At 68.3% G+C, this 57671-nt stretch carries 47 protein-coding genes, 3 rRNA genes and 1 riboswitch (2 of these 51 running past the window's edge); of the genes, 21 read left to right on the top strand and 29 right to left on the bottom strand.

The window, feature by feature from the left end; all coding sequences use genetic code 11:
- Nucleotides 1-276: the 5' portion of an adenylate/guanylate cyclase domain-containing protein gene (locus ACQP0P_RS45175; RefSeq protein ID WP_433368601.1), read on the bottom strand. 1773 nt of this gene lie to the left of the window's left edge; 276 of the gene's 2049 nt are visible here — the first part of the coding sequence; its start codon is at nt 274-276; its stop codon lies beyond the left edge, outside the window.
- Between the two features lie 250 nt (nt 277-526).
- Here ACQP0P_RS45175 and ACQP0P_RS45170 point away from each other — a divergent pair, with 250 nt between their 5' ends.
- Nucleotides 527-1264 carry a hypothetical protein gene (locus ACQP0P_RS45170; protein WP_433368598.1) on the top strand — a complete coding sequence of 246 codons (738 nt, stop codon included), beginning with the start codon at nt 527-529 and terminating at the stop codon, nt 1262-1264.
- A 225-nt stretch (nt 1265-1489) separates the two neighbouring features.
- Here the strand turns inward: ACQP0P_RS45170 and purL are convergent, their stop codons facing one another.
- From purL to purS, 4 genes are all read right to left on the bottom strand, one after another.
- Nucleotides 1490-3745 carry a phosphoribosylformylglycinamidine synthase subunit PurL gene (purL, locus tag ACQP0P_RS45165; protein ID WP_433368596.1) on the bottom strand — a complete coding sequence of 752 codons (2256 nt, stop codon included), beginning with the start codon at nt 3743-3745 and terminating at the stop codon, nt 1490-1492.
- Nucleotides 3742-4425 carry a phosphoribosylformylglycinamidine synthase subunit PurQ gene (gene purQ / locus ACQP0P_RS45160; RefSeq protein ID WP_433368593.1) on the bottom strand — a complete coding sequence of 228 codons (684 nt, stop codon included), beginning with the start codon at nt 4423-4425 and terminating at the stop codon, nt 3742-3744. The genes purL and purQ overlap by 4 nt, the downstream gene beginning before the upstream one ends.
- A 199-nt stretch (nt 4426-4624) precedes the next feature.
- Nucleotides 4625-5095, bottom strand: coding sequence for an ATP-binding protein (locus ACQP0P_RS45155; protein WP_433368590.1), 471 nt, complete (start codon nt 5093-5095; stop codon nt 4625-4627).
- 142 nt (nt 5096-5237) lie between these two features.
- On the bottom strand, nt 5238-5483 hold the full coding sequence (purS, locus tag ACQP0P_RS45150; protein WP_433368587.1) for a phosphoribosylformylglycinamidine synthase subunit PurS: 246 nt from the start codon (nt 5481-5483) through the stop codon (nt 5238-5240).
- Between the two features lie 299 nt (nt 5484-5782).
- On the opposite strand from purS, the gene pdhA reads away from it, so the two are divergent.
- From pdhA to ACQP0P_RS45125, 5 genes are all read left to right on the top strand, one after another.
- Complete coding sequence (pdhA, locus tag ACQP0P_RS45145) at nt 5783-6874, top strand: pyruvate dehydrogenase (acetyl-transferring) E1 component subunit alpha (RefSeq protein ID WP_433368584.1); 1092 nt, start codon at nt 5783-5785, stop codon at nt 6872-6874.
- Nucleotides 6871-7848 carry an alpha-ketoacid dehydrogenase subunit beta gene (locus tag ACQP0P_RS45140; protein WP_433368581.1) on the top strand — a complete coding sequence of 326 codons (978 nt, stop codon included), beginning with the start codon at nt 6871-6873 and terminating at the stop codon, nt 7846-7848. The genes pdhA and ACQP0P_RS45140 overlap by 4 nt, the downstream gene beginning before the upstream one ends.
- 12 nt (nt 7849-7860) lie before the next feature.
- Complete coding sequence (locus ACQP0P_RS45135; protein ID WP_433368578.1) at nt 7861-9216, top strand: dihydrolipoamide acetyltransferase family protein; 1356 nt, start codon at nt 7861-7863, stop codon at nt 9214-9216.
- Nucleotides 9217-9840: 624 nt separating this feature from the next.
- Complete coding sequence (locus ACQP0P_RS45130; protein ID WP_433368575.1) at nt 9841-11571, top strand: ABC transporter ATP-binding protein; 1731 nt, start codon at nt 9841-9843, stop codon at nt 11569-11571.
- Nucleotides 11572-11734: 163 nt separating this feature from the next.
- Nucleotides 11735-12028 (top strand): Dabb family protein, encoded by a 294-nt coding sequence (locus ACQP0P_RS45125; protein ID WP_433368572.1) that lies wholly within the window; start codon nt 11735-11737, stop codon nt 12026-12028.
- A gap of 147 nt (nt 12029-12175) precedes the next feature.
- On the opposite strand, the gene ACQP0P_RS45120 is transcribed toward ACQP0P_RS45125, so the two are convergent.
- The 6 genes from ACQP0P_RS45120 to ACQP0P_RS45095 form a co-directional block, all read right to left on the bottom strand.
- A complete protein-coding gene (locus ACQP0P_RS45120; protein WP_030917415.1) occupies nt 12176-12400 on the bottom strand; it encodes a DUF6458 family protein in 225 nt (74 codons plus the stop codon).
- A gap of 52 nt (nt 12401-12452) precedes the next feature.
- On the bottom strand, nt 12453-13667 hold the full coding sequence (locus tag ACQP0P_RS45115; RefSeq protein WP_433368569.1) for an adenylosuccinate synthetase: 1215 nt from the start codon (nt 13665-13667) through the stop codon (nt 12453-12455).
- Between the two features lie 124 nt (nt 13668-13791).
- On the bottom strand, nt 13792-14763 hold the full coding sequence (locus tag ACQP0P_RS45110; protein ID WP_433368567.1) for a hypothetical protein: 972 nt from the start codon (nt 14761-14763) through the stop codon (nt 13792-13794).
- 33 nt (nt 14764-14796) lie between these two features.
- On the bottom strand, nt 14797-15762 hold the full coding sequence (locus ACQP0P_RS45105; protein WP_433368564.1) for a lipopolysaccharide kinase InaA family protein: 966 nt from the start codon (nt 15760-15762) through the stop codon (nt 14797-14799).
- Nucleotides 15759-16502, bottom strand: a complete 744-nt coding sequence (locus ACQP0P_RS45100; RefSeq protein ID WP_433368561.1) for an NUDIX hydrolase — start codon at nt 16500-16502, stop codon at nt 15759-15761. The genes ACQP0P_RS45105 and ACQP0P_RS45100 overlap by 4 nt, the downstream gene beginning before the upstream one ends.
- 170 nt (nt 16503-16672) lie before the next feature.
- Nucleotides 16673-18505 (bottom strand): acyl-CoA dehydrogenase, encoded by a 1833-nt coding sequence (locus ACQP0P_RS45095; RefSeq protein ID WP_433368558.1) that lies wholly within the window; start codon nt 18503-18505, stop codon nt 16673-16675.
- Between the two features lie 182 nt (nt 18506-18687).
- Here ACQP0P_RS45095 and ACQP0P_RS45090 point away from each other — a divergent pair, with 182 nt between their 5' ends.
- The 3 genes from ACQP0P_RS45090 (at nt 18688) to ACQP0P_RS45080 (ending at nt 20369) form a co-directional block, all read left to right on the top strand.
- A complete protein-coding gene (locus tag ACQP0P_RS45090; protein WP_433368556.1) occupies nt 18688-19473 on the top strand; it encodes a class I SAM-dependent methyltransferase in 786 nt (261 codons plus the stop codon).
- Nucleotides 19474-19493: 20 nt separating this feature from the next.
- Nucleotides 19494-19560: riboswitch (guanidine-III (ykkC-III) riboswitch) on the top strand.
- Nucleotides 19561-19580: 20 nt separating this feature from the next.
- The gene (locus tag ACQP0P_RS45085; protein ID WP_433368553.1) at nt 19581-19904 is read left to right on the top strand and encodes a DMT family transporter; all 324 of its coding nucleotides are present in this window, start codon (nt 19581-19583) and stop codon (nt 19902-19904) included.
- Between the two features lie 93 nt (nt 19905-19997).
- Complete coding sequence (locus ACQP0P_RS45080; RefSeq protein WP_433368550.1) at nt 19998-20369, top strand: VOC family protein; 372 nt, start codon at nt 19998-20000, stop codon at nt 20367-20369.
- 128 nt (nt 20370-20497) lie between these two features.
- Here the strand turns inward: ACQP0P_RS45080 and ACQP0P_RS45075 are convergent, their stop codons facing one another.
- A complete protein-coding gene (locus ACQP0P_RS45075) occupies nt 20498-20968 on the bottom strand; it encodes a hypothetical protein (protein WP_433368547.1) in 471 nt (156 codons plus the stop codon).
- A gap of 184 nt (nt 20969-21152) precedes the next feature.
- On the opposite strand from ACQP0P_RS45075, the gene ACQP0P_RS45070 reads away from it, so the two are divergent.
- Both ACQP0P_RS45070 and ACQP0P_RS45065 read left to right on the top strand, forming a co-directional pair.
- Nucleotides 21153-21449 (top strand): hypothetical protein, encoded by a 297-nt coding sequence (locus tag ACQP0P_RS45070; protein ID WP_433368544.1) that lies wholly within the window; start codon nt 21153-21155, stop codon nt 21447-21449.
- A gap of 252 nt (nt 21450-21701) precedes the next feature.
- A complete protein-coding gene (locus ACQP0P_RS45065; protein WP_350929780.1) occupies nt 21702-22151 on the top strand; it encodes a GNAT family N-acetyltransferase in 450 nt (149 codons plus the stop codon).
- A 35-nt stretch (nt 22152-22186) separates the two neighbouring features.
- Here the strand turns inward: ACQP0P_RS45065 and ACQP0P_RS45060 are convergent, their stop codons facing one another.
- Genes ACQP0P_RS45060 through ACQP0P_RS45050 form a run of 3 tightly spaced genes read right to left on the bottom strand, consistent with a single transcriptional unit; the run spans nt 22187 to nt 26157 of the window.
- A complete protein-coding gene (locus ACQP0P_RS45060; protein ID WP_433368540.1) occupies nt 22187-24202 on the bottom strand; it encodes a molybdopterin-containing oxidoreductase family protein in 2016 nt (671 codons plus the stop codon).
- A gap of 36 nt (nt 24203-24238) precedes the next feature.
- Nucleotides 24239-25912 (bottom strand): M28 family metallopeptidase, encoded by a 1674-nt coding sequence (locus ACQP0P_RS45055; protein ID WP_433368537.1) that lies wholly within the window; start codon nt 25910-25912, stop codon nt 24239-24241.
- 29 nt (nt 25913-25941) lie between these two features.
- A complete protein-coding gene (locus ACQP0P_RS45050; RefSeq protein ID WP_433368534.1) occupies nt 25942-26157 on the bottom strand; it encodes a hypothetical protein in 216 nt (71 codons plus the stop codon).
- A gap of 460 nt (nt 26158-26617) precedes the next feature.
- Between ACQP0P_RS45050 and ACQP0P_RS45045 the strand changes: the two genes are divergently transcribed.
- Complete coding sequence (locus ACQP0P_RS45045) at nt 26618-29044, top strand: lysylphosphatidylglycerol synthase transmembrane domain-containing protein (RefSeq protein ID WP_433368531.1); 2427 nt, start codon at nt 26618-26620, stop codon at nt 29042-29044.
- A gap of 70 nt (nt 29045-29114) precedes the next feature.
- On the opposite strand, the gene mgrA is transcribed toward ACQP0P_RS45045, so the two are convergent.
- On the bottom strand, nt 29115-30143 hold the full coding sequence (gene mgrA, locus ACQP0P_RS45040; RefSeq protein ID WP_433368529.1) for an L-glyceraldehyde 3-phosphate reductase: 1029 nt from the start codon (nt 30141-30143) through the stop codon (nt 29115-29117).
- Entirely contained in the window at nt 30140-32200 is a 2061-nt protein-coding gene (locus tag ACQP0P_RS45035; RefSeq protein WP_433368526.1) for a S9 family peptidase, read from the bottom strand. Before ACQP0P_RS45035 ends, mgrA begins: the two co-directional genes overlap by 4 nt.
- A gap of 690 nt (nt 32201-32890) precedes the next feature.
- On the opposite strand from ACQP0P_RS45035, the gene ACQP0P_RS45030 reads away from it, so the two are divergent.
- The 3 genes from ACQP0P_RS45030 (at nt 32891) to rrf (ending at nt 38128) form a co-directional block, all read left to right on the top strand.
- Nucleotides 32891-34415, top strand: a 16S ribosomal RNA gene (locus ACQP0P_RS45030).
- Nucleotides 34416-34810: 395 nt separating this feature from the next.
- Nucleotides 34811-37940 (top strand): 23S ribosomal RNA (locus tag ACQP0P_RS45025).
- Nucleotides 37941-38011: 71 nt separating this feature from the next.
- Nucleotides 38012-38128 (top strand): 5S ribosomal RNA (gene rrf / locus ACQP0P_RS45020).
- Together the 16S, 23S and 5S rRNA genes form the textbook arrangement of a ribosomal RNA operon.
- Before the next feature lie 210 nt (nt 38129-38338).
- Here the strand turns inward: rrf and ACQP0P_RS45015 are convergent.
- A complete protein-coding gene (locus tag ACQP0P_RS45015; protein ID WP_433368523.1) occupies nt 38339-39127 on the bottom strand; it encodes a PhzF family phenazine biosynthesis protein in 789 nt (262 codons plus the stop codon).
- Nucleotides 39128-39333: 206 nt separating this feature from the next.
- Between ACQP0P_RS45015 and ACQP0P_RS45010 the strand changes: the two genes are divergently transcribed.
- Nucleotides 39334-39720 (top strand): cell division protein SepF, encoded by a 387-nt coding sequence (locus tag ACQP0P_RS45010; RefSeq protein ID WP_030925173.1) that lies wholly within the window; start codon nt 39334-39336, stop codon nt 39718-39720.
- Nucleotides 39721-39864: 144 nt separating this feature from the next.
- On the opposite strand, the gene ACQP0P_RS45005 is transcribed toward ACQP0P_RS45010, so the two are convergent.
- The 9 genes from ACQP0P_RS45005 to ACQP0P_RS44965 form a co-directional block, all read right to left on the bottom strand.
- A complete protein-coding gene (locus ACQP0P_RS45005; protein ID WP_433368519.1) occupies nt 39865-41241 on the bottom strand; it encodes a hypothetical protein in 1377 nt (458 codons plus the stop codon).
- 143 nt (nt 41242-41384) lie between these two features.
- Nucleotides 41385-43127 carry an arginine--tRNA ligase gene (gene argS, locus ACQP0P_RS45000; RefSeq protein ID WP_433368516.1) on the bottom strand — a complete coding sequence of 581 codons (1743 nt, stop codon included), beginning with the start codon at nt 43125-43127 and terminating at the stop codon, nt 41385-41387.
- The gene (locus tag ACQP0P_RS44995; protein ID WP_433368513.1) at nt 43124-45502 is read right to left on the bottom strand and encodes an HAD-IC family P-type ATPase; all 2379 of its coding nucleotides are present in this window, start codon (nt 45500-45502) and stop codon (nt 43124-43126) included. The genes argS and ACQP0P_RS44995 overlap by 4 nt, the downstream gene beginning before the upstream one ends.
- 154 nt (nt 45503-45656) lie before the next feature.
- Nucleotides 45657-46664 carry a phosphate acyltransferase PlsX gene (gene plsX / locus ACQP0P_RS44990; protein ID WP_433382422.1) on the bottom strand — a complete coding sequence of 336 codons (1008 nt, stop codon included), beginning with the start codon at nt 46662-46664 and terminating at the stop codon, nt 45657-45659.
- 99 nt (nt 46665-46763) lie between these two features.
- Complete coding sequence (locus tag ACQP0P_RS44985) at nt 46764-47336, bottom strand: DUF1707 SHOCT-like domain-containing protein (protein ID WP_433368511.1); 573 nt, start codon at nt 47334-47336, stop codon at nt 46764-46766.
- Between the two features lie 87 nt (nt 47337-47423).
- Complete coding sequence (locus ACQP0P_RS44980) at nt 47424-47627, bottom strand: hypothetical protein (protein ID WP_326645554.1); 204 nt, start codon at nt 47625-47627, stop codon at nt 47424-47426.
- A 67-nt stretch (nt 47628-47694) separates the two neighbouring features.
- Nucleotides 47695-48216, bottom strand: coding sequence for a YbhB/YbcL family Raf kinase inhibitor-like protein (locus ACQP0P_RS44975; RefSeq protein ID WP_433368507.1), 522 nt, complete (start codon nt 48214-48216; stop codon nt 47695-47697).
- Nucleotides 48217-48269: 53 nt separating this feature from the next.
- Nucleotides 48270-49124 carry an ABC transporter ATP-binding protein gene (locus tag ACQP0P_RS44970; RefSeq protein ID WP_399527070.1) on the bottom strand — a complete coding sequence of 285 codons (855 nt, stop codon included), beginning with the start codon at nt 49122-49124 and terminating at the stop codon, nt 48270-48272.
- Nucleotides 49117-50046, bottom strand: a complete 930-nt coding sequence (locus ACQP0P_RS44965; protein WP_433368503.1) for an ABC transporter permease — start codon at nt 50044-50046, stop codon at nt 49117-49119. Before ACQP0P_RS44965 ends, ACQP0P_RS44970 begins: the two co-directional genes overlap by 8 nt.
- A 502-nt stretch (nt 50047-50548) precedes the next feature.
- Here ACQP0P_RS44965 and ACQP0P_RS44960 point away from each other — a divergent pair.
- The 5 genes from ACQP0P_RS44960 to ACQP0P_RS44940 all read left to right on the top strand — a co-directional run bounded on the left by ACQP0P_RS44960 (nt 50549) and on the right by ACQP0P_RS44940 (nt 56209).
- Entirely contained in the window at nt 50549-52177 is a 1629-nt protein-coding gene (locus ACQP0P_RS44960) for a peptide ABC transporter substrate-binding protein (RefSeq protein ID WP_433368500.1), read from the top strand.
- Nucleotides 52178-52293: 116 nt separating this feature from the next.
- Entirely contained in the window at nt 52294-53232 is a 939-nt protein-coding gene (locus ACQP0P_RS44955; RefSeq protein ID WP_433368497.1) for an ABC transporter permease, read from the top strand.
- The gene (locus ACQP0P_RS44950) at nt 53225-54166 is read left to right on the top strand and encodes an ABC transporter permease (RefSeq protein WP_433368494.1); all 942 of its coding nucleotides are present in this window, start codon (nt 53225-53227) and stop codon (nt 54164-54166) included. Before ACQP0P_RS44955 ends, ACQP0P_RS44950 begins: the two co-directional genes overlap by 8 nt.
- A gap of 8 nt (nt 54167-54174) precedes the next feature.
- On the top strand, nt 54175-55212 hold the full coding sequence (locus ACQP0P_RS44945) for an ABC transporter ATP-binding protein (protein ID WP_433368491.1): 1038 nt from the start codon (nt 54175-54177) through the stop codon (nt 55210-55212).
- Nucleotides 55196-56209, top strand: a complete 1014-nt coding sequence (locus ACQP0P_RS44940; RefSeq protein ID WP_433368488.1) for an ABC transporter ATP-binding protein — start codon at nt 55196-55198, stop codon at nt 56207-56209. Before ACQP0P_RS44945 ends, ACQP0P_RS44940 begins: the two co-directional genes overlap by 17 nt.
- Before the next feature lie 86 nt (nt 56210-56295).
- Here ACQP0P_RS44940 and ACQP0P_RS44935 read toward each other — a convergent pair whose 3' ends face one another.
- A complete protein-coding gene (locus ACQP0P_RS44935) occupies nt 56296-56826 on the bottom strand; it encodes a hypothetical protein (protein ID WP_433368485.1) in 531 nt (176 codons plus the stop codon).
- A 129-nt stretch (nt 56827-56955) separates the two neighbouring features.
- A protein-coding gene (locus ACQP0P_RS44930) for a lipid-transfer protein (RefSeq protein ID WP_433368482.1) crosses the window boundary here: on the bottom strand, nt 56956-57671 show its 3' portion. 472 nt of this gene lie beyond the right edge of the window; only the last 716 of its 1188 coding nucleotides appear in the window; its start codon lies beyond the right edge, outside the window; it ends in the stop codon at nt 56956-56958.

Genomic DNA, 57671 nt, shown 5'->3' with positions numbered 1-57671 from the left:
GCGCGCGTCCGCCCGCCTGGCCGATGCCTCGCTGATCATGAGGCCCAGGACCAGGTTGATCCCGGCGACGGTGATGATCAACCAGAAATGGCTGGGGTTGTCCTGCAGGACGATGTTCAGGTCGGGCCGGGCCAGCAGCAGCCAGAGTCCGAGCATTGGCAGTGCCAGATGCAACGCCCACACCAGGGTGCGGACCGGCTGGGTCGCGGGCGGCAGGTACGGTTCCCGTTCGGAACGGTCTTGTCGGGCCGTGTCCGTCGGGTTGATGGTCGGCACGGTGGCCTCCGTGTCTGGAGAACCCGGTTGGTTCCCCGTGTTGTTCGTCCACGCCCAGCGGGCGGGTTCCCCCGAACGGTCTGATTATCCCGCACAAGGCCGATAGCGGCAGGCTTCCCGACATTCAGACATCAGGGCTTCCGAGCTCGAAATGTGATGTTTCATCTGTCAACCGTTGGACCGGTCGAAGCGTGTACTACGCGTATCTCTCCCATCACACCAGACTCTGGTGTCGCAGAAAGGAAGCCCAGTGGCTATCAAGTTGCCGGGCGGACGCGCGCTCGCCGTCGTGACCGTTGGTGTCCTCGCTGGAACGTTGTTCACCGCGGGCGGCAGTGCCGTAGCCTCGTCGGCCGGCGCGGAGATTCACGCGTGTGTCCACAAGCAGACGCGTTACGCCCGCATCGTCAACGCGACGGCCAAGTGCAAGCCGACCGAGGTCCGGGTCAGGTGGGGGCAGCAGGGCGAGAGCCAGCAGCAGGGCATCGCCACCGCCGGCCCGCAGGGTGAGCGTGGCCCGCAGGGTCAGCAGGGTGTCAAGGGCGACCCCGGTTCGGCAGGCCCGCAGGGTCTGCGCGGCCCCATCGGCAGGACCGGCGCCACCGGCCCGCAGGGCGCCAAGGGCGAGACCGGTGCCCAGGGTCCGAAGGGTGAGGACGGCAAGGACGGCGCCCCCGGTGCGAAGGGCCTCGACGGCAAGGACGGCGCCGACGGCAAGCCCGGTGCTCAGGGTCCTGCGGGCAAGGACGGCAAGGACGGCGCCGGTAGCACCCTCACCATCGTCACCGTCACAAAGTCCTACAACTTCGGCAGTCACGGCGGAAGCGAGACCGTGGGCTGCGGTACGGGCAAGGTCGTCACGGGTGGCGGCTTCAGCGGTAGCGGCAGCGCTTCCGGCCAGATCTACACGAGCGCGCCCTCCGGCACCGGCTGGACCGTGGGCGGCAAGAACTCCAGCGGTACCGTTTACGCGATCTGCATGAGCTGATACCCGGCCGAGCATGACAGCACGACAGAGGGCCCTCCGGATGGTTACCGGGGGCCTTCTCCCATGTCGGGAGCCTTCTTGCAGGGGTGGCGGTATCAAGGCCCCCTTCCAGATGGGAGACGGACCCTGCCGGTGCCGTGCGAAGCACGGAAAAGAGAAGCGCGGAAAACGCGGAGGGGGTACGGCTCATGCGAGCCGTACCCCCTCCGTGGTGGTGCGTGAGGATCAGCCGAAGATGCCCGGCAGGGTGGAGGTGTGGGTCTGGCGGAGTTCGGTGACCGGGATGTCCAGCACACCCTTGACGGTCAGCGAGTCACCGCCGGTGGTGCCCAGGCCGTGGCAGGGCACCTCGTGGGCCGCGCACAGCTTCGCGAAGGTGTCGAACGACTCGGGCCTGACGGTCACCAGCGCGCGGGCCGACGACTCGCTGAACAGTTCGACGAACGCGTCGTCGCCGGTCAGGGAGACCGCGCAGCCGATGCCCTGGGCGAGGCAGGCCTCGGCGAGGGCGATGGCCAGCCCGCCGTCGGACAGGTCGTGGGAGCCGGTCAGCAGCCCCTGCGAGGCGGCCGTGGTCAGGACGAGAGCCAGGTCACGCTCCGAGGCCAGCCGTGCCTTGGGCGGCAGGCCGCCCAGGTGGCCGTGGGCCACGTGCGCCCACTCCGAGCCGCCGAACTCCGCCTCGGTCTCGCCGAGCAGCACGATCCGGTCGCCGTCATCGGTGAAACCGGACCGTACCCGGGTGGCCACGTCGTCGATGACGCCGAGCACGCCGACGACCGGCGTCGGGTGGATCGGGACGGATCCCGTCTGGTTGTAGAACGAGACGTTTCCACCGGTCACCGGGATGCCGAGGGTCTTGCAGGCGTCGGCCAGGCCGCGCACGGCCTCGGCGAACTGCCACATGACCTCGGGGTCCTCGGGGGAGCCGAAGTTGAGGCAGTTGGTCACCGCCAGCGGCGTCGCGCCGGTGGTGGCCACGTTCCGGTACGCCTCGGCGAGGGCGAGCTGGGCCCCCGCGTACGGGTCGAGGCGGGCGTAGCGGCCGTTGCCGTCGGTGGCCAGCGCGATTCCGCGCGTCGTCTCCTCGGCGCCGGGCATGGCCTCGCTGATCCGCAGCACGCCCGCGTCGGCGGGCTGGGCCAGCACGGTGTTGCCGCGGACGTAGCGGTCGTACTGGGAGGTGACCCACTCCTTGGACGCCAGGTTCGGTGAGCCGAGGAGCTCCAGCAGCGCCGCGCGCAGGTCGGTGGGCCGGGCGAGGCGCTTGGGAGTGTCGCTGTTCAGCGCGATCTGGCCGGCCGGCTCCTGAAACGGCCGCTCGTAGACCGGGCCCTCGTCGGCCGCGGTGCCCGGCGGGATGTCGACGATGGTCTCGCCGTGCCAGGTCATCACGAGGCGGCCGCCGTCGGTGACCTCGCCGATCACGGTCGCGGGGATGTCCCACTTCGCGCAGATCGCCATGAAGGCATCGATGTCGTCAGGCGTGACGACCGCCATCATGCGCTCCTGCGACTCGCTCATCAGGATCTCCTCGGGCCGCAGCGAGGGGTCGCGCAGCGGCACCAGGTCGAGCCTGACGTTCATGCCACCGGTGCCCTTGGCGGCGAGCTCGGTGGTCGCGCAGGAGACACCGGCGGCGCCGAGGTCCTGGATGCCGACGACCACGTCCGCCTGGTAGAGCTCCAGGCAGCACTCGATCAGCAGCTTCTCCATGAAGGGGTCGCCGACCTGGACGCTGGGGCGCTTGGCGTGCGATTCGTCCTCGAAGGTGGCCGAGGCCAGCACGGACGCGCCGCCGATGCCGTCGGGGCCGGTCAGCGCGCCGAACAGGACCACCTTGTTGCCCGGTCCGGGGGCCACCGCGAGCTTGATCTGGTCCTTGCGGAGCAGGCCCACGCAGAGGGCGTTGACCAGCGGGTTGCCGATGTAGCAGGGGTCGAAGACGACCTCGCCGCCGATGTTGGGCAGGCCCAGGCAGTTGCCGTAGTGGCTGATGCCCTCGACCACGCCGGGCAGCACCCGCCGGGTGTCGTGGGCGTCCGCGGCGCCGAAGCGGAGCGCGTCCATCACCGCGACCGGCCGGGCGCCCATCGACATGATGTCGCGGACGATGCCGCCGACACCGGTCGCCGCGCCCTGGTGGGGCTCGACGTAGGACGGGTGGTTGTGCGACTCGATCTTGAAGGTGGCCGCCCAGCCGTCGCCGACGTCCACGACCCCGGCGTTCTCCCCCATGCCGACGAGCAGCGCCGCCGACTTGGGGGCCTTGGTACCGAACTGGCGCAGGTGCACCTTGGACGACTTGTAGGAGCAGTGCTCGCTCCACATGACGCTGTAGATGGCCAGCTCGGAACCGGTGGGCCGGCGGCCGAGGATCTCGCGGACCCGCTCGTACTCCTCGACCTTCATCCCCAGCTCGGCGTACGGCTGGCGCTCGCCGGGGGTCTCCTCGGCCCGCTTGACGGTGTCGAGACTCATGCGTTCACCAGCTTCTTCAGGATCGAGGAGAAGAAGGCGCGCCCATCGGTGCTCGGGGCACCGGTGAGGTCCTCGATGGCGTGCTCGGGGTGCGGCATGAGACCGACGATGTTGCCGGCCTCGTTGCGGATGCCCGCGATGTCGTTCAGGGAGCCGTTGGGGTTGCCACCCGTGTAGCGGAAGACGACCTGGCCGCCCGCCTCCAGCGCGCCCAGGGTCGCCTCGTCGGCGACGTAGCGGCCCTCCCCGTGCTTGATCGGCAGCACGATCTCCTGGCCCTCGGTGAAGTCGGAGGTCCAGGGGGTGGTGTTGCTCTCGACCCGGATGCCCTGGTCGCGGCAGATGTAGTGCAGCCCGGCGTTGCGCATCAGCGCCCCGGGCAGCAGGTGGGCCTCGCAGAGGATCTGGAAGCCGTTGCAGGTGCCAAGGACGGGTAGCCCGGCCCTGGCGGCGGGGATCAGCTCCTCCATCAGCGGGGCGAACCTGGAGATGGCCCCGCAGCGCAGGTAGTCCCCGTAGGAGAACCCGCCGGGCAGGAAGACCGCGTCCACCCCCTTGAGATCGGGATCCGCGTGCCACAGCGGCACGGCTTCGCCACCCGCGTGGCGCACGGCGCGGGCCGCGTCCTGATCGTCAAGAGTTCCTGGAAAAGTGACGACGCCCACGCGGGCAGCACTCATGGCAACGTTCCCCTCCGCAAACGGGCGCCGCGCCGGCGTCTCTCACATCGGACGTCGGTCTGCGGCGGTGCATCCAGGCTATCCGCTCCGGACAAGCGGTCATACGCGGAGTGCCGGATCACCCAACCGGGCAGCCGGCATGGGCGTCTTCCAGTCCGTACGGGGCCGGGGGGAGCCGGATTCCCGGTGGGCGGCGGGGCTATACGGCGGCGAGCACCCGGTCGCGGGAGAAGGCGGCGGCGTCGTCGTCCCAGTCCAGGTGCTTGCGCAGGTGCACGACGGTGCCCCTGCCCGGGGTGATGTCGAAGGAGATCTCGTCCACCACCGCCTGCATGATGAGCAGGCCCCTGCCGTTCTCGACGTCGGCCGACGGGTAGTGCTCCGGCACTCCGACGAGACCCTGGCCCCGGTCGATGATGCGGACGTCGCAGCGGCCGTGGCCGATGGCGGTCTCGACCTCGTAGCGGTTGGCCGGACCTCCGTGCCGCACGGCGTTGGCGCATGCCTCGGTCACCGCGAGCAGGATGTCGGAGGCGCAGTCCTCGGTGACGCCGAGTGAGCGCAGGGAGTCGCCGAGCGCCCTGCGGACCATCGGAATGCCGATGGCCTGTCGTGGCAGAGCCAGCGAGAACTCCATGTCCACCGGTTCCCTCCCGGGGTCAGACGTCACCTCGTGAAGGCTTCCCTACAGAATCCGGGCTAACCGCAAAATAACCGTAATGTTATTGACTAGTGGTCAAGCCGTGGGATTGCTCCGCCCATATTGCCGGATATAGCTGGATCTGGGCGGTTGATCTGCGTGGAGTGACGGCCTAGGACTCGACGGTGACGGTGTAGTCCTCGATCACCGTGTTGGCGAGCAGGGTCTCGGCCATTTTCCGGACGTCCGAAAGTGCCGCCTCGTCGGCGGGCCCGTCGACCTCCACCTCGAACCGCTTGCCCTGCCGTACCGCTGAGACACCTACGAGGCCGAGTCGCGGCAGCGCGCGGGCGATCGCCTGCCCCTGCGCGTCGAGAATCTCGGGCTTCAGCATGACGTCGACGATGACGCGCGCCACGATGTTCCTCCTGGTTGCGACGGGGACGGTTCGGCGCCTCAAGAGTAACCGGCTCCGGCCGTGCTCAGGCGCGGGGGCCGGACCCGCGCCACGCGGACGAAACGGGCGGGTGAAAGGGAGCGCGCGGGGAACGGGGAGCATATGGACGCCGAGGTAGGGCTTGCGCACACGTATGTGGCCTCTGCCACGATGGCCACAAGCGCGTACGAACCACCATCAGACGGGTCGAACGCGTCGCGAATCGGCCGGACAGCGGTGGCGAACCCATCCAGACGGCCCCTAGCACACAGGAGTGGCACGTGACAGCCGACGCCTCTCGTGGTGCGGAAGCACCCCCGGAGCTCATTCAACTGCTGACCCCGGAAGGAGAACGGGTCGAGCATCCCGACTACGACATCGATCTGACCCCCGAGGAGATCCGAGGTCTCTACCGGGACCTGACCCTGGTCCGCCGCGTCGACCTGGAGGCCGTGGCCCTGCAACGCCAGGGTGAACTGGGTCTGTGGGCATCGCTGCTCGGGCAGGAGGCCGCGCAGATCGGCTCCGGCCGGGCGCTGACCGAGGCCGACATGGCATTCCCGACCTACCGCGAGCACGGGGTGGCCTGGTGCAGGGGCGTCGACCCGGTGAACCTGCTCGGCCTGTTCCGCGGAGTCAACCACGGAGGGTGGGACCCCGCGGAGCACAACTTCCACCTCTACACCATCGTGATCGGCAGCCAGACCCTGCACGCGGTCGGCTACGCCATGGGCATCCAGCGCGACGGTGCCGAGGCCGCCTCGATCGTCTACTTCGGCGACGGCGCCACCTCCCAGGGTGATGTGAACGAGGCCTTCATCTGGGCCTCCGTGTTCAACGCGCCGGTGGTGTTCTTCTGCCAGAACAACCAGTGGGCCATCTCCGAGCCGCTGGAGAAGCAGACCCGCATCCCCCTGTACCGCAGGGCCAGCGGGTTCGGGTTCCCCGGTGTCCGGGTCGACGGCAACGACGTCTTCGCCTGCCTGGCCGTCACCCGAAAGGCACTGGCCGAGGCCAGGTCGGGGCAGGGGCCCGTGCTGATCGAGGCGTTCACCTACCGGATGGGCGCCCACACCACCTCCGACGACCCGACCCGCTACCGGGTGGCCGCCGAGTTGGAGGGATGGAAGCTCAAGGACCCGATCGAGCGGGTCAGGGCCTACATGTTCAAGAACCAGATCGCCGACCAGGACTTCTTCGACACGGTCGACGCGGAGGCCGACGAGCTCGGACGGGACGTCCGCAAGCGCTGCCTCGCACTGCCCGACCCCGAACCGCTGGCCATCTTCGACCATGTCTACGCCGAGCCGCACTCCCTGATGGACACCGAGCGCGCGGAGTTCGCCACCTACCTTGAGGGGTTCGAGGCATGACCATTCTCACGCTGGCCAAGGCGCTCAACGAGGGCATGCGCAAGGCCATGGAGGACGACCCCAAGGTCCTCGTCATGGGTGAGGACGTGGGCAAGCTCGGCGGTGTGTTCCGGGTGACAGACGGCCTGCAGAAGGACTTCGGCGAGCAGCGGGTCATCGACACCCCGCTGGCCGAGTCGGGCATCATCGGGACGGCCATCGGGCTCGCACTCCGGGGCTACCGCCCGGTCTGCGAGATCCAGTTCGACGGATTCGTCTTTCCCGCGGCCGACCAGATCATCACGCAGCTCGCCAAGATGCCGCTGCGCTCGCTGGGCAAGCTGAGGCTGCCGGTGGTGGTCCGGATCCCCTGCGGCGGCGGCATCGGCGCGGTGGAGCACCACAGCGAGTCGCCCGAGGCGTACTTCACGCACACCGCGGGCCTGCGCGTCGTGGCCTGCTCCAACCCGGCCGACGGCTACGCCATGATCCAGCAGGCGATCCGCTGCGAGGACCCCGTCGTCTTCTTCGAGCCCAAGCGGCGCTACTGGGAGAAGGCCGAGGTGGATGTCGACTCCTCGGACTGGACCCCCTTCGACGAGGCCAAGGTGGTACGGCAGGGCACGGACGCCACCCTGCTCGGGTACGGGCCGATGGTGAAGACCTGCCTGGAGGCCGCGAAGGCGGCCGAGGACGACGGCCGGTCCCTGGAGGTCGTGGACCTGCGCTCGCTCAATCCGCTCGACGTCTCGAAGGTCACGGAGTCGGTGCGCAGGACCGGGCGCTGCATCGTGGTGCACGAGGCGCCCGTCTACAACGGCTTCGGCGCGGAGGTCGCCGCCCGCGTCACCGAGGAGTGCTTCTACAACCTGCAGTCCCCGGTCCTGAGGGTCGGAGGGCCCTCCACTCCCTATCCGCCCTCGCGGCTTGAGGACCACTACCTGCCCGATCTGGACAGGGTCCTGCACGCCGTCGACCGCGCGTTCGCGTTCTAGGGGAGGGCTGGGATGAAGGAGTTCAGGCTCCCCGACGTGGGAGAGGGACTGACCGAGGCGGAGATCGTCCGCTGGCACGTGAAGGTCGGAGACCCGGTCAAGATCAACCAGACCATCGTGGAGATCGAGACCGCCAAGGCGGTCGTCGAGTTGCCCTGCCCGTTCGAAGGCGTCGTGGCGGCGCTGATGGTGGACGAGGGCGAGACCGTGGATGTCGGCAAGCCGATCATCTCGGTGGACGACGGTGCCGGTCCCGGGGCTCCCGTCGCGGAGCGGCCGGCGGCCCTGGCCGACGCCGCCGCCGACATGGTGCCCGCGCCACCCGCCGAGGTGCGGCAGCCGGTGCTGGTGGGCTACGGCGTCAAGCCGGGCGCGGCCAAGCGCCGCCCCCGCAAACCGTCTGTGTCCTTCGCCGGTACGGCCACCGGGTTGCGGTCGCCCGAGGTAGTGCCGCCCGGTGTGCCGTCCGCTGTGCGGGAGGGCGGCGGCGGCACGGCCGCACCGCCTACGAGCGCCGCGGTGCTGGCGAAGCCCCCGGTGCGGAAGCTGGCCAGGGACCTGGGCGTCGACCTGACCGCGCTCACCGGGACCGGCCCGCACGGCTCGATCACCAGGGACGACGTCCAGGCCGCGGTCGGCGCCGCGCCGGTCGTGACGCGGGAGGCGGAGGACGAGGAGCGGATCCCGATCAGGGGGGTGCGCAAGGCGACCGCGCAGGCCATGGTGGCCTCCGCGTTCACGGCGCCGCACGTGACGGAGTTCCTCCAGGTGGACATGACGGAGACCATGGACGCGGTCCGGCGCCTCCGGGAGCTGCCCGACTTCGCCGAGGTCAGGGTCTCGCCGCTGCTCCTGGTCGCCAAGGCCGTGCTCGTCGCCGCCCGCCGCCACCCGATGATCAACTCTGTCTGGGACGAGGCGCGTCAGGAGATCGTGGTCAAGCACCGCGTCAACCTGGGCATCGCCGCGGCCACCCCGCGCGGCCTGCTCGTCCCCAACGTCAAGGACGCCCACCTGCTGTCGCTACCCGCTCTGGCCGGCGCTCTCGGCGCTCTCGCCGAGACCGCCAGAGCGGGCCGCACCCAGCCCGCCGACATGGCCGGGGGCACGATCACGATCACCAACGTGGGCGTCTTCGGGGTGGACACGGGCACCCCGATCCTCAACCCCGGCGAATCGGCGATCCTGGCCTTCGGCCAGGTCAGGGATATGCCGTGGGTGGTGGACGGGCAGGTCGTGCCGCGTAAGGTCTGCACGCTCGCGGTCTCGTTCGACCACCGGGTGGTGGACGGGGAGATCGGCTCGCTGTTCCTGCGCGACGTCGGCGCCATGCTTGAGGACCCTCTCCGGATGCTCGCCTGGGGGTGACCCGGTGATTCCGGGGCCGGTTTCATGACAGAGCGGTGATTCGCCTGCCGGGTAAATCCGGCAGGCGAATCGCTAAACATGACGGCCGGGCCTGTCAATTGGTGTGACGGGAAATGGGTGAGGGCTCCGGGGTCGCCCTCCCGGTCGCCGCGACGCCGTGCGGGCCGCCGCCCCGGCGATAATCGGGAAACCTCTTTTTGTCCCCTGTTGATCAGGGTTTATGGTGCGTATCCCCAGCTCGGACAGGGGGTCGGGTTGGCGTGTGAAACTTTTGTCAGGCTTTGCTCTCGATACGTTTTACGGCCTTTCTGAATTGGTTGTTAAAACATCTTTAATGCGCGTCGATATGGGGTGTTTGTCTGGGTATAGGTGCTAGTGTCGTGGTTGATAAGCGCGACAGGCTCAGTACGAAAGGGGAAGCCATGACTTTCAAGCAGCTCTTCCCGTCCAGCCGGTACGTGACCTGGGGTGGATGCTGCTGCCGGCGCCGCCGCTGCGGATGTGGGTGTGGCGGCGGGTGGTGGTAATCCAGATCCGGTGCTAGCAGAAACAAATGAGAGCCGGCGGGTCGACCGCCGGCTCTCATTCTCAGAGTCGCTCTCGCCCAACGGGGCGAGGGCAGCGGTGCGTCGCCCTCCCACGGCGCCGACGGTCTCCATCCGCAGGACCTTCCGGGAGTTCTGGCCGTACACCCGCGGCCTCCGCCGGCTGCTCGTGGCCGGTGGCGTGCTCGCCATCGTCGCGGCCGTCTGCGAGGTCGCCGCGATCGGCCTGTTCGGCTTCATCACCGACGAGGTGCTCAGCAAGCAGAACCTGGGAGCCTTCTGGCTCCCCGCGGCAGCCTGGCTGGGCCTCGCGGCCGTCGCGGGGCTGGTCTCCTTCGCGGGGTCCTACCTCACGGCCCTGGGCGGTGAGCGCTTCCTGCTGCGGCTGCGAGACAGGGTCTTCGAGCACATCCAGACGCTCACGCCCGACTTCTTCGACAATCGCCGCCTGGGTGACCTGATGGCCAGGCTCACCGACGACATCGAGGCCATCGAGGAACTCGTCGGTTCCGGCCTGGTCAAGCTCTTCACCACGCTCGCCAGTGTCGTCTTCTTCGCCGGTGCGGCCCTCTACATCCGGTGGGACCTGGCACTGCTGACGTTCCTGCTTGCCCCGGCCTTCCTGCTGGTCTCCAAGGTCTTCGCGGGCAGGTTCAGGACCGTGTCGGCGCGCGAGCGGCTCAGCAACGGGACCATGAACAGCGTCATCGAGGAGAGCCTGTCCAACCAGGCGCTCGTCCAGTCCTACAACCGCCAGGGCACCGAGGCCGAGCGACTGCACGCGGAGGGGAGCACCTGGCTGCGGGCCAACGTGGCACAGGCGTGGCTGTCCTCCCTGTACGGGCCCGTCGTGCAGGTGATCGAGACCATCTGCCTGATCGCCATCCTCGGGTTCGGCGCGTGGGAGATCTCCTCGGGGCGCCTCACCATCGGCGGACTGCTCGCCTTCGCCGCCTACCTCGCCTACCTCTACCCGGCGGTGCAGAGCCTGGGGCAGATCGCCCTCACCGTCTCCGAGGCGGCGGCGGGCTCCGACCGGGTCATCGAGATCCTGCGGGCCCGGCCGGCCGTCACCGACCGCGACGCCCCTGTCCATCTGGGGCGTGGCCGTGGCCGCATCGAGTTCCAGGGCGTCGGCTTCACCTATCCGAACAGGAGGAGGCCGACGCTGCGCGACATGTCCTTCGCCGTCGAGCCGGGGGAACTGGTCGTGTGCACCGGGCCGAGCGGGGTGGGCAAGTCCACGCTCGCGAAGCTCCTGCTCCGCTTCTACGATCCCACCGCCGGGCGCATCCTGCTCGACGGAACCGACATCCGGGATCTGTCGCGCGAGTCGCTCCGTGACAACATCACCATCCTGCAGCAGGAGAACCTGCTCTTCTCCGGGACCGTACGCGACAACATCGCCTACGGCCGCCCCGGCGCGGACCTGGACGACATCGTCCGCGCCGCCGTCATGGCGGACGTCCACGACTTCGTCAACACGCTTCCCCACCGGTACGACACGCCGATCGGGCAGCGTGGGCGACTGATGTCGGGCGGGCAGCGCCAGCGGATCGCCATCGCCAGGGCCATCCTGCGTGACGCCCCGGTGCTCGTCCTCGACGAGCCGATGACGGGGCTCGACGCGCTCACCGCGGAACGGATCATGGAACCGCTCAAGAGGCTCATGGCCGGCCGCACGACCATCCTGATCACCCACGACCTCCGCTTCATTCCCGAGGCGGCCCAGAAGATCGTGCTCGAAGCCGTGCCGCGGCGTGCCGGCCGGATAAGGATCAGCCGTCGTTCCGCACCGCGCCCGGGGTGAGCGCGGATCACCTCTCGACGGCGATTCAGGCCCCGGACGGGCCGCGACACCCGTCCGGGGCTCGCCGTCGTCCGCCCCCGCCCCCTGCGCGGTCGCGGGGCCGTTGCCGGTTCCGGTGACGCCTGGCCTTACGCTGGCCGGGCACCCAACCGAAGGGAAGATCATGTTCCGGCATGTCGTGCTGTTCACCTGGACACAAGAGGCCACCGACGAGCAGAGGGCCAGGGTCGCGACGGAGCTCGGCAGGCTGCCCGGGGCCATCACGGAGATCCGCTCCTACACCCTTGGCACGGACGCGGGCGTGAACCCGGGCAACCACCAGTTCGCGGTCGTCGCGGACTTCGACAGCGTCGACGACTACCTGGTCTACCGGGACCACCCGCTGCACCAGGCCGTGATCGCCGAGCACATCAAGCCGATCGTGGCCTCGCGGGCGGCGATCCAGTTCGAGCTCTAGGGCTGCCCCGCGGATCTTGCCGTGGCGAGGATCGGCCAGGTGGTGCCTCGCACGGCGGAGGAGGGAGCCGCGGCGTGCTGCGGTGACCGACGACAACGCGGCGAGGCGCCGCCGCCTGGCCGTAGTGGGCAAAGATCCAAGGGACGCCTAGACCTCCGGCGGGTGGTTCTCACGGTGCATCAGGCGGTCCTCGGACGTGTTCCCGCGCTTGGGGGCCATCACGATGCTCAGCACGACCCCGACGGCACCGACGATCATGAAGATCAGGCCGATCACGTCGATGTGGACGGCCTCGCCGAGGACGGTGGGGTCGATGGCGAAGCGGAGGATGGCACCAAGCGTGAGAAAGAAGATGCTGACCCCGACACCCATTGGTTCCTCCGGGTAAGGCTGCCTGCCAGGTAAAGGGAGAGTACGAGAAGGGTCATACCCTTTCGGGCGCGGTCACACCACTGAAAAGGACCTTGTCGGCGGAGGTGGGTCCCCAAGAGCCCAGCCACACCGGAACCCCCAGGGCCCCGGCCACCGCCGCGGGCCAGTCGTCGACACCGTCGGCGTAGTGCGGCCGGGCCGCCGACAGCCGCCCGGTCAGCCTGGCCTGCTCTTCGAGGTCACCCGCCGTGCCCACCGGCAGCTCGCCGATGTCGTACGACACGCACATCCGCGAGACCGGCGCGTCCAGGTGGGTGAGCGCGAGGGCGTCGGCCCCGCCCGCGACCGCCAGCGCGTAGCGGTGGGCCACCGCGTCGAAGTGACCGGTGCGGAAGGGGCCTTGCCAGGGACCGGTCCCGTTGTGCGCCTCGGGCAGCACCGGCACCGCGTCCTCGGTGACCAGCGGTCCCGGGCCGTGCCTGGGCGTGTAGGTCCGCAGCACGCCCAGCCGTACGGCCGGCACCCCGTCGAGCAACTCCAGCGCGTTGGCGAAGGTCGTCGTGCTCCAGGTGGTGTACGGATGGAAGCCGTGCCACTCGTCGAGCAGCACGCCCTGCGCCCCCTCGAAGATCACGGGCCGCCTGCGCAGCAGCGCGGTCATGAAGGAGGGGCCGACCAGGATCACCCGCTCGGCGAACGCCCGGTAGGCGGCGACGCAGTCCTCGACGGGCGGCCCGGTGACCCCGAGCGCCTCGCGGAGCGCGTACAGCTTGCGGGTGAGCCGGGCCGGGGCCTCGCAGTCGCCGACGGTCGGCGCGAGCTCCGGGTGCTCCAGGGCGTAGGTCATGGTCTCGCCGACGCCCATCCCGCACGACCCGTGCCGGTCCTCGCCGCGTGCCAGCTCCCTGGCCTGCCCCGCCGCCACGTGGTACGGCGTGGCGAGCAGGGCGTCCCGGTCCACGGTGAGCAGACGGAACGGGTCACCGACGCCCAGCTCGCTCAGGTGAGCGGCCTCCCGGGCCAGCGAGAGCGGGTCTGTGACCATGAACCTGGACAGGTGGGTGGGCACGCCTCTGAGCGTGCCCGACCCGAACTGCGCGAACGTGTGGTGCCGTCCGTCGGGCAGCACGACGTTGTGGGCGGCCTGTCCACCCCCGTTGAACCTGACGACCGCCCCGATGGGTTCGCGGGTGCAGAGCCAGTCGATGATCGTGCCTTTGCCCGCGTCGCCGTAGCCGAGATCTGTCACGATCATGTGTTCACGCATGTGGTCCTCTGTTCGTGGTGGTCCCTGCCCGGCGGTGAGTTCTCACCGCCGGGCAGGGACCGTTTCCCTTCGTGGTGGCACTCCCCGCCGCTTTCGCGGTGGCCGCCGCACGGCGGGGAGGTCTTCAGAGCCGCGTCACGCCGCTGTCGCCGCCCAGGTCGAGACCGTCGGCGACCACGAGCGTGCCGCGGTCGAGTGTGGCGCGGTCGAGTGTGGCGAGGGCCCTGCCCACGGCGGTCCCGGCGGTCGAGCCGAGCTCGTCGAGGTCGTCCAGCCCCTCCCGCAGATCGATGGCGTCCTCGCCGAGACCGACGGTGAGCGCGATGGTCTCGCAGACGGCGTCGAGGTCGTCCAGCTCCAGCACGTTCTGGCCGAGCAGCTCGCGCCAGGCGGCCAGCACCCGGCCGTCCCCGGCGTAGCTCGACCCCGCCGGGAGGATGTAGTAGACGTCGTAGACCCTGGTCAGCTCGGCGACGATCTCCCTGGTCGGGATGTCCCGCCGGAGCCGATCGCCGATGACCTTCTCGACCTCGCGCCGCTTGACCTGCGGGTAGGGAAGTTCGTCGCCGATGATGAACAGGTAGCCCCTGCGGCCCCGCCTCTCGAAGCAGTCGATCGAGGTGTGCCTGGCCATGAAGTACATCGCCAGCTCGTACGACTCGCTCATCTGGCCGCCGCCCCCGCCCTCCAGCAGGACCTTGCCCAGGTGCTCGTCCATCCGGTTGTCGGATTCGAACTGGCCGATCTGCAGCGGGGCCCGGTCGCAGGTGGCGTCGCCGATCGCACCGAAGAGGATCTGCGGGTCGGTGGCGTAGCCCTTGCGGAGCAGCAGCCCGAGCAGGTCGGGCAGCTTGGTCTGGAGGGTGCGGGGCACCCCGCCCATCGAGCCGGTCACGTCGAACAGCACGGCCACGGCGAGGGAGTCGGGGTGCTCGGCGGAGTCGCGGCTCTCGCGGTCCGCCACCCCGCGCGGGTCGAGGTCGGGGTGCGTGGAGCGGGCACCGCCGTCGCTGTAGGCGAAGGCGCTTGAGCCCTTGGCCGCGCGGTAGCTCGCGGCGGCGGAGTAGACGTCGGTGGACCAGATTCCGCTTCCCACGGGGGATCTCCTCGGATCAGGGATGGCACGTTCTCAAAGGCGCAGTGGCCGGTATCTCCTCGGCCCGTACAGGTCGTCGAGCAGATCGTCGAGTTCCCCCAGGAGCCGCCACGCGTCGCCGGGCGGGCTCAGCAGGCTGCCCCGGACGAAGCGCCTGATCGGAGTGGGGGCCTGGTCGCCCATCAGGGCGGCCACGGAGCGGGTGGCGAGGTGGATGTCGGTGGCGGGGGTGGCGGGCTTCCTGGCCAGGACCTCCGGCGGGTAGTCGTCGCGGTGCCTGGTCACCAGGGCGGTGAGCGGGGTGCCGAGCGGTACCGACTGGCTCCAGTCGACGAGCACCAGGCCGTGGTCGACCGGGTGGACGAGGACGTGGTGCCCGAACACCGCGCCGTGCACGACCCCCGCCCGATGGGCCGCGCCGACGGCCACCAGCAGCCGCCGCCAGATCCAGGCCACGTCCCTCGCGTCGAGCACCGGCCGCCGCCGCCTGACCTCGTCCAGGCTCACGAACCCGTCGGGTACCCGGCTGATCACGTTGGCCCGCCGCTCGACCCCGTCGCGGCGGTGCCGGAACGAATCCACCAGGCGCGGCACGTACGGCAGGAGCAGCGGGTCGCCGTCTCGCGCGATCGTCTCCAGGGCGTCCGCCTCGCGGCGCATGAGGTCGTTGTCCGCGTGGCTGCGCGGGAGTTTGAGCAGCGTGTCCGGACCACTCTCGTAGAGCACGGCCGAGGCGCCCCGCCGGAAGACGCCCCCGATCCGGTAGGTCCCCCGCCCGGTGGTGATCACCGTCTCCGCGGCCGGCCCCGAGGTCCCGCCGCGGGCCGCCCACAGCTCGGCCAGCCTGGCGAACGCCTCGGCGGCCTCGGCTCCCGGCGCGAGGTCGGGGTGGAGCAGCCTCGCCAGCCTCCGGTACGACCGGTGCGGAGAGTCCCCGCCGAACAGGTCGTCGGGGGTACGGGCAGCGGTCACCAGCGCGATCGCCTCGGCCCTGGTCATCTGATCTGTTCCTCCCTGGCGGGTCGTAGCAGGGCGGGGTGCAGCAGCCGGGCGTCGCCGGCCCGGTAGAGCTTGGCCCGGGGGCCGCCCCTGGCCCCGCCGCTCTCGGTGGTCTCGCCGGTGCTCTCCACGAAACCGGGCACCGAAAGGATCTTGCGGTGGAAGTTGCCCGCGTGCAGTGGCACGCCCCAGACCGTCTCGTAGACACCGCGCAGCTCGGAGATCGTGAACGTCTCACCGGCGAACGAGGTGGCCAGCGGGGTGTACTCCAGCCTGCCGCGTGCCCGCTCCAGCCCGTGCGCCAGGATGCGATCGTGGTCGAAGGCGAGCTCCGGCAGCTTGTCGACCGGCTGCCAGGCGGCGTCCGCCGCGTCCGTGCCCGCCCGGGGATCGGGCAGGTCGGGGGCGAACGCCAGGTAGGAGATCGACACGACCCTCATCCGCGGATCACGGTCGGGCGTCCCGTAGCTGGCGAGCTGCTCGATGTGGACCCGGTCCCCGAGGCCCGAGAGCCCCGTCTCCTCGGCCAGTTCCCGCGCCGCGGCCTGTGGCAGGTCCTCTCCCGGCCGGATGAACCCCCCTGGCAGCGCCCACCGCCCCGCATGGGGTTGCTCGCCCCGCCTGATGAGCAGAACGCGCAACCCGCCCCCGCGAATGGTGAGCGCCACCACGTCGACGGTCACCGCGACCGCCGGGTACACCCGCGGGTCGTAACCCGCCAGAAACTCGGACTCATCCATCACATGTCCTTCTCAAAGTGAGACAATCTCAGTATGAGAATAACAAAGGCCGGTGTCAACCCGCTCGCAACGGCGCGCTGCCGGGCCGGCCCCAGGCCCCGGGAAAGGCGAAGGGCGGTCCCGTCAAGACGGGACCGCCCCCATGCCTGCCGCAGGAGCAGGTGGCTTGCTCAGAAGGCCTCTTCCGGCAGCTCCATCAGGTCCTGGCCGGTGGCCTCCAGCGTGCGGCGCTCGGCGGTGACGCGGGGCAGGACGGTCTGGGCGAAGAACGAGGCCGCGGCGACCTTGCCGGTGTAGAAGGCCTGGTCGTCCTGCGCGGCCTCGGCGGAGCCCAGCGCGGCCAGGGCCACCTCGGCCTGGCGCAGCAGCAGCCAGCCGATCACCACGTCGCCCAGCGCGAGCAGGAACCGGGTGGTGTTGAGTCCGACCTTGTAGACCTCCTTCGGCGCCTCCAGCGAGCCGATGGCCCAGCCCGCCATGGTGTCGGCCATGCTCTTGACCTCGTCGGCGGCCTCGGCGAGAAGCTTGCGCTCCTCCTTCAGCCGCCCGTTGCCGGCCTCGGAGGCGGCGAAGGTCTGCACGTCGTCGTACAGCGAGCCGAGGGTCACGCCCTGGTTGCGCAGGATCTTGCGGAAGAACAGGTCCTGCCCCTGGATCGCGGTGGTGCCCTCGTACAGGGAGTCGATCTTGGCGTCCCTGATGTACTGCTCGATCGGGTAATCCTGCAGGTAGCCCGAGCCGCCCAGGGTCTGCAGGGAGCGGGCGAGCAGCTCGTAGGAGCGCTCGGAGCCGACGCCCTTGACCAGCGGGAGCAGCAGGTCGTTCATCGCCTCGGCGTGGCCGTTCCTGCGGCCCTCGTGCTCGGCGATCAGCACATCGTCCTGGTAGGTGGCGGTGAGCAGGACCAGCGCCCGCATGCCCTCGGCGTACGACTTCTGCAGCATCAGCTCCCGGCGTACGTCCGGGTGGTGGGTGATGGTCACCCGCGGGGCCGACTTGTCGGCCATCTGGGTCAGGTCGGCGCCCTGCACCCGGGCCTTGGCGTACTCCAGGGCGTTCAGGTAGCCGGTGGAGAGCGTGGCGATCGCCTTGGTACCGACCATCATCCGGGCGTGCTCGATGATCATGAACATCTGCTTGATGCCCTCGTGGACCCCGCCGATCAGCGTGCCCACGGCCGGGTGCTTGTCGCCGAAGGTGAGCTCGCAGGTCGTGGAGACCTTCAGGCCCATCTTCTTCTCGACGTTGGTGACGTAGACGCCGTTGCGCTCGCCGAGCTCGCCGGTCTCCAGGTCCACGTGGTACTTCGAGACCAGGAACATCGACAGGCCCTTGGTGCCGGGGCCGTGCCCCTCGGGGCGGGCCAGCACCAGGTGGAAGATGTTGTCACTCAGGTCGTGCTCGGCGCTGGTGATGAAGCGCTTGACGCCCTCGATGTGCCAGGTGCCGTCGTCCTGCCGTACCGCCTTCGCGCGGCCCGCGCCCACGTCGGAACCGGCGTCCGGCTCGGTGAGCACCATGGTGGCGCCCCACTGGTTCTCGATGGCCAGCTCGGCGTAGCGCTTCTGCTCCTCGGTGCCGATCACGTGGAGCACGTGGGCGAAGGCCGGGCCGCTGGAGTACATCCAGATGGCCGGGTTCGAGCCGAGGACCATCTCGGCCAGCGCCCAGCTCACGCTGCTGGGCAGGCCGGGGCCGCCAAGCTCGGCGGGGAGGCTGAGGTTGGTCCAGCCGGCGTCGCGGTAGGCGGCGAAGGACTTCTTGAAGCCCTCCGGCATCGTCACCGAGCCGGTGGCGGGGTCGAACACCGGCGGGTTGCGGTCGCCCTCCTCGAAGGAGTCGGCGAGCACGCCGGTGGCCAAGCGGTTGACCTCGTCCAGGAGGCTTCGCACCACGTCCTCGTCCAGTTCGGCGTAGCGGCCGGTGCCCAGAATGTCCCGGCGCCCGAACACCTCGAAGAGGTTGAACTCCAGGTCACGGACGTTGCTCTTGTAGTGGCCCATGGGGTCTGCTCCTTGAAACCGGGGGAACCGGAACTTTCCATACTCGCCAGTAACGTTACCGGTAATGCTACCCGCCAGTAACCCTCAGAAAACCGCACCGACTGGGACGTTCGTCACGACATGCGAAGACACCCGCGCCGGCGTCGATCGACCGGCCCCCGAAGCTCTTCTAGGCTCGCCACATGGACGAACAGTGGCGGGCCGACCTCGAACTGTGGGGCATTCCCGAGGAGATCGCGGCCAGGGCGCCGGCCGACCCCTGGGGGCACTCGTCGGCGCGGTTCGCCGAGCGCACCGACCTCGCGCTCGCGACCCCCGAGGGGCCGACGCTGGCGCGGATGGCCGAGGCGCTCCCGCCCGGCGGGAGCGTGCTGGACGTCGGTGCCGGAACGGGGGCGGCCTCCCTGCCGCTCGCTCCCGGCCTGGGAGAGCTGATCGCGGTCGACGTCTCCGACGCCATGCTCGCCGAGCTGGCCTCCCGGGCTCACGCGCTGGGCGTCCCCACCCGGTTCTTCCGGGGCCGCTGGCCCGACATCGCGGCCGAAACGCCGATCGCGGACGTCGCGGTCGCCGCCCACGTCGTCTACAACGTGCCACCGCTGGCCGGATTCCTCGCCGAGCTCACCGGCCATGCCCGGGGCCGGGTCGTCCTGGAGCTCACCGGGCACCACCCGATGAGCTGGCTCAACCCCCTCTGGCAGCACTTCCACGGCATCACCCGCCCCGCCCGCCCCACGGCCCACGACGTGATCGCCATCGCCGAGGGGCTCGGGTACGAGGTCCACCACGAGTGGCGCCTGGCCCCGCTGCCGCGCTTCACCCGGCTCGAAGACCTCGCCGAGAGCGCCTGCCGGAGGCTCTGCCTCGGCCGGGAGCGGGCCGACGAGGTCGTCGCGGCCGTGATCGAGCTGGACATGTGGCCGGTCCCCCGGGACCGGTGGTTCACACTCTGGTGGGAATCAAAGTGAGACCCTGCCGCGTTCCATCGATCGAACCCTCAAAAGGGGTGTTCCCGGACGAGACGCGCCGTACCCGGTAGGCAAAGACGACGCTCCTGATCAAAGGAGGAGCTGTCATGGCCTGGGTCGTCATCCTCGTCGCCGGTCTGTTCGAGGTCGCGATGGCGTACTCGCTCAAACTGAGCAATGGATTCTCCGTGCTGCTGCCGACCGTCGGCTTCGCCGTCTTCGGCCTGCTCAGTTTCGGCCTGCTCGCGGTGGGCCTGAAGACCCTGGAGGTCGGCACCGCCTACGCCGTCTGGACGGGCATCGGAGCCGTCGGCACCGCCGCGCTGGGCATCGTCGCCCTCGGCGAGAACGCGTCGCCCCTCAAGATCGCCTCGATCCTGCTCATCGTCGCGGGCGTCGTCGGGCTCAACCTCGCCGCCGGCGGCCACTGACCGTACGCCTGCCCGAGCACGGGCGATCCCGCTCGGAGCGGGGTCGCCCGAAACCGGCTTGACGGTTTTGATGGTGCCGGGTTGGGTGGGCGCATGATTGTTGTTCAAAGCGTGACCTTCGACTGCGCCCAGCCGTACGAACTGGCGACCTTCTGGCGCGACGCCACCGGCGGGGAGCTCCATCCGGAGACGGAGAAGGAGGACGACGAGATCCTCCTGCTGGGCGGTGGGGTGAATCTGCTGTTCATCAAGGTTCCCGAGGGCAGGTCCGTCAAGAACCGCCTTCACCTGGATCTCACCGGCTCGGCGGGCACCACCCGCGACGAGGAGGTCGAGCGCCTGCTCGGGCTCGGCGCCACGACCTTCGAGGACCTGCGCAACCCCGACGGCACCGGCTGGGTGACGATGCTCGATCCCGAGGGCAACGAGTTCTGCGTCTGCCGCGCCGAATACGAGCGCGTCTAGCGGAGCGGCTCTGGGCCCGGTCACTCCAGAGAGGCTCGGCCGGGCCGTGAGCCTCGGCGACCGAAGGCGGCCGGCGGCGGCCGACACGAGGACCGGCCGCCCGTGGGACTCGGCGATCACCCGCGGGTTCAGCGACCGCCGGGAAGCGAGGTCTGGCCGCGACCCTTGAGGGTCAGCGCCAGGACAGCCGTGATCAGGTAGACCACGACCCCGCCCTGCAGGGCGTCCAGCGCCGCGCTGAACACGCCCTCGCCGTCGACGATGAGCTGCACCGGATACATGAGCATCGCGGCGCCGAGCGAGGGGTAGAGGGCGAACCTCCAGGGGTGGCGCAGCGCCCAGAGCCGGGCCTGCCGGGTCACCCGGTCCCCGCTGTTGGGCTTGCCGATCGAGCCGATGGCCGCGATAAGCGAGAACAGGCCGATGCCGACCGTCATCGCCCAGGTCAGATCCCCGCCATGGGTGAGGGTGAGCACGCCCAGCCCGAAGCTGGTGGCGGCCACCGCACCGCCGGTCACCGCGGCGGCCTTCCAGGGAGCGCCGCGCAGCGCCGCTCCGGCGAGGGACATCTCGTCACGTCGAGTCAGTTCGTCGTTCATGGCACCAAGACTGCCTCCCAAGCCCCCCTGCTCACATCGGGGAGCAACCCTGATTGTTCCCCTACCTGCTGTATCGGGTGCCGTTCGGGTCGCTTATTGACCGCCCGCGTTACGCGACCTAAGGTTCTTTTAGGAAAGTTTCCTAAAAGAAAAGTTCCCACCCCCCACCCCCAGGAGATTCGTCATGAGCCTTCGTCGTCGTGTGGCAACCCTCTCGGGCGTCGCCGCCCTCTGCCTGAGCGCCGTGGCGCTCACCCCCAGCCCGGCCATGGCAGCCCCCTCCGGCTGCACCTACCAGTATGGCTCGCACCAGGTATCCAGCCTCTGCACCTCCTCCGGCACGGGCAGGCACCTGCTGGTCGTGCGTGCGCAGCATTACACCGGTCCCATCCTGATCACCGGTCTCTGCGTGCCCGTCGGCCAGACCTCGACGGCGACGGTCAACTGGCCGATTACGTACGTCGGCTCGGCCGACTGCTGATAGCCGGTCCGGCCGCACAGCCGGTGCCGCGACGCCGCCCGAATGTCGCGGCACCGAGGCCTGCCCTGTTCTCTGGCAGCAGAGGGAAGCTCCCTGATTGTTCCCCTCCGGCTGCACCGTCCAGTACAACCTGGCCCAGCGGTGGGCCACCAGCCACTGCACCTCCGGTACGGGTAGGCACCTGGTGGTCGCGGGGCGCCCGGGGCCATGGGAGCGGACGGTGCGGCGGTGTTCCGGGATAGATTGGCCGCCATGCCGGTGAACTTCCGTATCGCCCGTGCCGAGGACGTTCCGCTCATCGTGGCCATGCTCGCCGACGACACCGTCGCGGCCGCCCGCCAGGGAGCCTACGGCGAGGAGCATCGCGCCGCCTTCGAGGTCATCGACGCCGACCCCGCCAACGAGCTGATCGTCGCGGAGCTGGACGGCGAGGTCGTGGGCACCATGCAGCTCACCTACATTCCCGGCATCTCCCGCCGGGGTGCCCTCCGGATGCAGATCGAGGCGGTCAGGATCGCCTCGGAGCTGCGCGGGCGGGGGCTGGGCCGCACGATGATGGAATGGGCCGTCGAGCGCGGGCGGGCCCGGGGCTGCGCCCTGGTCCAGCTCACCACGGACAAGACCCGCGCGGACGCCCACCGCTTCTACGACTCCCTCGGCTTCGTCGCGTCCCACGAGGGTTACAAGCTCGCGCTGACCTGATCGGCCAGGGGCCGGCGTCGAGGTGATCCGTCCGGTCACTCGGCGGCGCTCGGGCCGAGCTCGACCAGGTTGTCGTGGTAGACGGCGCCGCGGCCCAGGTCGGCGTCGCGGGCCTCCACCACGGCGTTCACGGTCGTGCCCCCCGAGCTCAGCTTTCGCCAGTGCCCCTTGGTGGACGCGATCACGCCTGGCCGGACCCGCTCGCTGATCTCGACCACGGCCTCGAACTCACCGCCGGCGTTGAACACCCGGGCCCGCTGCCCGTCGCTCAGCCCCCTCGGCGCGGCGTCCGCGGGGTTCACCAGGACCCGCGGGCCCTTCGAGCGCCGCAGCAACTCGGGGTTGTTGCCGAAGATGGTGTTGAGGAAGGTGTGGGAGGCGGGGGTGATGAGCGCCAGCGGGTACGGTCCCGGCGCGGCCGAGGCGGTGCGCGGCGGGACGTAGGCGGGTCCCGCGCCGAACTCCATCCGGCCCGAGGGCGTCGGGAAGCCCTCGGTGAACGGCACGAACGGCCGCGGCACGTTGAGGCGGACCCAGCCCTCCTTGCGCAGCCGGTCGAGCGTGATGCCGTCAAGCGACGGATGGCCCGAGGAGAGCAGTTGCTCGGCCAGCTCCAGGTCGGAGTCGTACAGGGACGGCTCGGTGAGCCCCATGTGCCGTGCCAGGCGGCGGAAGGTCTCGGTGGTGGACAGGCACTCGCCCGGCGGCTCGACCGCGGGTGAGTTCCACATCAGGTACATGTGCCCGTAGCCCGCGTGCAGGTCGGCGTGCTCGATCTGCATGGTGGCGGGGAGCACGATGTCGGCGTAGTCGACGGTGTCGGTCGGGAACTGCTCCATCACGACGGTGAACAGGTCCTCGCGCGTCAGTTTCTCGCGGATCCGGTTCTGGTCGGAGGTGGAACTCATCGGGTTGGCCGCGTACACCCACAGGCACTTCACCGACTCGTCCAGCTGATCGGCCAGCCGGGTCATGGTGAGCGTGCGAACCGGCCGGGCGAGCAGGTCCTCGCGGGTGTCGATGTTCAGGTGGATGTGCCCGCTGGTGGAGTACGCGATCCCGCCGCCGGGGTGGCGCCAGTCGCCGGTCACGCCGGGGATGGCGGCGATCGTGCGCATCGCGGTGCCGCCGCCGGCGTGCCGCTGCACGCCCATGGTGGCCCGGATGCCGGTGGGCCGGGTGCGCGCCAGCCGCAGGCCCAGGGCCCGGATGCCGGACTCGGGCAGCCCGGTGATCTCCGCCACGCGTGCCGGAGGGTGGCGCAGGATCTCCTCGTGGAGGTTCTCCCAGCCGGTCGTGTGGTTCTCCAGGTAGTCGCGGTCCTCGGCTCCCTCGGCGAGCACGACGTTCAGCAGCCCCAGGGCGAGGGCCGCGTCGGTGCCGGGCCTGATCGGCAGGTGCTCGTCGGCCTGCTCGGCGGTGCGGGTCCGGATCGGGTCGATCGCCACCACGTGCGCCCCCGCCGCGCGGGCGTCCTGGATGAACTTCCACAGGTGGTGCCCGCTGGTCAGCGTGTTCGTGCCCCACAGCAGGATGAGCCGGGACAGGGCGAACGTCTCAGGATCCATCCCGCCCGGCGTGCCGTAGACCTGTCGCAGCCCGGAGTTGCCGGCCGACGAGCAGATGTTCAGAAAGTGCCTCGACGCGCCGAGCGCGTTCCAGAACCGCCGCCCGGCCACTCCCTCGGCCCCCTGGAGGTATCCCAGCGTGCCGGTGCCCAGGTAGGGCCAGATCGCCTCGCCGCCGTGCTCGTCGACGATGCCGCGCAGCCGTACGGAGATCTCCTCCAGGGCCTCGTCCCAGCTGATCCGCTCGAACCTGCCGGACCCCTTGGGGCCGGTCCGCCGCATCGGGTGCAGGATGCGGTCGGACGCCCGGGTGTGCTCCAGGTAGCGGTTGACCTTCACGCAGAGCGCGCCGCGGGTGTAGGGGTGGTCAGGGTTGCCGCGCATCTTGACGGCCTCGCCGCCTTGGACGGTCACCACCCAGGAGCACGTGTCGGGGCAGTCAAGCGGGCACGCCCCCAGCACTCGAAGTTCGCCTGACGACATGCCCCCGACTGTAGCCGCGCCCAGGGAGCGCGGGTGTCACCGGAGCAGCCCGGGGGGCTCGTGCCGGTGGTCGTGTCCCAGCCCGCCCCCTCCGGTGCTCGGCCCTCTGCTCGGCCCTCCGACTCTCGGCCCTCCGGCGGGGCCGGGGGTGATGGGATCGCCGGGGAGGTCGCGAGCGTACGCGTAGGTGTATGCCGCCGCGCCGATCGCGGAGGCGTTCACCGCCAGCGCACCGTCGTCGATGTTGGCGAGGGTGTCGCAGGCCTGGTGGTAGCACCTGTCGTAGGGGGCCCAGGCTTTGCCGCCGAACTTCGCGGCCTCCTCGGCGGACTTGATGCCCTCGGCGCCGGTGAACAGCCCGCCCGCGGCGATGCCCGCCTTGATGAAGGGGCCGTAGTCGGAGCGGCCGGTGAAGTCGGCGTCCTGGTGCGGTTTGCCCACGGCGTCGAAGTACGCCTGGAAGAGCCTCTCGATCCGGTCGGAACCGGCAGGCGGATGCGTGTCCAGGCCCGTGTCGGAGTTGTCGCCGTCGTAGATCCCCAGGACGTGGTTCGGCGAGGCGATCATGTCGAAGTTCAGGTACAGCTTGATCTTCGTCCTCTCCGCCGCCGAGAGATGGGCCACGTAGTGGGTGGAACCGAGCAGGCCCAGTTCCTCCGCGCCCCAGAAGGCGAAGCGCAGCCTGTTCCTCGTCCGCAGGTCCTTCGCCGCCAACGCCGTCTCCAGGACGCCCGCGGTCCCGGAGCCGTTGTCGTTGATGCCGGGTCCCGCCATGACACTGTCCAGGTGGGCGCCGAGCATGACCACCCGGTCCGGGTCGCCCCGGCGGCTTTCGGCGATGACGTTGCGTGTCCTGCGGTCGGGGTCGCTCTCGGCGTCCACCGCGAGCGTCGCGGTCGTTCCCGGCGCCGACAGCTCCTTGCCGGCCGCGAAGGTGGCTCCGACGATCGGGATCTTGATGCTGGAGGTGTTGACCGAGCCTCGCAGCAGGATCCTGCGGTCGGCGAGAGCCTCACCCGGCTGCCCCTCGTTGAAGATGACCACCCCGGACGCACCGGCCGCCTGGGCCCGCTCCGCCTTGGCCTGGAAGCTGCAGGAGCCACGCTGGATCAGGGCGATGTTCCCCCGGACGAACCCCTTGAAGTCACTCACCTCGCATCCGGAGGAGGAGGTCGCGTTCGGGGCCGGCGGCAGCACCAGGTCCACGCCCTGCACCGGAGCCGTGATCTTCCCCGAGCCGGAGTACGTCATCGTCTGGAAGTCGACGCCGGGCAGGTAAGCCCTGGCCGCGGGGGACGATCGCGCCAGCACCGGAGCCTTCCGCTCATGGAAGAAGGGGATCCCGAACTCCTGCAGGGTGACCTGGTATCCGGCGGCGCGAAGCCTGTCCGCGACGTAGGCGACCGAGGCCTCGTGGCCAGGGGTGGCCGCGGCCCGGATACCGCCGTTGGCCTTGGCGATCTCCTGGAGCCTTTCCAGGTGCCGCCTGACGGACGCGAGCTTGATCGACTGCCCGAACGCCTTCGCGTCCGGCGGCAGGGGACTCTCCGGAGGCGGTTCCGAGGACAGGCCCGGTTCCGCCGCGGAGGTGGCGAGCCCGCGCACCGTTCCGGGCGGGGTCGCGGCCCAGGCCGTGTTGGCGACGGGCGGGATCGTGACCGAGGCGATGGTGACGGCGGCCAGCACTCTCCCGAAGGCACGTGCACTCAAGTCAGGCTCCTCTGACGTCGGAGACGGCGTTACTTGAAAACATGGGTGGCGACGAGGTGGCCGCCGGGTACCGGCCCGGTGGCACCACCCGGGACGGAGCCGCCGGGCAGGTCGATGGATGTCGCAAGAGCGGGCTTTCCCGAAGCCGGTGCCGCGCCGGCCGTCACGGTGGAGACGGTGGGCAGGGCCAGGGCGGAGACCGCGGTGATCACGACCGCCGTTCCCCCGGAGGCGCGAGTGCTCATGCGGAACCCCTCAACGTGCATGGAGCGCCCGCGCTCCCGGGAAGGCGGTGAGAGGTGACCACGACGAGGCGTTCCCGCTCCCCGGACACGGCCCTGCAGGCTGCGGGCGGGCGAAGGAACATGACGGTCAGCCTTCCAGTCCCGTACCCGCTAAATCCAGTGTTCCCGCAGCTGGAAGGGTCAATTCTCGATCTCGGACAGGTACGCTGTGCTCGCTCGCCGCCCTCGTCGAGGCGGGCATCCATGATCTCTTCGGGGCCACGTCCGCCCGGCCCGCTCGCCGGCCGGGGCGCCATACGGTGTCACCGTGTGGCGCCGTTTTCTGATTTCAGCCACCAAGATGGAAGCCGGACTGTCAAGACTGTCGGAAGCCGTCGACATGCGTATGGCTCCGATTGTGGACACTGGGGGAGAAGGTCGGTGACGCAGCTGTAATGCGGAACATGCAGAATCGCTGGCGGTGACGGAAATCAAGGAGCTGGACGGAACGCCGTCCGACGACGGCACACGGCCGGCGGCGGCCGGCGATCTAGCCGTGCGCGTCATCGAGCCGCTGCTTCCCCAGCGGATCCGTCGCCCTTCGGACCTGCTGCGGTTCCTGGCGACCCTGCTCGGGCTGGTGGCCGTCATCCTGCTCGCCCTCGTCGCGCAGAAGACTCTGAACGGCCTGGAGGGCGACGTCGCCGACGGCACCAGCCGGGCGCCGTTCCTGCTCAGCGGCCTGGCCGGGGTGCTGAGCGCCTCGGCCATGCTCGGCGTGCCCATCGCCTTCGCCATCGAGCGGGTGCTGCACCGTGACGGCCTCCGGGTGGCCGAGGGGCTCTTCGCGGCCATCGCCGCGATGGTGCTCTCCTTCGTGCTCGGCGAGTGGATCGTGTACGCCGGGCCCGAGGACCTGAGGCTCCTGATGACCGGGGGCAGAGCCGGAGTCGAGCCGGTCAACACGCTGCTCACCCCGATCATCGCCTACGTCACCGCGGTGCGCATATCCCGCCGCCCCACCTGGCGGGCGGCCCTGTGGAGCGCGGTCGCGCTCAACGCCGTCGCCCTGTTCGCCGGGCTCGCCGCCACCCTCCTCGGCATCGTCGTCTCCATCCTGGTCGGCCTGGCCGTCGGCTACGCCACCCTGTACGGCGTGGGCAGCCCCAACACCCGCCCTCCGGGCAGTGCGGTCGTCAGCGTGCTTCGCAAGCTGGGCTTCGCCCCGGTCAAGGCACATCGGCTCGACGACGACTACCAGGGCAGCCGTCGCTACGCCGTCGAGCTCAAGAACGGCAACCGCCTCGACGTCACGGTCCTCGACCGGGACCGCCAGGTGGCCGGGGTGCTCTACCGCATCTGGCGGCGCATCCGGCTCAACTCCGAGACCCGCCGCAAGGCCATCCGCTCACTCCGCGCCGAGCTGGAGCGCGAGGCCCTGATGGCGTACGCCGCGCAGGCGGCGGGAGTGAGCACCCCCCGGCTCGTCGGTACCAGCGAGATCGGTACGGAGGCCGCGCTGCTCGCCTACGAGCACATCCCCACCCGCGCGCTCGACGACATCCCCGACGAGGAGATCGACGACAACCTGCTCGCCCAGATCTGGGAGCAGGTCCTGCTGCTGCAGGTCCAGCGGCTCGCCCACCGGCGGCTGACCGGCGACAGCATCCATGTCGACCGCGAGGGACGGGTCATCCTCACGGACGCCCGCAGTGGCGAGATCGCCGCCGGTGACCTGCTGCTTCGCCTGGACATCGCCCAGCTGCTCACCTACCTCAGCCTCCGCGTCGGAGCCCGGCGGGCGGTCAACGCCGCCGCGGCCGGAGCCGGGCCCGGCTTGCTCGCCGACGCGCTCCCGCTGCTCCAGCGGATCGCGCTGACCCGCGAGACCAGGGCGGCACTCAGCAAGAACAAGGGGCTGCTCACCGAGATCCGCGAGCGGATCGTCGAGCTCACGCCCAAGGCCGAGGCCGAGGAGGTGCGCCTGGAGCGCTTCCGCCCCAGGACCCTGATCACCATCATCGGCACCGCGTTCGCCGCGTACTTCCTGGTCTACTACCTGACCCAGATCAACCTCAACATGATCACGTCGGCCAAGTGGAGCTGGACCGGCGTGGCACTGGTCGCCGCGATGATGAGCTACGTCGCCGCCGCCCTGATGCTGAGGGGCTTCGTACCGGAGAAACTGCCCCTCGGCCGTACCGTGCTCGTCCAGTTCGCCGGGTCGTTCGTCAAGCTCGTCGCGCCCGCCGCGGTGAGCGGGGTCGCGATCAACACCCGCTACCTGCAGAAACGCGGCATCCCTCTGGGACAGGCGGTGGCCAGCGTGGGCGCCTCCCAGCTCATCGGGCTGGCATTCCACATCGTGCTGCTCCTGCTGTTCGCCTACATCACCGGTTCCAGCACCGCCTCGTCGTTCACCCCGTCGCGCACGCTCGTGCTGACGCTGCTGGCCGTGGCCGTGGTGGTACTGGTCATCGTGGGCGTACCACGGCTGCGCCGCATGATCACCACGCGGCTCCGCTCGCTGTTCTCCGGTGTCATCCCGCGCCTGCTCGACGTCCTCCAGTCGCCTCGGAAGATCATCGAGGGCTTCAGCGGCACCCTGATGCTCACCCTGTTCTTCGTGCTCTGCCTGGACGCCTGCGTCCGTGCCTTCGGCGGCTCCCTCGGCTTCGCCGCCGTCGCCATCGTCTTCCTCGCGGGCAACGCCATCGGCTCGGCAGCCCCCACCCCCGGCGGCCTCGGCGCCGTCGAGCTGTCCCTGTCGGTCGGCCTGACCCTCTCCGGCCTGCCCGGTGAGGTGGCGACCTCGGCCGTGCTGCTGTTCCGGCTGCTGACCTTCTGGCTGCCGGTCCTGCCTGGCTGGGCCTCGTTCGCGCACCTGCAGCGACAGGAGGCGCTCTAGGCCCTGTCCCGCCCCGCGACACGGAAAGACCGCCGGCAGGGGTCCGGCGGTCTTTCTCATGGACGGAAGGTCAGGCCTCGCTGGACCTGGCCCAGAGGTTGATGCCCGCGTCGACCGCGTCCTTGTCGATCGCCTCAAGCTCCGCGGCGTCGAACGACGTGTGCTGCACGGCCGCGAGGCTGTTCTCCAGCTGCTCCACGCTGCTCGCGCCGATCAGCACCGACGTGACGCGCCTGTCGCGCAGAGCCCAGGCCAGCGCCATCTGTGCCAGCGACTGGCCGCGCCCGCCCGCGATCTCGTTCAGGGTGCGGATGTGCCGCATCGTCTCCTCGGCGAGCATCTCCGGGGTGAGGAAGCGTCCCAGCGAGGCCCGCGACCCCTTGGGGATCCCGTTCAGGTAGCGGTCGGTCAGCATGCCCTGCGCCAGCGGGGAGAACGCGATGCAGCCCACGCCCTCCTCCTCCAGGACGTCGAGCAGCCCGCCCTCGATCCACCGGTTCAGCATCGAGTACGAGGGCTGGTGGATCAGTAGCGGCGTGCCCATCTCCCGCAGCAGCCGCGCGGCCTCCGCGGTGTGCTCGGGCGAGTAGGACGAGATGCCCGCGTACAGCGCCTTGCCGGACCGGACCGCGTGGTCCAGCGCGCCCATCGTCTCCTCCAGCGGGGTGTCCGGGTCGAACCGGTGGCTGTAGAAGATGTCGACGTGGTCGAGCCCCATCCGCTCCAGCGACCGGTCCAGACTGGACAGCAGATACTTGCGCGACCCCCACTCGCCGTACGGGCCGGGCCACATGTCGTAGCCCGCCTTGGTGGAGATGACCAGCTCGTCCCGGTACGGTGCGAAGTCCTCGCGGAAGTGCCGCCCGAAGTTGGTCTCCGCGGACCCGGGCGGCGGACCGTAGTTGTTGGCCAGGTCGAAGTGGGTCACCCCCAGATCGAAGGCCCTGCGCAGGATGGCCCGCTGGGTCTCGAAGGGCTTGTCGTCACCGAAGTTGTGCCAGAGCCCCAGCGAGACGGCGGGCAGCTTGAGCCCGCTCTTGCCGACCCTGTTGTACGGCTGGCGTCCGTCGTACCTGTCATCTGCCGCGATATATGTCACTGGGTCACCTTGGTCGTGTCGAGAATCCAGGAGAGGGTGAAGGCCTCCTCGCGCCAGGCGTCGTACCTGCCGCTGCGGCCGCCGTGCCCGGCGCCCATCTCCGTCTTGAGCAGGAACGGCCCGCCGTCCGCGACGTCGCGGAGCTTCGCGACCCACTTGGCGGGCTCGTGGTAGAAGACCCGGGTGTCGTTGAGGCTGGTGATCGCCAGAATCGGCGGGTAGACCCGGCCGTCCACGTTCTCGTACGGCGTGTACGACTTCATGTACGCGTACACCTCGGGATTGTGCAGCGGGTCGCCCCACTCGTCCCACTCGATCACGGTCAGCGGCAGCGAGGGGTCGAGGGTCGTGTTCAGCGCGTCCACGAACGGCACCTCCGCCACCACGCCCGCGAAGGTCTCGGGCGCGAGGTTGGCGACCGCGCCCATCAGCAGCCCGCCCGCCGATCCGCCCCTGGCGACGATCGCGCTCGACCAGCCGGTGGCGGAGAGGTGCTCGGCGGCGGCGACGAAGTCGGTGAAGGTGTTCTTCTTCTTCTGGAACTTGCCATCCTCGTACCAGTGACGGCCCATCTCGCCGCCGCCCCTGACATGTGCCACGGCGAAGACGAAGCCCCGGTCGAGCAGGCTGAGCCTGGCGATGGAGAACGAGGGGTCGATCGAGATCTCGTAGCTGCCGTAGCCGTAGAGCACCGTGGGGGCCGGCCGCGGGGTGCCCTTTCGCATCACGATCGAGATCGGGATGCGGGTGCCGTCGGACGCGGTCGCCCACTCGCGGAACTGCTCGTAGTCGGTGGGGTCGTAGCCGCCGAGCACGACCTTCTGCTTCAGCAGGACCAGCTCGCGCGCCGCCAGGTCGTAGTCGTAGACCGACGGCGGGGTGACCATGCTGGTGTAGCCGAGCCGCAGCCGCCCCGTGACGAACTCCGGGTTGCCCGACGGGGCCACGTCGTAGATCGGCTCGGGGAAGGAGATCTCGTACGCCTCCCCGGCGCGGGGCAGGATGCGGATGCCGGTGAGCCCGTCCCGGCGGAAGTGCACGACGGTGTGGCCCTCGAAGGCGTCGACGTCGAGCAGCCGGGTGTCGGCGCGGTGCTCGATCAGCGGAGTCCAGTCGCCGGGGGCGTCGAGCGGCGCGGTGGCCAGCTCGAAGTTCTCCGCGTTCCGGTTGTGCAGGACCAGGAAGTGGTCGCCCGCGTGGTCGACGCCGTACTCGACGCCGGTCTCCCGGGGCCGGACGACGCGGAACTCGCCGGTGGGGTCGTCGGCCTCAAGGACGCGGACCTCGCTGGTGATCTTGCTGCCGGAGGAGAGCACCAGGTAACGCTCGCTCCGGCTGAGCCCGATGCCGACCCAGAACCGCTCGTCGGCCTCCTCGTGGACGAGCATGTCGTCCTTGGCGGGGCTGCCGATCGTGTGCCGGTGCACCTGGTTGGGCCGCCAGGCCTCGTCAACGGTCGTGTAGAAGAACGTCGTGCCGTCGGCCGACCAGGCGCCGCCGTAGAAGATGCCGGGGATCTCGTCGGGGAGGGTCTCGTCGGTGGTGAGGTTCTTCACCTTCAGGGTGAAGCGCTCGTCGCCGGTGAAGTTGGTGGAGTAGGCCAGCAGGGTGCCGTCGGGACTGACCGAGCTGGTGCCGATCGAGAAGAAGTCGGAGTCTCCGGCGAGCTCGTTGCCGTCGAGCAGGATCTCCTCACCGGGAAGCGACTCGCCGGCTTTCAACTCGGGCGGGGTCTCGCCGTCCGCCGCCACCCGGCACTGGATGCCGTACTGCTTGCCCTCCTCGGTCCGCGAGTAGTACCACCAGCCGCCCTTGCGGGTGGGGACCGAGAGGTCGGTCTCCAGGGTGCGTCCCTTGATCTCCTGGAAGAGCGTCTCCTGCAGGGGCTTGAGGTGGGCGGTCGCCTCCTGCGTGTAGGCGTTCTCCGCCTCCAGGTGGGCGACCACCTCCGGGTCGTCCTTTACCATCAGCCACGCGTAGTCATCGACCACGGTGTCCCCGTGGTGCACGCGCTCGCTGGGAACCTTCTTCGCCGTCGGCGGCGTCTGGCTGCTCACTCAGACGAGTCTATGTTTCCGCCGGTCCCTGTTCGGATCACTCGCCCGGTCGGGTCGATCGGCCTTGATCCACCTTGGCCCGCCTCGACATGCCGCGGCCCGCGCTGCTCGCGGGCCAGGCTCGGCTCCTCCGGTCGGCCCGAGGTTTCCTGGTGCGGGGTTCGCCGTTACGTTCCGAGCGCTCTTGGAGGACTGCTAATCTTTTGGAGTCGGCAGGGTCCGACGCAAACCACTCTAATCACTCCGGTGACTTCCGTATGGCTTGTGTCGTGTCCGCTGACAATCCCTTTGAAACCCAAGGTTCCAGAGCCCGGTTCGCAGAGCCGCTCAGGTGCTGGTAAGTTTGAGGGGTTGCTCTGGAAACGGAGCCGCCGAATTCCAGCAAGACCCGCAAGATCAAGTCAATCGTTTCAAAACGAGCCGGTTTGACACGAAAAAGCGGGCCTGAAAGAATAACGGCACAACGAAAGAACAGAACAAAACGAACCGCCCCTGGTTCTCCGGCCGAAACTGGTCGGGACGACGGTGTACGCGTCCGTTTCTTGAGAACTCAACAGTGTGTTAAAAGCCAGTGCATGAAGCACAACCCTGTCCAACCCGCCCTTTCATCGGGGTGGGGGACGGATTCCTTTGGTTGAACATCCATCATGTGAGATGGGTGCTTTCAGCCGGGAGCAACTGTTCAGACATTGTTTGGAGAGTTTGATCCTGGCTCAGGACGAACGCTGGCGGCGTGCTTAACACATGCAAGTCGAGCGGAAAGGCCCTTCGGGGTACTCGAGCGGCGAACGGGTGAGTAACACGTGAGTAACCTGCCCCTGACTCTGGGATAAGCCCGGGAAACTGGGTCTAATACCGGATACGACACCTCCCGGCATCGGGTGGGTGTGGAAAGTCTTTTCGGTTGGGGATGGACTCGCGGCCTATCAGCTTGTTGGTGGGGTAACGGCCTACCAAGGCGACGACGGGTAGCCGGCCTGAGAGGGCGACCGGCCACACTGGGACTGAGACACGGCCCAGACTCCTACGGGAGGCAGCAGTGGGGAATATTGCGCAATGGGCGAAAGCCTGACGCAGCGACGCCGCGTGGGGGATGACGGCCTTCGGGTTGTAAACCTCTTTCAGCAGGGACGAAGTTGACGTGTACCTGCAGAAGAAGCGCCGGCTAACTACGTGCCAGCAGCCGCGGTAATACGTAGGGCGCAAGCGTTGTCCGGAATTATTGGGCGTAAAGAGCTCGTAGGTGGCTTGTCACGTCGGGTGTGAAAGCTTGGGGCTTAACTCCAGGTCTGCATTCGATACGGGCTGGCTAGAGGTAGGTAGGGGAGAACGGAATTCCTGGTGTAGCGGTGAAATGCGCAGATATCAGGAGGAACACCGGTGGCGAAGGCGGTTCTCTGGGCCTTACCTGACGCTGAGGAGCGAAAGCGTGGGGAGCGAACAGGATTAGATACCCTGGTAGTCCACGCTGTAAACGTTGGGCGCTAGGTGTGGGGACCTTCCACGGTTTCCGCGCCGTAGCTAACGCATTAAGCGCCCCGCCTGGGGAGTACGGCCGCAAGGCTAAAACTCAAAGGAATTGACGGGGGCCCGCACAAGCGGCGGAGCATGTTGCTTAATTCGACGCAACGCGAAGAACCTTACCAAGGCTTGACATCGCCCGGAAACACTCAGAGATGGGTGCCTCTTCGGACTGGGTGACAGGTGGTGCATGGCTGTCGTCAGCTCGTGTCGTGAGATGTTGGGTTAAGTCCCGCAACGAGCGCAACCCTTGTTCAATGTTGCCAGCACGCTCCTTCGGGGGTGGTGGGGACTCATTGGAGACTGCCGGGGTCAACTCGGAGGAAGGTGGGGATGACGTCAAGTCATCATGCCCCTTATGTCTTGGGCTGCAAACATGCTACAATGGCCGGTACAGAGGGTTGCGATACCGTGAGGTGGAGCGAATCCCTAAAAGCCGGTCTCAGTTCGGATTGGGGTCTGCAACTCGACCCCATGAAGTCGGAGTCGCTAGTAATCGCAGATCAGCAACGCTGCGGTGAATACGTTCCCGGGCCTTGTACACACCGCCCGTCACGTCACGAAAGTCGGCAACACCCGAAGCCCGTGGCCCAACCAGCTTGTCTGGGGGGAGCGGTCGAAGGTGGGGCTGGCGATTGGGACGAAGTCGTAACAAGGTAGCCGTACCGGAAGGTGCGGCTGGATCACCTCCTTTCTAAGGAGCATCGGCTGCGGTCATCTTCGGGTGGTCGTGGTTCATGTCGTGTCTGCAGGCGTACGTTCTGCACACGGCGCGCTCATTAGTGGAGCACTGGCTAATCGGATGATTCGGGTCTGCCCGGGTCGGCTGGTACCGCCCTGGTTCTTCGGAGCCGGGGAGTGGGAACGTCGGCTGGGAGACGCGGATGGGTCTGGACACACTGTTGGGTCCTGAGGAAACGGACATCATGGCGGGCCCGCCTGTGGCGGGCTTGCTGTCTGTTGGAGCCTCATGCGGGACCATCCTCCTGTCATACCGGTCTGGTTCTTCGGAGCCGGGTGTTGGTGGCAGGGCGGGTTTGGTCGCTGTTTGTTGTTTGAGATTTGCATAGTGGACGCGAGCATCTTTGTGGCCAAGTTTTTTAGGGCACACGGTGGATGCCTTGGCATCAGGAGCCGATGAAGGACGTGGGAGGCTGCGTTAAGCCCCGGGGAGTCGCCAACCAGACTTTGATCCGGGGATGTCCGAATGGGGAAACCTAGCACCAGTCATGTGGTGTTGCCTCCGCCTGAATGTATAGGGCGGTTGGTGGTAACGCGGGGAAGTGAAACATCTCAGTACCCGTAGGAAGAGAAAACAAATTAGTGATTCCGTGAGTAGTGGTGAGCGAAAGCGGATCAGGCTAAACCGTAGGCGTGTGATAGCCGGCAGGCGTTGCGTTTACGGGGTTGTGGGACCCTCTGACGGTTTCTGCCGAGACCGTAGACAGTAAGAAATCCTTCCGATAGCCGAAGCTTCTGGGAAGTGGCGCCGTAGACCGTGAGAGTCGGGTAGGCGAAATTGGTTGGACTGTTGGAGGGGATCCCAAGTAGCACGGGGCCCGAGAAATCCTGTGTGAATCTGCCAGGACCACCTGGTAAGCCTAAATACTCCCTGATGACCGATAGTGAACAAGTACCGTGAGGGAAAGGTGAAAAGCGCCCCGGTGAGGGGTCGTGAAATAGTACCTGAAACCGTGTGCCTACAAGCCGTAGGAGCGTAAACGAGGCTTGCCTTGTTTGTGATGTGACTGCGTGCCTTTTGAAGAATGAGCCTGCGAGTTATGGTGTGTGGCGAGGTTAACCCGTGTGGGGGAGCCGTAGCGAAAGCGAGTCTGAATAGGGCGTTTGAGTCGCATGCTGTAGACCCGAAGCGGAGTGATCTAGGCATGGGCAGGTTGAAGCGCGGGTAAGACCGCGTGGAGGACCGAACCCACCAGGGTTGAAAACCTGGGGGATGACCTGTGTTTAGGGGTGAAAGGCCAATCAAACTCCGTGATAGCTGGTTCTCCCCGAAATGCATTTAGGTGCAGCGTTGCGTGTTTCTTGCCGGAGGTAGAGCACTGGATGGCTAATGGGCCCGACAAGGTTACTGACGTCAGCCAAACTCCGAATGCCGGTAAGTGAGAGCGCAGCAGTGAGACTGCGGGGGATAAGCTCCGTAGTCGAGAGGGAAACAGCCCAGACCACCGACTAAGGCCCCTAAGCGTGTGCTAAGTGGGAAAGGATGTGGAGTCGCAGTGACAACCAGGAGGTTGGCTTAGAAGCAGCCACCCTTGAAAGAGTGCGTAATAGCTCACTGGTCAAGTGATTCTGCGCCGACAATGTAGCGGGGCTCAAGTACACCGCCGAAGTCGTGGCATTCACACGTATAACTGAGCCTTTGTGGTTTAGGTGTGTGGATGGGTAGGGGAGCGTCGTGCGGCCGGTGAAGCAGCGGAGTGATCCAGCTGTGGAGGCTGTGCGAGTGAGAATGCAGGCATGAGTAGCGAATCAGAAGTGAGAAACTTCTGCGCCGGATGACCAAGGGTTCCTGGGGCAGGCTAATCCGCCCAGGGTAAGTCGGGACCTAAGGCGAGGCCGACAGGCGTAGTCGATGGACAACGGGTTGATATTCCCGTACCCGCTACGATGCGCCAATACTGAATCCAGTGATACTAAGGGTCCTTAAGCCCCTAACGCCCTTCGGGGTGTGGGTGAGGCTGAACGCCTGGCCTGAACTGGTAGTAGGTAAGCGATGGGGTGACGCAGGAAGGTAGCCCAGCCCAGGCGATGGTAGTCCTGGGGTAAGCATGTAGGGAGAGAGGTAGGCAAATCCGCCTCTTATGTATCCTGAGATGTGATGCCGAGCCGATTGTGGCGAAGTGGGTGATCCTATGCTGCCGAGAAAAGCCTCTAGTGAGTGTCGTGGCGGCCCGTACCCTAAACCGACTCAGGTGGTCAGGTAGAGAATACTAAGGCGATCGGGTGAACTGTGGTTAAGGAACTCGGCAAATTGCCCCCGTAACTTCGGGAGAAGGGGGGCCTTCGCTGGTGACGAACCTTTGCGTTCTGAGCTGGTGGGGGTCGCAGAGGCCAGGGGGAAGCGACTGTTTACTAAAAACACAGGTCCGTGCGAAGTCGTAAGACGATGTATACGGACTGACGCCTGCCCGGTGCTGGAACGTTAAGGGGACCGGTTAGTGGGGTTTACTCCGCGAAGCTGAGAACTTAAGCGCCAGTAAACGGCGGTGGTAACTATAACCATCCTAAGGTAGCGAAATTCCTTGTCGGGTAAGTTCCGACCTGCACGAATGGCGTAACGACTTCCCCGCTGTCTCAACCGCAGACCCGGCGAAATTGCACTACGAGTAAAGATGCTCGTTACGCGCAGCAGGACGGAAAGACCCCGGGACCTTCACTATAGCTTGACATTGGCGTTTGGAACGTCTTGTGTAGGATAGGTGGGAGACGGTGAAGCTATCACGCTAGTGGTGGTGGAGTCATTGGTGAAATACCACTCTGGTCGTTTTGAACGTCTAACTTCGGTCCGTGATCCGGATCAGGGACAGTGTCTGGTGGGTAGTTTAACTGGGGCGGTTGCCTCCTAAAGAGTAACGGAGGCGCCCAAAGGTTCCCTCAGCCTGGTTGGCAATCAGGTGTCGAGTGTAAGTGCACAAGGGAGCTTGACTGTGAGACCGACGGGTCGAGCAGGAGCGAAAGCTGGGACTAGTGATCCGGCGGTGGCATGTGGAAGCGCCGTCGCTCAACGGCTAAAAGGTACCCCGGGGATAACAGGCTGATCTTCCCCAAGAGTCCATATCGACGGGATGGTTTGGCACCTCGATGTCGGCTCGTCGCATCCTGGGGCTGGAGTAGGTCCCAAGGGTTGGGCTGTTCGCCCATTAAAGCGGCACGCGAGCTGGGTTTAGAACGTCGCGAGACAGTTCGGTCCCTATCCGCTGCGCGCGCAGGAGACTTGAAAGGAGCTGTCCCTAGTACGAGAGGACCGGGACGGACGAACCTCTGGTGTGCCAGTTGTTCCGCCAGGAGCACGGCTGGTTGGCTACGTTCGGAAGGGATAACCGCTGAAAGCATCTAAGCGGGAAGCTCGCCTTGAGATGAGGTCTCCCACCACGAGAGTGGGTAAGGCTCCCGGTAGACGACCGGGTTGATAGGCTGGAGGTGGAAGCGCAGTAATGTGTGGAGCTGACCAGTACTAATAGGCCGAGGACTTGACCACAAAGCAATTCTTGCTCGCGTCCACTAGGCAATTCTGAGACAGCAAACAGTGGTTTGTGTGTTTCATAGTGTTACGGCGGTTATGGCGAAGGGGAAACACCCGGTTACATTCCGAACCCGGAAGTTAAGCTCTTCAGCGCCGATGGTACTGCACCGGGGACGGTGTGGGAGAGTAGGTCGCCGCCGGACAATCTTTATTGAGGGCCCTCACCTTTTGGTGGGGGCCTTCGTGTTTTCCGAGGGGGTTCCGGAAGGGGCTTACCGGGGCTCCCGTCGGCCGGTGGGAGCCTTTCTGTTTTGACGACTTCACGGACCGGGAGAGGTCACGGACCCCTGGTCTCTCTCCCTCGGATCCTGCCGTGGCGAGGAGCGGCAGGCAAAGGATCCAGGGGACAGGACCTAGGCGTGGAGCTCGCCGGAGAGCATGGTCACCGCGCGTCCCGCCAGCTCTACCCGGTCGCCCCGTACGGTCGTGCGGACCACGCCTCCGCGCTGCGACAACTGGGCGCCCACCAGGCTGTCGGAACCGAGCCTGGCCGACCAGTAGGGAGCGAGCGCGCAGTGGGCGGAGCCCGTCACCGGGTCCTCGGGAACTCCGACGCGGGGGGCGAAGAATCGGGAGACGTAGTCGGCGCCCTGTCTGGATGCCCGAGCCGTCACGATGACTCCCCGCGCGTCGACGGCCTCCAGGGCGCGAAAGTCAGGGGCCGTGTCGAGCACGGCGTCCTCGGACTCGACCTCCACGAAATAATCCCAAACATTTTTTCCTCCCCAAACAGGTTTAACTCCGAGCGCATCGATCAGTCCCATGGGAAGGGGCGTCTCTTGGAGTACTTTTGCCGGGAAATCCATGCTGATTAAACCTGATTTATCCCTGGTCACGGACAGGATTCCACTCTTCGTTGAGAATTCGAGGGTTTCTGGGACCGTTCCCGTGGAATACAGCACATGCGCCGTGGCCAGGGTCGCATGCCCGCAGAGGGCCACCTCGGTCACCGGCGTGAACCAACGGAGCGAGTACGGCCCGCCGTCCTCCGCTTCGAGCAGGAAGGCTGTCTCGGAGTGCCGCATCTCCGCCGCCACGGACTGCATCCAGGTGTCAGGGACTGGATTGCCGAGTACGCAGACCCCGGCAGGGTTACCCTTGAAAAATTCATCGGTAAACGAATCGACCGTGTAGACGAGCATGACGCGATGCTAGCGGCGCCGGAGATATCAGTTGAAGTCAAGTCAGGGGATCGGGCAAAGTCAGGGATCGGGCAGACCAGTGCGGTAGCCGTACAAAGTGGAAATAAGCGCTGGGCGTGTCGCATGGCGAACTTCGGGTCGTCGGTTACCGTCCAAGATGTAGGGACAGGCCGGGTACGGCGTGGTCCTGGCGAAAGGACGAGCCGATGGGGGCAGTGCGCAAGGTGGCAAGCTACCTTGGTCTGGGCGGGGCCGAGCAGTATGACGAGTCCTACGACTACGAGGATGAGGTCGAGGGCGAGGACTGGCAGTCTGCCTCGGAGCGCGCGGCCAAGCGCTGGCACGCGATGAACGAGCCCTCACGAATCGTGATGCTCACGCCGATGAAGTACAACGACGCCCCGGTCATCGGACAACACTTCCGCGAGGGTCAGACGGTCATCATGGACGTCAGCGGGATGAGCACCGCCGAGGCCACGAGGATGGTCGACTTCGTCGCCGGGCTGGCGTACGGCTGCGAAGGGCGTATCGAGCGGATCGCGGAGAAGGTCTTCCTGCTGGCCCCTGCCGAGGTGGAGATCACCAACGGGTGATTCACGGCGGCCTGGACGTGCGGGGGTCAGAGAGATCGGCCCCCGCCACAGTCGTGCGGCCGAGCGGGCAGCACGTTGTCGGTGCCCCGGTCAGGGGCTCAGCCGACCCCGGGGCCGGCGAGAACGCCCGGTGAACGGAGCCGGTCAGCCCGCCCGGGGACCCCGGCGGAGCAGCCGGGTGAGTTCGGCCAGATCGGAGGCCGCTGTCTTGACCCGGCTCTCCGACTCGCGAGCGTAGTCATGCAGGGCCCATACCGCGCCCTGGGCAAGCTCCCTGAGCTCGGAGAGTTGCGTGACGACGTATTCGGCGTCCGCCCGTTCACGCCTGCGCCTGCGCCACAGCAGGTAGCCACCCTCCGCGGCCGGTAGCGGCGCGAGCAGTGCGAGCGGGAGGACGGGAAGGACCAGCGCGACCACCAGGATCACCGGGGCGAGGGCGAGCAGCAGATAGGCCGCCCAGGGCCGGCCGCGGACCGGCGTGCCCTCGGTGACGATGCGCTCCTCGGCGGCGCCCAGCGAATCGGGGTCCGGCCCCTCGGGACGGAGCGTCACGCGGTGGCCGAGGATCGGCATGGTGACCGACTCAGGGGCCTCGGCCCGGGTGGCCTCGGCGAGCTTCTCCGCCGCGGACCGCACGATGGGCGCGGCCACATGCAGTGCGATCGCGGCCAGGTAAGGATGGGAGCCCGGGTGCAGATCGCTGAGCAGGTGGCTGGTGAGCGGTCTCACCGGCCGCTCGGGGGTGCCGGAACCCATCAGCTGGCGGAGCACGGTCAGCGGCTCGTCCTCGCTCCACACGACCGTGGCCTCGCCGGAGCGGTCCGTCTGCGCGGCCTCAAGGAACGCGAGGTCACCCAGGCCGGTCCCGGTCTCGTCGCCCGCTCCGGGGGCGCTCTCGCGGGCCGAGGTGATCTCGGCGCAGCGGTCGCGCAGGTGGGTCAGCCTGGCGGCGGCCTGTACGGGAACGGCGAGCTCGGGGAGCTCCGCGAGCTCCGCGAAACCGGCCAGAGCCGGTGACACGACGGTCGAGGGCTCGTCGGGGATCAGAGCGCGCAACCACAGGTCGGGCTCCGATGCCGGGGAGGCGGCCACCGCGTCGAGCCTGCGGAGAACGAAGATCTTTCCCGCCGGGCCGTACGCCCCGCGGGCTGCGGCGAGCCAGAGAGCCCGCTGGCCGTGGGTCACCGGGCGGTCCAGGGACAGGTCCCCGAAGGCGCTGCCGAGCCAGGAGGCGTGGATACGGTCGCCCTGGCCGGCGACGGCGAGTGCGAGGCAGAGGAAGAGCGCGGTCCGTCGTTCGTTGCGCTGGGCGGCGCGGGCCAGGGGTTCGAGTGCCTCCTCGCCGCGCGTGAGCAGCACGAGGGCCTCGACGGCCGGAGCCAGCCAGTGGCCGGACATGTCCGCGAAACCGGTCGGCAGCTCGGTGGGGACGGTGCCGGTGGCCAGGTCGGTGAGGAGCGCATCGGCACAGCGGTGCAGCTCTGTCCCGGCCTGCGGATTCGCGGTCAGGTCCGTGCTCAAGGCAGAGAACTCCCCGAAGTTGTGACCGATGACCGCGCCAGCGTATTGCGCTTCGGACATCCCCGCGGGGAGGCGCGCCGAACATGACTTTGCCAGACGATCGCCTTGATTTTCCCAATAAAGACGATCATCTGGTGGACAGGTTACATCCGCTCGGGCACGGGGACGCCGAGAAGGCCCAGGCCGGTCTCCATGACCTTCAGGGTGAGCGCGCACAGGGCGAGCCGCGAGGCACGGGTGGCGGCCTCGACGTCGTCCTTCAGCACCGGGCAGTTCTCGAAGAACGTGGTGAAGGCGCTCGCCGTGTCGAAGAGGTAGGAGGCCAGCTTGTGCGGCGTCGAGTTCTCCGCCATCTCCTCGACCACCGAGCCGAAGCGGAGAAGCTGGAGTGCCAGCGCGCGCTCGGCCGGATGACCCAGCATGATGGGTCCGGTCGTCTCGGCCGGGGTCACCCCGCCCCTGCGGAAGATGGAGCGGATGCGGGCCTGGGCGTACTGCAGGTAAGGGCCGGTGTTGCCGGTCAGGGCGAGCATGCGGTCGAAGTCGAAGACGTACTCGCTGTCGTGGCTGACCGACAGGTCGGCGTACTTGACCGCGCCCATACCGACGGCGTGCGCGATCTTCTCGCGCTCCGCGTCGTCGTACTCGCGATCCTGGATCACTCCGGCGGCCCTGGTCTCGGCCTCGTCGAGCAGCTCCAGGAGCTTGACCGACTTCCCGCTCCTGGTCTTGAACATCTTGCCGTCGGAGCCCAGCACGCTGCCGATCTGGATGTGCTCCGCCCTGACGTGGTCGGGTAGCCAGCCCGCCAGCCGGGCCGAGTCGAACACCATCGACATGTGCAGCGACTGGGTCACGCCGATCACGTAGAGGATGCGGTCGGCCTTGAGGTCCTGGACCCGGTAGCGGATCGTGGCCATGTCGGTGGTGCCGTAGCCGTACCCGCCGTCGCTCTTGCGGATCATCAGGGGGAGCGGCTGGCCCTCGCGGCCGGTGTAGCCGGGCGGGAAGACACAGAGCGCGCCGTCGCTGAGCACGGCGATGCCGCGCTCCTGCAGCTCGTCGCAGACCTGGGCGAGCACGTGGTTGTACATGCTCTCGCCGGCGATGTCCTCGTCGGTCAGCGTCACGCCGAGCTGGACGTAGACCTTGTTGAAGTAGCGGACCGTGGCGTTCATGAAGATGTGCCACAGGCGCATCGTCTCGGGCTCTTCGGCCTGCAGGGTGACGACCCGGGCGCGGGCCCGCCTGTTGAACTCGGGGTCGGTGTCGAACTTGACCCGGGCCGCCTGGTAGTAGGCGTTGCCCTCGCCGGCCTCCAGCTGGGCGACGGCGGCCTCCTCGCCGATGTCCAGCAGGTGCTCGATGAGCATGCCGAACGGCGTGCCCCAGTCGCCGAGGTGGTTCTGCCGGATGACCCTGTTGCCCAGGTGCTCATGGACCCGGGCGAGCGCGTCGCCCACGATCGTCGTGCGCAGGTGGCCGACGTGCATCTCCTTGGCCGCGTTGGGCGCGGAGTAGTCGATCACGACGGTCTGCGGCGAGGCGGACACGCCCACGCCGATGCGCGGGTCGGCGTGGATCTCCGAGATCTGTGCCGTGATCCAGTCGTCGGAGAGGGTCAGGTTGAGGAAACCGGGGCCGCTGACCTCGACGGTGCCGGGGAACGGGTCGTCGGCCCGCCCGGTGAGGTGCTCGGCGATCTCCTGGGCGACCTCCCGCGGGGCCCGTCGCAGCCGCTTGCTCAGACTCATCGCCACGTTCGCCTGGTAGTCGGCGAACTGCGAGGGACGGATCAGCGGGTCTGCGTCGGAGTATTCGGCACCAAAGGCCGCGGCCAGCGCCTGCTGGACGCGCTCGGTGAGGGCGAATTGCGGGTCGGTCATGTTCCAAGGGTAGCGGTTGACCGATCCTGAACCGATTGGATATCACCCTGGCCGGGCCCGGTATGGCGGGACCGCATGACCGCGAAGACGCCGGTCAGCACGGCTCCCGCGGCGATGCCGAGCCCGGCCGCGACGCCACCTGCGGCGGGGTCGCGGAGGGTGAGCGCGAAGAACTCGCGGGTGAACGGGATGGCGAGGGTGAGGGCGAACAACCCGGCCATGGAGGCCACGAGCGCGATCCGCCACCAGACGTACGGGCGGGCGACGAGGGCCAGCACCCACCAGGCGGCGACGAACAGCGTGATCACCGCCGAGGTGCGGCTCTCCGCCAGGGTGGCGGCTCCGCTCTGGGCGATCCAGTACGACAGGTAGACGGCGGTGGCGCAGATGATCCCGGCGGGGACCGCCAGCCGGAGCACGCGTGGCACGAAGCCGCTCCTGGCGCGCTCGTTGCTCGGTGCGAGCGCGAGGAAGAACGCGGGGATGCCGATCGTCAGCGCGTTGATCAGCGTGGAGTGCCGGGGGGCGAACGGGAAGGCGAGCCCGATGACCCCGGTGAGCAGGGAGAGCACGATCGCGTAGAAGGTCTTGGTGAGGAAGAGGCCGGCGACCCGTTCGATGTTGGCCAGCACCCGCCGGCCCTCGCCCACCACGGAGGGCAGGCCGGCGAAGCTGTCGTTCATCAGCACGATCTGGGCGACCGCCCGGGTGGCGCCGCTGCCGGAGCCCATCGCCACGCCGAGGTCGGCGTCCTTGAGCGCGAGCACGTCGTTGACGCCGTCGCCGGTCATCGCGACCGTGTGCCCGCGCGACTGGAGCGCGCCGACGAACAGCCGTTTCTGGTGCGGACTGACCCGGCCGAAGACGGTGTTGGCCTCCATGATCTCGGCGAGCTTCTCGGGGTTGTCGTCCGGCAGGGTACGGGCGTCCACCGCGCGCTCCCCGCCGGGGATGCCGAGAGAGGTGGCGATGGCCGACACCGACTCGGGGTTGTCGCCGGAGATGACCTTGACGGTGACGCCCTGTTCGGCGAAGTAGGTGAGGGTCTCGGCCGCCTCGGGACGGATCCGCTGCCTGAGCACGACGATGGCCGCGGCCTCGATGGTGCCGAGGTCGTCGGGGTCGTGCAGCGAGGCGACCTTCCCCAGGGCGAGCACCCGCAGACCGGTGGCGGCGAGGGCCCCTGCCTCGGTGTATGCCGGGGTGCCGGGCGGCAGGAGGACGTCGGGGGCGCCCAGGACCCAGCAGCCGTGCCCGTCGAACTCGGCGCCGCTCCACTTGCGGGCCGAGGAGAAGGGGACCTTGGCGGCGACGGTCCAGCCGGGGGAGTCGGGGTAGCGGGTCTGGATGGCTCGGGCCGTGGGGTTGGGGTCGGGGTCGAGGTTGGCCAGCGCGCCCAGCGCCTCGGGCACGGGCAGGTCGTCGCGGAGCCTGCGGACCTCACCGAGTTCCATGCCGCCCGAGGTGAGCGTGCCGGTCTTGTCGAGGCAGAGCGTGTCGACCCGGGCCAGGATCTCGATCGCGGGGAGCTCCTGGACCAGGCAGCGGCGCCTGCCCAGCCGGATCACGCCGACGGCGAAGGCGATGCTGGTCATCAGCACCAGGCCCTCGGGGATCATGGTGACGATGCCCGCGACCGTGCTGGTGACCGCCTCGCCGATGCCGGTCCGCCTGCTGACCTGGCTCCAGGTGAGCAGGGCACCGATCGGGATGACCAGCCAGGTCACGTACTTGATGAACCGGGTGATGCCGTCGCGCAGCTCCGAGTGGGACAGGCTGAACGCGCTGGCCTCCTCGGCGAGTCTGGCCGCGTAGGCGTCGCCGCCCACCCTGGTCGCGACGTAGGAGCCTCGGCCGGCGACCACGAAGCTGCCGGACAGGACCTCGTCGCCCGGCCGCTTGTGCACCGGGTCGGCCTCGCCGGTGAGCAGGGACTCGTCCGCCTCCAGCCCGTCGGAGTCAACGGTCTCGCCGTCGACCAGCAGCTGGTCGCCGGGCGCGAGCAGGATGAGGTCGCCGAGCACCACCTGCCGGGGTGGGATCTCGGACTCCGAGCCGTCCCTGCGAACCTTGACCGGAGCCTCGTTGACGATGGCGAGCCGGTCGAGGGTGCGCTTGGCACGGAGCTCCTGGACGATGCCGATGCCCGCGTTGGCCACGATCACCAGGCCGAAGAGGCCGTCCTGCCACTCCCCGAAGATCATGATCAGCACCCAGAGCACGCCGATCACCCCGTTGAAGAGGGTGAGGATGTTGGCCCTGAAGATCGCCGAGACCGATCTGCTCGATCGGCGCCTGACGTTGTTGACCTGTCCGAGGGCCACGCGCTCGGCGACCTCCGCCGAGGTCAGTCCGCGCTGTGCCACCTGCTCCACACGGCCCCCTGCCGATCGACTGGGACTCAAGGGTACGCGGGGTCGGAGAATTCGGTGGAATACGTCACCTGGTGCGCCGCAAATATCACCGCAGGTTGGCGGCATGTTCGCGCAGTGTCACCGGAGGAGGTACGGGTGCTGATTTAGGGACATGTCACCAGAGGCGGTGCGGGCGGGGTACCGCGGCGAGGCGCTCGCCGATGCGGTTCACCACGCCCTCGTGGGCCAGCTTGGCCGCGAGCACGCAGGCGGCGCTCACCCCCCTGGCGTGTGAGGCGCCGTGCGCGATGACCACGGTGCCGTTCAGGCCGAGCAGCACGGCCCCGCCGTGGACCTCGGGGTCGAGCCGGCGGTAGAGCTCCCTGATGCGCCTCTTCTGCAGCAGGCCGCCCACCCTGGCCGTCCGGCTCTCCCTGACCGTCTCGCGGAGCTCGGCGAAGGCGTAGCGGACGCTGCCCTCCATGGTCTTGAGCGCCACGTTACCGGTGAATCCGTCGGCGACGATGACGTCCACGGTGCGGGTGAGCAGGTCGTGGCCCTCGACGTTGCCCGAGAAGTCGAGGCCGGGGGCGGCCGACAGCAGTTCGTGGGCACGCTTGACGAGCTTGTTGCCCTTCTCCGGCTCGCTGCCGATGGTCAGCAGGCCGATCCTGGGGTTCTCGATGCCCAGGGCCGTCTCGGCGTAGGCGGCGCCGAGGTGCGCGAACTGCACCAGCATCTCGGGTTTGACCTCGGAGTTCGCCCCGGCGTCCAGCAGGACGGTCGGGGTGGGTCTGGTCGGCAGGGCGACGGCGATGGCGGGCCTGAGCACGCCGGGCTGGCCGCGGAGCCGGAGCTTTCCGGTGGCCACGATCCCGGCGGTGGACCCGGCGGAGACCACGGCGCAGGCGTCACCCCGCCGGACGAGGTGGCAGGCGACGGCGATGCTGGAACGCGGGCGGCGCAGGCTGGCGAGGGCACCCTCGTCCATGGCCAGAGCCTCCTCGGTCCTGACGATCGGGATCTCGGTGGTCGCGTCATGCCGGGCGAGTGCCTCGTACAGGGGGCGGGGGGCGCCGACGAGCACGACGGAGATCCCGTGTTCTCGCACCGCCCGCACGGCTCCCGCCACGATCTCGTCGGGGGCGTGGTCACCGCCCATCGCGTCAAGGGCGATCGGCATGGTGCCGGGAGCATTGGTCTCAGGCAAGCGGTCACCTCGTGCGGGATGGTTTGTCCGCATCGTAGGCGGCCCCGGGATCGGAATGTTCCGCTGGGGTGATCAGGGAGTGCCGGGGAGATTCCAGTCGGTTCTCTCCCGGGAGACGATGATCTTCCCGAAGGTGGCCCGGCCGACGACCCGGATGACGGGGGAGCCCTCGCCGCCCCGGCCGCCCGAGACGTGTCTCTTGGCGAACATGCCGCTGACCTCGTCGATGACGTGGGCGTTCTCCGGAACCCTGACGATCAGCTTGCCACAGAGCGAGTTGACCTCCAGGGTGATCTCCCTGCCGGGGAGCACGGCCTCGGACAGGTCGACGATCAACGCGCCGAAGGTGGCGCGCAGCGTGGTGTGCCGCCCGGCGAGCCAGCGCCCGCCACGCACGACCTTGCTGAAGACGGCTCCGACCTGCTGCCGCTCGGTGGCGGATTCGCGGCCGGGGGCCACGACGTCGGGCAGGTCGGCGGTGAGGGGGGCGAGGTCGTCCACGGTGACGGCGCGGTAGGCGATGTCCAGGCGGTCGGCGTGCTCGACGCTGGTCAGGCGGCCGGTGGCGAGCGCCTCGCCCAGCACCGCGGCCACGCGGTCGCGATCGGCGTCGGAGGCGCGCAGAACGGGGGAACGAGACGTCATGACGCGAGTGTACGACTACTTAAGATATATCGCGAGACCTGTTCGTCGCCTGTGGCGGCGGGAAGACCGGTTGGCCTCCCCGCCGTCTCAGCGACCCGGGCGTCGCACGGAGGTGCGGCGGGCGATCTCAGCTTGGAGCCTGGCCATCTGCCAGTGCAGCTCGATGAGCTGCTCGGTGAGCTGGAGACGTGGAATCTCTGATGGGTCCTCGACGGACAGGTGGTCGATCGCGGTGGACAGCTCTCGCATCGCGCGCCCCCACTCCATGACGGCTTCCTTGGATCGAAACAACGTTCGAATCATACCGGAACACCGAACACGCTGTCAGTCCATTGCCCCCTGTGTCACGCCCTGTTGGCTAGCTCTCGTACTCGGGGACGACGTATCCGCGGGCCAGGGTGTGGGCGGTGATGTTGAAACCCAGCACGGCGGCCGAGGTGTCGGCGCCGAGGCCGAGTTTCTCCACGTCGAGGGCGTGCACCGCGAAGATGTAGCGGTGCGGATATCCGGGGGGCGGCGCGGCGCCGCCGTAGGCGTTGACGCCGTAGTCGTTGCGGCCGTGCACACCCACACCGCCGTCACCGGCCCCCGCGCCGGCGTCCAGTTCGGTCACGTTCGCGGGGATGTCGAACAGCAGCCAGTGCCAGAACCCGCTGCCGGTGGGCGCGTCGGGGTCGAAGCACGTCACGGCGTAGCCGAGGGTGCCCTCGGGGGCGCCGGACCAGCGCAGCTGGGGCGAGACGTTCTGGCCGTTGAATCCCCAGTCGTTGAACACCTGGGCCGCGGCCAGGCGCTCTCCGTCGCGCACGTCGTCGCTTTCGACGGTCAGCGCGGGAACCTGGGGCAGGAAGTCGTACGGAATCGGTGGCCGGGTGGACACGATTCACCTCCGATGGGAGCGTCTTTTCGGTCGCTCCTCATCTTGCCCGGCGATCAGACCTTGTTGTAGGCGGCGAGGACCGTCTGCGGGTCGCCGTCCATCTTGATTTTGCCTTTGTGCAACCAGATGACCCGGTTGCAGGTCTCCTCGATCACGTCGAGGTTGTGGGCGACCAGGAAGACGGTGCCGGCCTCGTCGCGCATCTTCTTGATCCGGTCCTGGCTCTTGCGCCGGAACTCGCGGTCGCCGGTGGCCAGCGCCTCGTCGATGAGCAGCACGTCGTGGGACCTGGCCGAGGCGATGGCGAAGCGGAGCCTGGCGCCCATGCCCGAGGAGTAGGTGGACATGGGGAACTGTACGAACTCCCCGATGCCGGAGAAGTCGACGATGTCGTCGTACTTCTCCTTGACCTGCGAGGGGTTCATGCCCATCGCGTAGCAGCCGAGCACGATGTTGCGCTCGCCGGTGAGCTCGCGCATCAGCGCGGCGTTGACGCCGAGCAGGGAGGGCTGGCCGTTGGTGTAGACGGCGCCGGAGTGCGGGGGCAACAGCCCGGCGATGGCGCGCAGCATGGTGGACTTGCCGGAGCCGTTGCGGCCGATGATGCCGATGGCGTCGCCGTGACGGGCCACGAAGGAGACGCCGCGTACGGCGTGCACCTCCTTCATCTGCGGCCGTCCCTGGCGCTTGACGAGGCGCATCAGGGCGTTGACGGCGTTGCCCTTCTCCACATCGCTGGCCGCGCCGTAGACCCGGTAGATGATGTGCAGGTCGTCCACGATGACCGTGGGGGTGCCCTCCTGGGCGTCCTTGGCGGGTTCGGGGTTGGGATGCACCCTGACGTCCGTGCTGGGCACGGCGGGCTCCTCGGCCTTCACTCGGGACAGCTCCTCGGTCAACTCAGCCACGGCCGTACTTCTCCTCGGCTCGCCAGAAGTACCAGAAGCCGCCGAGCAGAGCGAACACTGCCCAGAATACGCAGACCGCCCAGATGTAGGGTCGGGCCGGGTGGGTCTGCATGAGCAGGTCCCGCATGAGCTCGATGTACGCGGCGGCCGGGTTGAAGTACATGATGTCGGCGACCCACTGGGGGAGGCCGGCGCCGTTGGGGCCCACGACCCTGTCCTCGATGGAGAAGAAGACGCCGGAGGCGTAGAGCCAGGTGCGCATGATGAAGGGCAGCAGCTGGTTCAGGTCGCGGGCGGTGGAGCCGAACCGGGCCAGCACCAGGCTGGCGCCGATGTTGAACATCGTCTGCAGCGCCAGGGCGACCGGGATCAGCAGCCACAGGAGGGTGACGGGCTCCTGGGTGAGCAGCACCAGGCCGAGCAGCACGCCCATGGAGATCAGGAGTTGCTGGAACTCCTGGATCGTGTAGGCCAGCGGGAGCGCGGCGCGCGGGAAGTGCAGGGCCCGGATCAGCGACAGGTTGCCGGAGATCGCTTTGGCGCCGCCGCTCACCGAGCGCTGTGTGTAGGTGAAGACGAACATCCCGGTGATGAGGAAGGCCGGGTAGTTGTCGATGCCCTTGCTCGCGCCCAGGATCACGCCGAACATCAGGAAGTAGATCGCGGCGTTCAACAGCGGGGTGAGGACCTGCCAGAGCTGGCCCAGGGCTGAGTTGCTGTACTTCGAGACGTTGCGCGAGGTCGCGTACGTCATGACGAAATGCCGTCGTTCCCACAACTGGCGTAGGTAGACGAGCAGACTCGGGCGTGCGATGGCACGCCGAAGTCCGTAACGCGCGGCGAGCTTGGCCAGCGGCTCTGGGGTGCCGTTACTCGGGCCGCCCGCCTGGGCGTCCGCGATCGCGGATTCCGGCTGGCTCATGGCAAGGACTCTATTGGATGTGGGTGGATGAAGCGCCTGCGGCGGCGTCCTGCCGCACACATTGGACGGGATCTCCGGGAAAGAGGTTCCAGGGTAATTGTGCGCTCCGCATGCGAGCGACCGGCTCTTTCGCGCCCCGGCCAGAGTGGGCCCAGCTCGGGGGCAGGGAAAGGCAATGGATGCGAGCACTGTCGGCATGGGGGTAGTTTGGCCTGACCGTTATTGATATGTGTATCCCTGCATGTCCCCTTTAGGGGCATCTGGGATCTTGGCTTCGTCGAGTTGGCGGACGTACAACGCGGAACCGGTTCATGCGTGACCGAACTGCAACATCACAGATGCGAATCGGTGTGCAGCGGTACGGAACAGCCGCGACCGGTCGGTGTGACGTCAGTGCCCGGACCTGGGTGGCGGGAGGCAGGGACCAGAAGATCCTCCTTCGTGCTGCTCGGGCTGCGGATCTCCCTGTCGACGCGAGCCTGAAAAAGGAGGATCTACCTCAATGCGCGTTACCAAGGGTGCGCGGCTCACCGCCGGCGCCGCGCTACTCGCCCTCGCGCTGGCCGCGTGCGGCAACTCGGCGTCCTCGGGCGGTACGGCCTCGGGCGACCTGCCGGTTCGGATGGAGCTCGGCGAGCCGCAGAAGCTCTTCTACCCCGGTGACACCACCGAGTCCGAGGGGGCGGAGGTCCTGGCCGCCGTCTTCGCGCCGCTGGTCAGCTACGACGGGAACAAGCAGGTCGTGGACGAGGTCGCCGAGTCGATCGAGTCGAAGGACAACAGGGTGTGGACGGTCAGCCTCAAGCCCGGCTACACCTGGCACGACGGCGAGAAGCTGACCGCGCAGAACTACGTCGACGCGTGGAACTACGCGGCCAACCAGGACAACGCGCAGAGCGCCAACGGCTTCTTCAGCCGGATCGACGGCTGGGCCGACCTGAACCCGGGTGAGGGCAGGACCGTCTCCACCAAGGAGATGAAGGGCCTGAAGGTCGTCGACGAGAGCACCTTCAGGGTCACCCTCAGCAAGCCGTTCTCCCAGTTCAAGACCATGCTGGGCTACACGGCGTTCTACCCGCTGCCCAAGGCGGCCTTCGGCGCCGACGGCAGGATCACCGAGGAGTACGCCAAGAAGCCGATCGGCCAGGGCTACTTCCAGTTCGACAAGCCGTTCAACAAGGGCACCGACCAGTCGATCGACCTCACCCGGTACGACAGGTTCCCCGGGACGAAGCCGAAGTTCACCAAGCTCCAGTTCAAGCTCTACACGAGCTCGGAGACCGCGTTCAACGACCTGGCCGCGGGCAACCTCGACATCCACGACTCGCTGCCCCCGTCCGCGATCGCCAGGGCCAAGTCGGAGTTCGGCGAGCGCTACCTGGACCAGGCGGACGCCGGCGTCGCCTACATCGGCTTCCCCATGCAGTACAACAAGACGTACGCGAACGTGAAGGTCCGCGAGGCCATCTCCATGGCCATCGACCGCGAGACCATCGCCGACAAGGTCTTCTCCGGCACGCGGGCCCCGGCGGACGACTTCATCAACCCGCTGCTCGACGGGTACCGCGCCGGCGCCTGCGCGGTCTGCGTCTACGACCCGGCCAAGGCCAACGAGCAGTACACCGCCAACAACGGCCCCAAGACCCTGGAGCTGGGTTACAACTCCGACGGCCCGCACAAGGAGTGGATCGAGGCCGTCGCCAACAGCCTCCGCGCCAACCTGGGCGTCGAGGTGAAGGTCAAGCCGTTCGAGAAGTTCGCCGGGATCCTCGACGAGCTCGACCAGAAGACCTACGGCGGTATGTTCCGCATGGGCTGGGCGATCGACTACCCCTCGGCGGAGAACTACCTGACCCCGATCTTCTCCACCATCGCGATCAAGACCGGTTCCAACTACGCCGGCTGGTCGAACCAGGAGTTCGACACGCTCCTCGCCAAGGGCGACTCCGCCCGGACGCAGGAGGAGGGCCTGAAGTTCTACCAGCAGGCCGACGACATCCTGATCAGGGAGATGCCCTACATCCCGGTGTACTTCTACCGGACCAACGGCGCGTTCTCCCAGAACGTCAAGGGCGTGAAGATCGACCTGCTCAACCAGATCAAGTGGACCGAGGTCGAGAAGGCCGGCTGACGACCGGCTGAGGGCCGGGCAGGAGCCCGGCCCCGCCGACAGCCCGGGGGTGATCTCGCCGCACCGCGCGACCCGCCGGTCCGCGAATCACCCCCGGGCACGTACGGGAGGCTTGAATGGGCCGTTACGTTCTCAGGCGCCTGATCCAGGCGATACCAGTCCTGCTGGGCGCCACCCTGCTCATCTACGCCATCGTCTTCGCGCTGCCCGGTGACCCCATCGCGGCGCTGGCGGGCGAGAAGCGCATGGACCCCGACATCGTCGGCATCCTGCGCGAGCAGTACCACCTGAACGATCCGTTCCTGGTGCAGTACTGGTACTACATCGTCGGCCTGCTGGGCGGCGACTTCGGCACCACCTTCGCCGGCGTCGGGGTCGGCGACATCATGGCGGGCAAGTTCCAGGTGACCATCAACCTGGCGGTGACCGCCCTGGTGATGGAGGCGGTCATCGGCGTGGGCCTCGGCCTGTACGCCGCGCTGCGCCACGGCCACGCCGGCGACTCGCTGATCCTGGCCGCCACGCTGGTGCTGATCTCGGTGCCCGTCCTGGTCACCGGCTTCGTGCTCCAGTTGCTGCTGGGCGTGCGGCTCAAGCAGGCCGGGATCGACCTCTTCCCCGTCGCGGGCGTGTCGGAGGGCTGGCGTAGCTACCTGCTGCCCGGCTTCGTGCTCGCCGGGACGTCGATCGCCTACCTCACCCGGCTCACCAGGAACAGCCTGGTGGAGATCATGCGTGCCGACTACATCCGCACCGCGGTGGCCAAGGGCCTGCCCCGGAGCCGGGTCGTCGGCCGGCACGCGCTGCGCAACGCGCTGATCCCGCTGATCACCTATCTCGGTGCCGATCTCGGCGCGTTGATGGGCGGTGCGGTGATCACCGAGACGATCTTCAACCTGCCGGGAATCGGCCAGCAGCTGTTCAGCTCCGTCTACCTGCGCGAGCAGCCGGTGGTCGTCGGCATCGTGACGGTGCTGGTGCTGATCTACATCCTGGCCAACCTGGTCGTCGACCTGCTCTACGCCGTGCTCGACCCGAGGATCCGCTATGAGTGACGCCCTTGCCCCGGCGAAGAAGCCCCGGGACGGTGGACCGGGAAGGCACGTGAGAACGTCCAGGCGGTCCAGACCGCCCAGGGCCGCGAGCCTGTGGACCGACGCCTGGTACGACCTGCGCCGCCGGCCGCTCTTCGTCGGCTCGGCGGTCCTCATCGGTGTCCTGGTGACCATGGCTGTGTTCCCCTCGCTGTTCACCTCGGTGAACCCGTTCGACGCCGCGACCTGCGATCTGGCCCAGGCCAGGCAGGGCATGAGCGCCGTGCACTGGTTCGGCACCGACAACCTCGGCTGCGACGTCTACTCCCGCGTCGTGCACGGCGCCCGTAACTCGATGGTCGTCGGCCTGAGCACCACGGTCGTCACCGCGCTGGTGGGCGGTCTGCTCGGCCTCCTCGCCGGGTTCAGGGGCGGTGCGCTGGACACGCTGCTCTCCCGGATCACGGAGATCTTCTTCGCGATCCCGTCGATCCTCGGTGCGCTGCTCATCCTGGCGATCTTCCGCACGGGCAACGTGTGGACGGTCATGCTCGCGCTGGCGGTGCTGGCCTGGCCGATGACGTACCGGATCATGCGGGCGGCGGTGATCACCGCCAAGGGCCAGGACTACGTGCTCGCGGCGCGGGCGCTCGGCGCCTCCGCGCCGAGGATCATGTTCCGGCACATCCTGCCGAACGCGGTCGCCTCGGTGATCGTGGTCGCCACGATCAACCTGGGCACCTTCATCGCCGCCGAGGCCGGCCTGTCGTTCCTCGGGGTGGGCCTGCGCTCGCCCGACATCTCGTGGGGGCTCATGATCTCCGACGCCAGGGAGCGTTTCCTGGAGGCTCCGTGGCCGCTGCTGTTCCCGGCACTGTTCCTGAGCCTGACGGTGCTGGCCTTCATCATGCTGGGCGACGCCGTCCGCGACGCCCTCGACCCGAAGCTGCGGTAGGGGGACCCGTGAAGAAGACCTCGACACCGGTGGTGCCGGCCGGCCGGGCTCCCGGCGGTGAGCCGCTGCTCGCCGTCGACGACCTGCACGTGGAGTTCATGACCAGGCAGGGTGTGGTCAGGGCGGTCAACGGGGTCAGCTACTCGCTGAACCCCGGGGAGACGCTCGCCGTGCTCGGCGAGTCGGGCTCGGGCAAGTCGGTGACCGCACAGGCCATCATGGGCATCCTCGACACGCCACCGGCCCGCGTTTCCAGAGGGGAGATCCGCTTCCGGGGCACGGATCTGCTCGGGCTGCCCGAGCAGGCCCGCTCCCAGATTCGCGGCCGGCGGATCGCGATGATCTTCCAGGACGCGCTCTCCGCGCTGAACCCGGTGTTCACCGTCGGTTTCCAGATCGGCGAGATGTTCCGGGTGCACCGGGGTGCCTCCAGGCGTGACGCGCAGAGGAAGGCGATCGAGCTGATGGACCGGGTCCGCATCCCCGGTGCCGGGCAGCGGGTGCACGACTACCCGCACCAGTTCTCCGGGGGGATGCGCCAGCGCATCATGATCGCGATGGCGATCGCGCTCGATCCGGAGGTGCTGATCGCCGACGAGCCGACCACGGCCCTCGACGTGACGGTGCAGGCCCAGATCATGGAGCTGCTGGCCGAACTGCGGCGCGAGAGCGACATGGGCCTGATCCTGATCACCCACGACCTCGGCGTGGTGGCGGACGTCGCCGACAGGATCGCGGTCATGTACGGCGGGCGGATCGTGGAGAAGGCCCCCGTGCACGACATCTACCGGGAGCCCGCCCACCCGTACGCCAAGGGCCTGCTCGACTCGGTTCCCAGGGTCGACCAGAAGGGGCAGCGGCTTTTCGCCATCAAGGGCATGCCGCCGAACCTCCTCGACATGCCCTCGGGCTGTTCCTTCCACCCCCGGTGTCCCTACCGCCAGAACGACTGCGTCACCGACGCGCCCCCGCTGTACGAGATCGGCCCCATGCGCGCCAGCGCGTGTCACTACTGGAGGGAGGTCCTCGATGGCAGCCACGAGTGAGCCGATTCTTGAGGTTCGTGACCTGGTCAAGCACTTCCCGCTGACCCGGGGCGTCGTGGTGCGCAAGCAGATCGGCGCGATCAGGGCGGTCGACGGGGTCTCCTTCGACCTGCGCCGGGGCGAGACGCTCGGCATCGTGGGGGAGTCAGGCTGTGGCAAGTCCACGCTGGCCAAACTCCTGATGGCGCTGGAGCGGCCCACCTCGGGATCGGTGAGGATCAACGGCAGGGAGGTCGCCCAGGCCAGGGGCGGCGAGCTCAAGCGGGTCCGCCGCAACATCCAGATGGTCATGCAGGACCCCTACACCTCGCTGAACCCCCGGATGACCGTGGGCGACATCGTCGGCGAGCCGTTCGAGATCCACCGGGACGCGGCCCCCAAGGGCGACCGGCGCCGCCGGGTGCAGGAACTCCTGGAGGTCGTGGGGCTGGACCCCGACCATGTCAACCGCTACCCGCACCAGTTCTCCGGTGGCCAGCGCCAGCGCATCGGCATCGCCCGAGGGCTCGCGCTCCAGCCTGAGATCATCGTGTGCGATGAGCCGGTCTCCGCGCTGGACGTGTCGATCCAGGCGCAGGTCGTCAACCTGCTGGAACGGCTGCAGGACGAGTTCGGCCTCGCCTACGTCTTCATCGCCCACGACCTGTCGGTGGTCCGGCACATCTCCGACCGGGTCGGAGTGATGTATCTGGGGAAGATGGTCGAGCTCGGCAAGGAGACCGAGATCTACGACCGGCCCGCCCATCCCTACACCCAGGCACTGCTGTCGGCCGTGCCGGTGCCCAACCCGGAGGGGCGGGAGCGGCGCGAACGGATCATCCTCCACGGTGACCCGCCGTCCCCGGCCAACCCGCCGTCGGGCTGCCGATTCCGTACGCGGTGCTGGAAGGCGGCGGAGATCTGCGCCGTCGAGGAGCCGCCGCTGCGGATCCGGCCGGGCACCGCGCTCGCGAGCGCCTGCCACTTCGCCGAGACCCACCACGTGACGCACGCGTAGCAGGGTCAGGAGAAGCGGAAGGCGCGGCCCCCACAACGAGATGTGGGGGCCGCGCCCTTCTGCGCTACGGCAGGATGCCGCCCTGACTAGAGGATGTCGACGCCGACGCCGCCGATGCCGACGAGGCCGCCGATGCCGACGCCGTGGCCGACGCCGCTACCGCTGCTGATCACGTTGCCGCCGCCGACGATGTTGTTGCCCCGGCCGATGCCGCCGCCGAGGATGCCACCGCCGATGCCGCCGCCGTAGATCCCGCCGCCGTAGACGCCGCCGCCGTAGACGCCGCCGCCGTAGATCCCGCCCCCGTAGATCCCGCCGCCGTAGACGCCGCCGCAGCCGGCCCCGTAGACGCCGCCGCCGTAGATGCCGCCCCCGTACACGGGAGCCGCGACCACGGTGGGAGCCGCGACCACGGCGGTCGGGCAGGCGACGGCGAGCGGCGCGCTGACGACGCCGACGCCGCAGCAGTCGGCCTTGGCGGCCTTGGCCTTGGCCACGGCCTTGGTCGCGGCCTTGGTGGTGGAGGTGGTGGAGGACGTGGACGCGGAAGCGGCCACGGCCGGTGCGAGGACGGCGATGCCGACGCACGCGGAAGTGATGAGAAGACGACGAATCATGTGTGGTTCCCCCTGGAAGGAAATCGCGGCAGTGTCTGGGGCCTCTGGAACGGACCGTCTGCGCGCGGCTACTCAAAGTAACGGGAGTGAGACTATCCAGCGACATGCTTTGGGGAGGGTCAAGAATGGTCAGCTTGTGGCAATGATCGAAGAGCCGTGGCCGAACAGACCCTGATTGATCGCCAGCCCGATCCGGGCGCCTTCCACCTGCCGGGCTCCCGCCACGCCCCTCAACTGCCAGGTCAGCTCGCAGACCTGGGCGATGGCCTGGGCGGGGACCGCCTCGCCGAAGGAGGCCAGCCCGCCGGAGGGATTCACCGGGATCCGGCCGCCGAGCGCGGTGTCTCCGGCGCGCAGCAGCTTCGCGGCCTCGCCCCGCGCGCAGAGGCCGAGGTCCTCGACCCAGTCGAGCTCCAGCGCGGTGGACAGGTCGTACACCTCGGCGAACGACAGGTCGTCGGGGCCCAGGGCCGCCTCCTCGTAGGCGGCGTGGGCGATGGCGGCGCGGAACGGGCGCTCGGGGGGCGGCACCGCCGCGGTGGAGTCGGTGGCGAAGTCCGGTAGTTCGAGCACGGTGCTGGGGAAGGACGGTGTCACCGTGGAGACGGCCGCGAGCCGCACCGGGCGGCTCACGCCGTGGCGGCGGGCGAACTCCGCGGAGGCCAGGACCAGCGCGGCGCCGCCGTCGGAGGTGGCGCAGATGTCCATCAACCGCAGCGGGTCGGCCACCAGGGGGGAGGCGAGTACCTGCGCGACGGTGACGGTCCTGCGGTAACGGGCGTTCTCGTTGGTCGAGCCGGCGAGGGCGTTCTTCACCTTGACGGCGGCGAAGTCCTCGGCGGTGT

Source organism: Streptosporangium sp. CA-115845 (assembly GCF_050943795.1).
In the GTDB taxonomy this organism is placed as follows: domain Bacteria; phylum Actinomycetota; class Actinomycetes; order Streptosporangiales; family Streptosporangiaceae; genus Streptosporangium.
The sequence above is the reverse complement of the archived record's forward strand: the minus strand, read 5'-3'. Positions and strand labels throughout refer to the sequence as shown.

Excerpts from the sequence above, each read along its gene's own strand:
- ACQP0P_RS45105 (WP_433368564.1), bottom strand. The coding sequence starts at position 15,762 with ATGACCAGGGCCGAGGCGATCGCGCTGGTGACCGCTGCCCGTACCCCC.
- purQ (WP_433368593.1), bottom strand. The coding sequence starts at position 4,425 with ATGAGTGCTGCCCGCGTGGGCGTCGTCACTTTTCCAGGAACTCTTGAC.
- ACQP0P_RS44950 (WP_433368494.1), top strand. The coding sequence starts at position 53,225 with ATGAGTGACGCCCTTGCCCCGGCGAAGAAGCCCCGGGACGGTGGACCG.
- ACQP0P_RS44935 (WP_433368485.1), bottom strand. The coding sequence starts at position 56,826 with ATGATTCGTCGTCTTCTCATCACTTCCGCGTGCGTCGGCATCGCCGTC.
- ACQP0P_RS45100 (WP_433368561.1), bottom strand. The coding sequence starts at position 16,502 with ATGGATGAGTCCGAGTTTCTGGCGGGTTACGACCCGCGGGTGTACCCG.
- ACQP0P_RS45070 (WP_433368544.1), top strand. The coding sequence starts at position 21,153 with ATGAGCCTTCGTCGTCGTGTGGCAACCCTCTCGGGCGTCGCCGCCCTC.
- ACQP0P_RS44985 (WP_433368511.1), bottom strand. The coding sequence starts at position 47,336 with ATGACGTCTCGTTCCCCCGTTCTGCGCGCCTCCGACGCCGATCGCGAC.
- ACQP0P_RS45115 (WP_433368569.1), bottom strand. The coding sequence starts at position 13,667 with ATGCGTGAACACATGATCGTGACAGATCTCGGCTACGGCGACGCGGGC.
- ACQP0P_RS45080 (WP_433368550.1), top strand. The coding sequence starts at position 19,998 with ATGATTGTTGTTCAAAGCGTGACCTTCGACTGCGCCCAGCCGTACGAA.
- ACQP0P_RS44940 (WP_433368488.1), top strand. The coding sequence starts at position 55,196 with ATGGCAGCCACGAGTGAGCCGATTCTTGAGGTTCGTGACCTGGTCAAG.
- ACQP0P_RS44960 (WP_433368500.1), top strand. The coding sequence starts at position 50,549 with ATGCGCGTTACCAAGGGTGCGCGGCTCACCGCCGGCGCCGCGCTACTC.
- ACQP0P_RS44955 (WP_433368497.1), top strand. The coding sequence starts at position 52,294 with ATGGGCCGTTACGTTCTCAGGCGCCTGATCCAGGCGATACCAGTCCTG.
- argS (WP_433368516.1), bottom strand. The coding sequence starts at position 43,127 with ATGACCGACCCGCAATTCGCCCTCACCGAGCGCGTCCAGCAGGCGCTG.
- ACQP0P_RS44965 (WP_433368503.1), bottom strand. The coding sequence starts at position 50,046 with ATGAGCCAGCCGGAATCCGCGATCGCGGACGCCCAGGCGGGCGGCCCG.
- ACQP0P_RS45015 (WP_433368523.1), bottom strand. The coding sequence starts at position 39,127 with ATGCTCGTCTACACGGTCGATTCGTTTACCGATGAATTTTTCAAGGGT.
- ACQP0P_RS45120 (WP_030917415.1), bottom strand. The coding sequence starts at position 12,400 with ATGGGTGTCGGGGTCAGCATCTTCTTTCTCACGCTTGGTGCCATCCTC.
- ACQP0P_RS45135 (WP_433368578.1), top strand. The coding sequence starts at position 7,861 with ATGAAGGAGTTCAGGCTCCCCGACGTGGGAGAGGGACTGACCGAGGCG.
- ACQP0P_RS45095 (WP_433368558.1), bottom strand. The coding sequence starts at position 18,505 with ATGGGCCACTACAAGAGCAACGTCCGTGACCTGGAGTTCAACCTCTTC.
- ACQP0P_RS45050 (WP_433368534.1), bottom strand. The coding sequence starts at position 26,157 with ATGAGCACTCGCGCCTCCGGGGGAACGGCGGTCGTGATCACCGCGGTC.
- ACQP0P_RS45010 (WP_030925173.1), top strand. The coding sequence starts at position 39,334 with ATGGGGGCAGTGCGCAAGGTGGCAAGCTACCTTGGTCTGGGCGGGGCC.
- ACQP0P_RS45090 (WP_433368556.1), top strand. The coding sequence starts at position 18,688 with ATGGACGAACAGTGGCGGGCCGACCTCGAACTGTGGGGCATTCCCGAG.
- ACQP0P_RS45060 (WP_433368540.1), bottom strand. The coding sequence starts at position 24,202 with ATGTCGTCAGGCGAACTTCGAGTGCTGGGGGCGTGCCCGCTTGACTGC.
- plsX (WP_433382422.1), bottom strand. The coding sequence starts at position 46,664 with ATGCCGATCGCCCTTGACGCGATGGGCGGTGACCACGCCCCCGACGAG.
- ACQP0P_RS45125 (WP_433368572.1), top strand. The coding sequence starts at position 11,735 with ATGTTCCGGCATGTCGTGCTGTTCACCTGGACACAAGAGGCCACCGAC.
- purL (WP_433368596.1), bottom strand. The coding sequence starts at position 3,745 with ATGAGTCTCGACACCGTCAAGCGGGCCGAGGAGACCCCCGGCGAGCGC.
- ACQP0P_RS45140 (WP_433368581.1), top strand. The coding sequence starts at position 6,871 with ATGACCATTCTCACGCTGGCCAAGGCGCTCAACGAGGGCATGCGCAAG.
- ACQP0P_RS45065 (WP_350929780.1), top strand. The coding sequence starts at position 21,702 with ATGCCGGTGAACTTCCGTATCGCCCGTGCCGAGGACGTTCCGCTCATC.
- ACQP0P_RS45085 (WP_433368553.1), top strand. The coding sequence starts at position 19,581 with ATGGCCTGGGTCGTCATCCTCGTCGCCGGTCTGTTCGAGGTCGCGATG.
- ACQP0P_RS45075 (WP_433368547.1), bottom strand. The coding sequence starts at position 20,968 with ATGAACGACGAACTGACTCGACGTGACGAGATGTCCCTCGCCGGAGCG.